The 55,679-nt window shown below is 66.2% G+C and carries 55 protein-coding genes (1 of these 55 running past the window's edge); 34 read left to right on the top strand and 21 right to left on the bottom strand.

Going from position 1 to position 55,679, the window contains the following annotated elements; translation table 11 throughout:
• From DND132_RS18880 to DND132_RS13065, 6 genes are all read right to left on the bottom strand, one after another.
• A protein-coding gene (locus DND132_RS18880; RefSeq protein WP_014323230.1) for a rhodanese-like domain-containing protein crosses the window boundary here: on the bottom strand, positions 1 to 832 show its 5' portion. Its footprint begins 176 nt before the window's first position; 832 of the gene's 1,008 nt are visible here — the first part of the coding sequence; it begins with the start codon at positions 830 to 832; its stop codon lies beyond the left edge, outside the window.
• A 58-nt stretch (positions 833 to 890) separates the two neighbouring features.
• Positions 891 to 1,982 (bottom strand): rhodanese-like domain-containing protein, encoded by a 1,092-nt coding sequence (locus DND132_RS13085; protein ID WP_014323229.1) that lies wholly within the window; start codon positions 1,980 to 1,982, stop codon positions 891 to 893.
• A gap of 65 nt (positions 1,983 to 2,047) precedes the next feature.
• A complete protein-coding gene (locus DND132_RS13080; RefSeq protein WP_014323228.1) occupies positions 2,048 to 2,779 on the bottom strand; it encodes a formate dehydrogenase subunit gamma in 732 nt (243 codons plus the stop codon).
• The gene (locus DND132_RS13075; RefSeq protein ID WP_014323227.1) at positions 2,772 to 3,521 is read right to left on the bottom strand and encodes a 4Fe-4S dicluster domain-containing protein; all 750 of its coding nucleotides are present in this window, start codon (positions 3,519 to 3,521) and stop codon (positions 2,772 to 2,774) included. The genes DND132_RS13080 and DND132_RS13075 overlap by 8 nt, the downstream gene beginning before the upstream one ends.
• Positions 3,521 to 5,695 carry a molybdopterin-containing oxidoreductase family protein gene (locus DND132_RS13070; protein WP_190275286.1) on the bottom strand — a complete coding sequence of 725 codons (2,175 nt, stop codon included), beginning with the start codon at positions 5,693 to 5,695 and terminating at the stop codon, positions 3,521 to 3,523. Before DND132_RS13070 ends, DND132_RS13075 begins: the two co-directional genes overlap by 1 nt.
• A 184-nt stretch (positions 5,696 to 5,879) precedes the next feature.
• Positions 5,880 to 6,200: a c-type cytochrome gene (locus DND132_RS13065; RefSeq protein ID WP_014323225.1), complete on the bottom strand. Its 321-nt coding sequence runs from the start codon at positions 6,198 to 6,200 to the stop codon at positions 5,880 to 5,882.
• A 287-nt stretch (positions 6,201 to 6,487) separates the two neighbouring features.
• Between DND132_RS13065 and DND132_RS13060 the strand changes: the two genes are divergently transcribed.
• A complete protein-coding gene (locus tag DND132_RS13060; RefSeq protein WP_014323224.1) occupies positions 6,488 to 6,991 on the top strand; it encodes a FecR family protein in 504 nt (167 codons plus the stop codon).
• Positions 6,992 to 7,000: 9 nt separating this feature from the next.
• On the top strand, positions 7,001 to 7,579 hold the full coding sequence (locus DND132_RS13055) for an OmpA family protein (RefSeq protein WP_014323223.1): 579 nt from the start codon (positions 7,001 to 7,003) through the stop codon (positions 7,577 to 7,579).
• An 83-nt stretch (positions 7,580 to 7,662) separates the two neighbouring features.
• On the opposite strand, the gene DND132_RS13050 is transcribed toward DND132_RS13055, so the two are convergent.
• Complete coding sequence (locus DND132_RS13050; RefSeq protein WP_014323222.1) at positions 7,663 to 8,388, bottom strand: metallophosphoesterase family protein; 726 nt, start codon at positions 8,386 to 8,388, stop codon at positions 7,663 to 7,665.
• A 113-nt stretch (positions 8,389 to 8,501) separates the two neighbouring features.
• On the opposite strand from DND132_RS13050, the gene DND132_RS13045 reads away from it, so the two are divergent.
• The gene (locus tag DND132_RS13045; protein ID WP_014323221.1) at positions 8,502 to 9,134 is read left to right on the top strand and encodes a lactate utilization protein; all 633 of its coding nucleotides are present in this window, start codon (positions 8,502 to 8,504) and stop codon (positions 9,132 to 9,134) included.
• 417 nt (positions 9,135 to 9,551) lie between these two features.
• On the opposite strand, the gene acs is transcribed toward DND132_RS13045, so the two are convergent.
• Positions 9,552 to 11,468 (bottom strand): acetate--CoA ligase, encoded by a 1,917-nt coding sequence (gene acs, locus DND132_RS13040; RefSeq protein ID WP_014323220.1) that lies wholly within the window; start codon positions 11,466 to 11,468, stop codon positions 9,552 to 9,554.
• Positions 11,469 to 11,628: 160 nt separating this feature from the next.
• Positions 11,629 to 12,501 (bottom strand): LytR/AlgR family response regulator transcription factor, encoded by an 873-nt coding sequence (locus tag DND132_RS13035; RefSeq protein ID WP_014323219.1) that lies wholly within the window; start codon positions 12,499 to 12,501, stop codon positions 11,629 to 11,631.
• A gap of 168 nt (positions 12,502 to 12,669) precedes the next feature.
• Here DND132_RS13035 and DND132_RS13030 point away from each other — a divergent pair, with 168 nt between their 5' ends.
• Positions 12,670 to 14,022: a TAXI family TRAP transporter solute-binding subunit gene (locus DND132_RS13030; protein ID WP_014323218.1), complete on the top strand. Its 1,353-nt coding sequence runs from the start codon at positions 12,670 to 12,672 to the stop codon at positions 14,020 to 14,022.
• A gap of 387 nt (positions 14,023 to 14,409) precedes the next feature.
• Here the strand turns inward: DND132_RS13030 and gltA are convergent, their stop codons facing one another.
• Together gltA and DND132_RS13020 are read right to left on the bottom strand one after the other, a co-directional pair.
• A complete protein-coding gene (gltA, locus tag DND132_RS13025; RefSeq protein ID WP_014323217.1) occupies positions 14,410 to 15,825 on the bottom strand; it encodes an NADPH-dependent glutamate synthase in 1,416 nt (471 codons plus the stop codon).
• Positions 15,818 to 16,663 (bottom strand): sulfide/dihydroorotate dehydrogenase-like FAD/NAD-binding protein, encoded by an 846-nt coding sequence (locus tag DND132_RS13020; RefSeq protein WP_014323216.1) that lies wholly within the window; start codon positions 16,661 to 16,663, stop codon positions 15,818 to 15,820. Before DND132_RS13020 ends, gltA begins: the two co-directional genes overlap by 8 nt.
• Before the next feature lie 290 nt (positions 16,664 to 16,953).
• Between DND132_RS13020 and DND132_RS13015 the strand changes: the two genes are divergently transcribed.
• A complete protein-coding gene (locus DND132_RS13015) occupies positions 16,954 to 17,367 on the top strand; it encodes a hypothetical protein (protein WP_014323215.1) in 414 nt (137 codons plus the stop codon).
• Between the two features lie 116 nt (positions 17,368 to 17,483).
• On the opposite strand, the gene DND132_RS13010 is transcribed toward DND132_RS13015, so the two are convergent.
• Positions 17,484 to 18,881, bottom strand: a complete 1,398-nt coding sequence (locus tag DND132_RS13010; protein WP_014323214.1) for an MFS transporter — start codon at positions 18,879 to 18,881, stop codon at positions 17,484 to 17,486.
• Between the two features lie 187 nt (positions 18,882 to 19,068).
• On the opposite strand from DND132_RS13010, the gene recQ reads away from it, so the two are divergent.
• From recQ to DND132_RS12995, 3 genes are all read left to right on the top strand, one after another.
• Positions 19,069 to 21,273 (top strand): DNA helicase RecQ, encoded by a 2,205-nt coding sequence (gene recQ, locus DND132_RS13005; RefSeq protein WP_041916153.1) that lies wholly within the window; start codon positions 19,069 to 19,071, stop codon positions 21,271 to 21,273.
• 182 nt (positions 21,274 to 21,455) lie between these two features.
• The gene (locus tag DND132_RS13000) at positions 21,456 to 23,954 is read left to right on the top strand and encodes a heavy metal translocating P-type ATPase (RefSeq protein ID WP_041915804.1); all 2,499 of its coding nucleotides are present in this window, start codon (positions 21,456 to 21,458) and stop codon (positions 23,952 to 23,954) included.
• 23 nt (positions 23,955 to 23,977) lie between these two features.
• Positions 23,978 to 24,175: a heavy-metal-associated domain-containing protein gene (locus tag DND132_RS12995; RefSeq protein ID WP_014323211.1), complete on the top strand. Its 198-nt coding sequence runs from the start codon at positions 23,978 to 23,980 to the stop codon at positions 24,173 to 24,175.
• On the opposite strand, the gene DND132_RS12990 is transcribed toward DND132_RS12995, so the two are convergent.
• The 3 genes from DND132_RS12990 to mnmL are packed head-to-tail and all read right to left on the bottom strand — an operon-like array spanning position 24,172 to position 25,950.
• Positions 24,172 to 24,456 (bottom strand): hypothetical protein, encoded by a 285-nt coding sequence (locus DND132_RS12990; RefSeq protein ID WP_014323210.1) that lies wholly within the window; start codon positions 24,454 to 24,456, stop codon positions 24,172 to 24,174. The genes DND132_RS12995 and DND132_RS12990 overlap by 4 nt on opposite strands.
• 16 nt (positions 24,457 to 24,472) lie before the next feature.
• Positions 24,473 to 24,976 (bottom strand): methylated-DNA--[protein]-cysteine S-methyltransferase, encoded by a 504-nt coding sequence (locus tag DND132_RS12985; protein WP_014323209.1) that lies wholly within the window; start codon positions 24,974 to 24,976, stop codon positions 24,473 to 24,475.
• Positions 24,973 to 25,950, bottom strand: coding sequence for a tRNA modification radical SAM protein MnmL/YtqA (mnmL, locus tag DND132_RS12980; protein WP_014323208.1), 978 nt, complete (start codon positions 25,948 to 25,950; stop codon positions 24,973 to 24,975). The genes DND132_RS12985 and mnmL overlap by 4 nt, the downstream gene beginning before the upstream one ends.
• Positions 25,951 to 26,129: 179 nt before the next feature.
• Here mnmL and DND132_RS12975 point away from each other — a divergent pair, with 179 nt between their 5' ends.
• The 14 genes from DND132_RS12975 (at position 26,130) to DND132_RS12910 (ending at position 38,602) form a co-directional block, all read left to right on the top strand.
• On the top strand, positions 26,130 to 27,173 hold the full coding sequence (locus DND132_RS12975; RefSeq protein WP_014323207.1) for a rod shape-determining protein: 1,044 nt from the start codon (positions 26,130 to 26,132) through the stop codon (positions 27,171 to 27,173).
• Between the two features lie 87 nt (positions 27,174 to 27,260).
• Positions 27,261 to 28,187 (top strand): rod shape-determining protein MreC, encoded by a 927-nt coding sequence (gene mreC / locus DND132_RS12970; protein ID WP_014323206.1) that lies wholly within the window; start codon positions 27,261 to 27,263, stop codon positions 28,185 to 28,187.
• Positions 28,171 to 28,656 (top strand): hypothetical protein, encoded by a 486-nt coding sequence (locus tag DND132_RS12965; protein WP_014323205.1) that lies wholly within the window; start codon positions 28,171 to 28,173, stop codon positions 28,654 to 28,656. The genes mreC and DND132_RS12965 overlap by 17 nt, the downstream gene beginning before the upstream one ends.
• Positions 28,640 to 30,511 (top strand): penicillin-binding protein 2, encoded by a 1,872-nt coding sequence (gene mrdA / locus DND132_RS12960; RefSeq protein ID WP_014323204.1) that lies wholly within the window; start codon positions 28,640 to 28,642, stop codon positions 30,509 to 30,511. Before DND132_RS12965 ends, mrdA begins: the two co-directional genes overlap by 17 nt.
• Positions 30,501 to 31,613 carry a rod shape-determining protein RodA gene (gene rodA / locus DND132_RS12955; protein ID WP_014323203.1) on the top strand — a complete coding sequence of 371 codons (1,113 nt, stop codon included), beginning with the start codon at positions 30,501 to 30,503 and terminating at the stop codon, positions 31,611 to 31,613. The genes mrdA and rodA overlap by 11 nt, the downstream gene beginning before the upstream one ends.
• Before the next feature lie 55 nt (positions 31,614 to 31,668).
• The gene (locus tag DND132_RS12950) at positions 31,669 to 32,043 is read left to right on the top strand and encodes a bactofilin family protein (RefSeq protein ID WP_014323202.1); all 375 of its coding nucleotides are present in this window, start codon (positions 31,669 to 31,671) and stop codon (positions 32,041 to 32,043) included.
• A gap of 122 nt (positions 32,044 to 32,165) precedes the next feature.
• Complete coding sequence (locus DND132_RS12945) at positions 32,166 to 32,588, top strand: ATP synthase F0 subunit B (protein ID WP_014323201.1); 423 nt, start codon at positions 32,166 to 32,168, stop codon at positions 32,586 to 32,588.
• A 19-nt stretch (positions 32,589 to 32,607) separates the two neighbouring features.
• Entirely contained in the window at positions 32,608 to 33,189 is a 582-nt protein-coding gene (gene atpF / locus DND132_RS12940) for a F0F1 ATP synthase subunit B (RefSeq protein ID WP_014323200.1), read from the top strand.
• Complete coding sequence (atpH, locus tag DND132_RS12935) at positions 33,186 to 33,737, top strand: ATP synthase F1 subunit delta (RefSeq protein WP_014323199.1); 552 nt, start codon at positions 33,186 to 33,188, stop codon at positions 33,735 to 33,737. The genes atpF and atpH overlap by 4 nt, the downstream gene beginning before the upstream one ends.
• 4 nt (positions 33,738 to 33,741) lie before the next feature.
• Positions 33,742 to 35,250: a F0F1 ATP synthase subunit alpha gene (atpA, locus tag DND132_RS12930; RefSeq protein WP_014323198.1), complete on the top strand. Its 1,509-nt coding sequence runs from the start codon at positions 33,742 to 33,744 to the stop codon at positions 35,248 to 35,250.
• 16 nt (positions 35,251 to 35,266) lie between these two features.
• The gene (locus DND132_RS12925; RefSeq protein WP_014323197.1) at positions 35,267 to 36,142 is read left to right on the top strand and encodes a F0F1 ATP synthase subunit gamma; all 876 of its coding nucleotides are present in this window, start codon (positions 35,267 to 35,269) and stop codon (positions 36,140 to 36,142) included.
• Positions 36,143 to 36,158: 16 nt separating this feature from the next.
• Positions 36,159 to 37,556, top strand: a complete 1,398-nt coding sequence (atpD, locus tag DND132_RS12920; protein ID WP_014323196.1) for a F0F1 ATP synthase subunit beta — start codon at positions 36,159 to 36,161, stop codon at positions 37,554 to 37,556.
• 12 nt (positions 37,557 to 37,568) lie between these two features.
• Entirely contained in the window at positions 37,569 to 37,988 is a 420-nt protein-coding gene (locus DND132_RS12915) for a F0F1 ATP synthase subunit epsilon (protein ID WP_014323195.1), read from the top strand.
• 206 nt (positions 37,989 to 38,194) lie between these two features.
• Positions 38,195 to 38,602 carry a hypothetical protein gene (locus DND132_RS12910; protein WP_014323194.1) on the top strand — a complete coding sequence of 136 codons (408 nt, stop codon included), beginning with the start codon at positions 38,195 to 38,197 and terminating at the stop codon, positions 38,600 to 38,602.
• 68 nt (positions 38,603 to 38,670) lie between these two features.
• Here the strand turns inward: DND132_RS12910 and waaF are convergent, their stop codons facing one another.
• The gene (waaF, locus tag DND132_RS12905; RefSeq protein ID WP_014323193.1) at positions 38,671 to 39,711 is read right to left on the bottom strand and encodes a lipopolysaccharide heptosyltransferase II; all 1,041 of its coding nucleotides are present in this window, start codon (positions 39,709 to 39,711) and stop codon (positions 38,671 to 38,673) included.
• A gap of 93 nt (positions 39,712 to 39,804) precedes the next feature.
• On the opposite strand from waaF, the gene DND132_RS12900 reads away from it, so the two are divergent.
• The gene (locus tag DND132_RS12900; protein ID WP_014323192.1) at positions 39,805 to 40,044 is read left to right on the top strand and encodes a hypothetical protein; all 240 of its coding nucleotides are present in this window, start codon (positions 39,805 to 39,807) and stop codon (positions 40,042 to 40,044) included.
• 215 nt (positions 40,045 to 40,259) lie between these two features.
• Here DND132_RS12900 and DND132_RS12895 read toward each other — a convergent pair whose 3' ends face one another.
• Positions 40,260 to 40,979, bottom strand: a complete 720-nt coding sequence (locus DND132_RS12895; protein ID WP_014323191.1) for a M48 family metallopeptidase — start codon at positions 40,977 to 40,979, stop codon at positions 40,260 to 40,262.
• Positions 40,976 to 41,407 carry a 2-thiouracil desulfurase family protein gene (locus DND132_RS12890; protein WP_014323190.1) on the bottom strand — a complete coding sequence of 144 codons (432 nt, stop codon included), beginning with the start codon at positions 41,405 to 41,407 and terminating at the stop codon, positions 40,976 to 40,978. The genes DND132_RS12895 and DND132_RS12890 overlap by 4 nt, the downstream gene beginning before the upstream one ends.
• A gap of 75 nt (positions 41,408 to 41,482) precedes the next feature.
• Between DND132_RS12890 and DND132_RS12885 the strand changes: the two genes are divergently transcribed.
• The 4 genes from DND132_RS12885 to DND132_RS12870 all read left to right on the top strand — a co-directional run bounded on the left by DND132_RS12885 (position 41,483) and on the right by DND132_RS12870 (position 46,184).
• Positions 41,483 to 42,637, top strand: a complete 1,155-nt coding sequence (locus DND132_RS12885; RefSeq protein ID WP_014323189.1) for an MFS transporter — start codon at positions 41,483 to 41,485, stop codon at positions 42,635 to 42,637.
• Positions 42,638 to 42,766: 129 nt separating this feature from the next.
• Positions 42,767 to 44,020 (top strand): response regulator, encoded by a 1,254-nt coding sequence (locus DND132_RS12880; RefSeq protein WP_014323188.1) that lies wholly within the window; start codon positions 42,767 to 42,769, stop codon positions 44,018 to 44,020.
• Between the two features lie 2 nt (positions 44,021 to 44,022).
• The gene (locus tag DND132_RS12875; RefSeq protein WP_014323187.1) at positions 44,023 to 45,171 is read left to right on the top strand and encodes an HD domain-containing phosphohydrolase; all 1,149 of its coding nucleotides are present in this window, start codon (positions 44,023 to 44,025) and stop codon (positions 45,169 to 45,171) included.
• Positions 45,171 to 46,184 carry an HD domain-containing phosphohydrolase gene (locus tag DND132_RS12870; RefSeq protein ID WP_014323186.1) on the top strand — a complete coding sequence of 338 codons (1,014 nt, stop codon included), beginning with the start codon at positions 45,171 to 45,173 and terminating at the stop codon, positions 46,182 to 46,184. Before DND132_RS12875 ends, DND132_RS12870 begins: the two co-directional genes overlap by 1 nt.
• Positions 46,185 to 46,361: 177 nt before the next feature.
• Here DND132_RS12870 and DND132_RS12865 read toward each other — a convergent pair whose 3' ends face one another.
• Entirely contained in the window at positions 46,362 to 48,908 is a 2,547-nt protein-coding gene (locus DND132_RS12865) for a PAS domain-containing sensor histidine kinase (RefSeq protein WP_238528384.1), read from the bottom strand.
• A gap of 240 nt (positions 48,909 to 49,148) precedes the next feature.
• On the opposite strand from DND132_RS12865, the gene DND132_RS12860 reads away from it, so the two are divergent.
• The 5 genes from DND132_RS12860 (at position 49,149) to phoU (ending at position 53,264) form a co-directional block, all read left to right on the top strand.
• A complete protein-coding gene (locus DND132_RS12860; RefSeq protein ID WP_014323184.1) occupies positions 49,149 to 49,697 on the top strand; it encodes a chemotaxis protein CheD in 549 nt (182 codons plus the stop codon).
• Between the two features lie 305 nt (positions 49,698 to 50,002).
• On the top strand, positions 50,003 to 50,962 hold the full coding sequence (locus DND132_RS12855) for a glycosyltransferase (protein ID WP_014323183.1): 960 nt from the start codon (positions 50,003 to 50,005) through the stop codon (positions 50,960 to 50,962).
• 73 nt (positions 50,963 to 51,035) lie between these two features.
• Positions 51,036 to 51,689 carry an AMIN domain-containing protein gene (locus DND132_RS12850; protein WP_014323182.1) on the top strand — a complete coding sequence of 218 codons (654 nt, stop codon included), beginning with the start codon at positions 51,036 to 51,038 and terminating at the stop codon, positions 51,687 to 51,689.
• A gap of 120 nt (positions 51,690 to 51,809) precedes the next feature.
• On the top strand, positions 51,810 to 52,571 hold the full coding sequence (pstB, locus tag DND132_RS12845) for a phosphate ABC transporter ATP-binding protein PstB (RefSeq protein ID WP_014323181.1): 762 nt from the start codon (positions 51,810 to 51,812) through the stop codon (positions 52,569 to 52,571).
• 27 nt (positions 52,572 to 52,598) lie between these two features.
• Positions 52,599 to 53,264: a phosphate signaling complex protein PhoU gene (phoU, locus tag DND132_RS12840; protein ID WP_014323180.1), complete on the top strand. Its 666-nt coding sequence runs from the start codon at positions 52,599 to 52,601 to the stop codon at positions 53,262 to 53,264.
• Between the two features lie 159 nt (positions 53,265 to 53,423).
• On the opposite strand, the gene DND132_RS17775 is transcribed toward phoU, so the two are convergent.
• Positions 53,424 to 53,795: an Hpt domain-containing protein gene (locus DND132_RS17775; protein WP_014323179.1), complete on the bottom strand. Its 372-nt coding sequence runs from the start codon at positions 53,793 to 53,795 to the stop codon at positions 53,424 to 53,426.
• Positions 53,796 to 53,869: 74 nt separating this feature from the next.
• Complete coding sequence (locus DND132_RS12830; RefSeq protein ID WP_014323178.1) at positions 53,870 to 54,250, bottom strand: winged helix-turn-helix transcriptional regulator; 381 nt, start codon at positions 54,248 to 54,250, stop codon at positions 53,870 to 53,872.
• 161 nt (positions 54,251 to 54,411) lie between these two features.
• Between DND132_RS12830 and DND132_RS12825 the strand changes: the two genes are divergently transcribed.
• Positions 54,412 to 54,921, top strand: coding sequence for a nitroreductase family protein (locus tag DND132_RS12825; RefSeq protein ID WP_014323177.1), 510 nt, complete (start codon positions 54,412 to 54,414; stop codon positions 54,919 to 54,921).
• A gap of 8 nt (positions 54,922 to 54,929) precedes the next feature.
• Positions 54,930 to 55,505, top strand: a complete 576-nt coding sequence (locus DND132_RS12820; RefSeq protein ID WP_014323176.1) for a flavodoxin family protein — start codon at positions 54,930 to 54,932, stop codon at positions 55,503 to 55,505.
• Positions 55,506 to 55,679: the final 174 nt, after the last annotated feature.

Genomic DNA, 55,679 nt, shown 5'->3' with positions numbered 1-55,679 from the left:
TGTCCGAGAACAGCGGGTAGGCCACGTCGTAATGCTTGCGGAAGCGGACCACGGCCAGGTTGGAGTCGTACACCCCGATGCCGATGATCTTGAGCGTCCCGGCCAGCTCCGGGTCCGCCTCGACCTTCTTGAAGAAGCGCGTCAGCATCTTGGTCTCGGCCACGCAGTCGTTGCACAGGGTGTTGTACAGCTGGATGAGCACGAAGCTCGCCTTGAGCTCGGACAGTTGCAGGAACCTGGCCCCCTCGGGCAGTTCCAGGTAGTTCCGGTCCTCGTCGCCATTGAGCACCGCCACCCGGCAGGTGGGGAAGTCGTCGCCCACGGCCAGGACATGGACCGCGTCGGGCTTGCCCTCAATCCGGTCGGGGTGCCTCTCCCGCCAGCCGTGGAAGCCCGCCGGGTACCGGTAGATCCGGGTGTAGCCGAGACGCGCTGCCCAGCGCGCCGCAATGGAGCTGCGCAGTCACCTGAAGCTCCGGCAGTAGATGACCAGCAGCCGGTCCTTGTCCGGCCCGACGAGGGAGGCCAGGGTCCGGCGCTTTTCCGGGGAGAGATTCAGGTCGTCGCCCAGGTCGAACTCCAGATTGACCGCGCCGGGGATGTGCCCGGCCTCGAACTCGTAGTCCGCCCGGGCGTCGAGCAGGACCATGTCCGTCTTGTCGTCGAGCAGTTTCCGCAGACCGTCATCGTCGATCAGATGGTAGTCGTCGCGCGCGGCCTCGACCTGGGCCGACGCCCACCAGACCTCGTTCTCGTCGGCCAGGGCGGGCGCGGCGGCCAGGACGCACGAGGCGAGGAGCAGCCATGCCATACAGGTGATGTTTCTCGACATACGCGCTCCCCGCCCAGTGTTTACGCCGGGGCCGACCCCGGCCGTCCATGGCCGATCCCTACTTGTTGGGATGGACCTCGTAGCTGTTGTCGCCGCCAAACGAGTTGGTGGCCTCCAGGTAGTAGACCTTTTCCACGTCCGGACGCAGATCCTTGAACAGGTAGAAGGCCTCGCCCGCACGCGCGCCCGAGGCGCAGGAGAAGACGATGGGCTTGTCCGTGGGGATCTCCTTGGCCTGCTTCTCGACCATGTCCACGGGCATGTTGATGGCGGACGGGAAGTGACCGGCCGCATACTCCTCGGGATCGCGCACGTCGATGAGCAGGATGGCGGACGGGTTCTCCTTGATGGTCTTCAGGAACCACTCGGTGTCCACCGCGCCCTCGGCCTCGCCCGCGACCACGGCGCTGTCCGTGGCCCCGAACATCTCCTTCCAGCCGGGGTAGCCGGCCTCGGCCACGAGCACGTTCTTGTAGCCCAGCGAACGGGCCATGACCGCGGACTTGTGGGACAGGGCGCAGGCGTAGCCGCCGCAGTAGTAGATCAGCGTGGTGTTGACCTTGTCGGCGGGCAGCAGGCCGCGCTTGGCCGCGAAGTCGCGCTCGGGGATGCCGATGGCGGACGGGATGGCCCCTTCCAGGAACTTCTTGTAGGGCCGCGCGTCCACGAGCAGGTAGTTGCCGCCCTCATTGATCCGCGCGGCGAGGTTTTCCAGGCCGATGGAGGAATACGGGGCGTGCTTCTTCCAGTCCGGGAACCCGGCGGCGTAGACCTTGACGTTGGTGTAGCCCAGGGCCTCGGCCGCGAAGGCGGACTTGTGGGACAGGGGACAGTCCAGGCCGCCGCAGTAGAAGACGAGCAGCTCGCCCTTGTCCTTGGGCAGCTTGTCGGTCATCTTGTCGAACTGGCTGGCCGGGATGGACACGGCCGTGGGGATGTAGCCGTCCACGTACTTGGGCTTGTAGGGCCGCGAGTCGATGATCATGACGCCCTTGGGCTGCGGCATCTTCGCATACTGGGCCACGAACTTGTAGTCCACGATGGAGTGGAACTGCTTGAACTTCGGCTTCTCCTGGGCCATGGCCGGGACGGCCAGGGCCGTCACGACGAACGCCAGCAGCATGGCCGCGGCAATCAACTTCCTGTGCATGATAAACTCCCTTCCTGATGATTGGTTTCTTCCGCTCCCCAGCCGGGGCGGATGCCTCTATGTCGCTATTCCGAACCCTGCTCGGGCTCGGTTCTGACCTTTTCCCACCAAAGCCGGTGGTGATGCCGGGCGTAGTCGCCGGGGACCACGCCGGTGAACATGGACTTGAAGCCGGGGCGCTCCTCGGGCGACACCGCCGCCATGTAGACGTGCACCAGCAGCCCCGCGAAGACCAGCCCCACACTGATGAAGTGCAGGGCCACGGCCCAGCCGATCATGCCCGTGGACTCGGCCCCGAAGGTGCGGTCGGACAGGTACATGATCACGCCGGTCGCGGCAATGACGACGCCGCCGACCACCGAGGCCTGGGCAAAGGCCTTCTGGCCCATGTTGTAGTACCCCTGGTCCGGCAGGTCCGGGCTGACGCCCACGGCCTTCAGAGCCTTGGGCCCCAGGGTCATGAGGACCATCTTCTTGAGCATCCAGCCCATGTCACGGGCCGGGCTGACCGCGAAGACCTCGGCCAGGAAGAAGCGGGCCCCCCTGAAGTTGACCAGCAGGTAGAGGACGAAGCCCGCGATCCAGGCCAGGCCGATGAACTCGTGGATGGCCAGCAGGTTGCCCCCGCCGCCCACCACCGAGCGCAGCCAGGCCGGATAGCCCGAGCCGAACGGGTCCACGTCCGGGTTCTGGATCAGCCCCACGCCGGTCAGCAGGAGCAGCAGCCAGCAGGCCGCGTTGAACCAGTGGATGAAGATGTCGGAGCGGTCGTGCCGCTTGTAGGTCCGGCTAGGCATCGCTGTCCTCCTTGTGGCTGTCGTGCGGGTCGCCGGAACCGGCGAAGAGCTGGCGGCCGAGCATGGCCAGGACGCCCAGGCCGGACAGGGCCACGATGCCCTTGATGAACGGCGCGGACTCCTTCATGGCCACCATGGACGCGGGGACCACGGCCTCGCGCCCCCAGGCCTCGGGGCCGGGGTCGCCGATATAGTACATGTTCGGCTTGGTGTCGGTCCGGGCCGCCACGCGGGTCAGCCGCTCCTGGTTCTTGCGGTACAGGATGCCCGCCGCGCTGGTCGGATCGTTGATGTCGCCGAAGACCCGCGCCTTGGTCGGACAGGTGTCCACGCAGGCGGGGGGCAGCCCGGCGGCGCGCCGCTCGGGGCAGTAGTTGCACTTGTCCGCCTTGCGCGTGACCGGGTTGCGGAACCGGGCGTCGTAGGGACAGGCCGGAATGCAGTTGCCGCAGCCGATGCACAGGGTCTCGTCGATGACGACCACCCCGGTCTCCGGGTCCTTGTAGGTCGCGCCCGTGGGACAGGCGGTCACGCAGGTGGGGTTCTCGCAGTGCATGCACGCCCCCGGCTGGAACCGGGCCTTGGCCCCGGCGATGCCGGGCATGACCGGAACGTCGGCGTGCTTGATCCAATTGCGGAACTGGCCCTCGGGCACGTTGTTGGCCACCTTGCAGGCGGCCACGCACCCCTTGCAGTCGATGCACTTGGCCGCATCGATGACCATGGCGAGTTGCTGTGCCATTACGCCACCTTCCTTGTTACGGTGACAAAGGTCGTGTGCATGGACGCGTTGCCGGTGACGGCGTCGTAGTCGTCGTCCAGCAGATCGTTGATGGACGCCCCGTTGCCGTGGGACAGATGCTGCATGGTGGACAGGGTGTTGTACCCCGAGAGCATGTACACGGTGTCCGGGCGGATCTTGTCCGTGACCTCGGCCTTGAGCTCCTGGCTGCCCACGGGGCTTGAGACCTCGACCAGGTCGCCGTCGCCGATGCCCAGCTTCCCGGCGGCCTCGGTGTTCAGCCACAGGGTGTTGGTGGGCAGGAACTCGTGCAGCAGCGCGTTGTTGGCCGTGGAGGTCTGGGTGATCATGGCGTTGCGGCCGAGGACCATGCGGAAGCGGTTCTCGGGCGGCCCGGCCGGGGGCGTGTAGTTGGGCAGCGGGTCGATGCCCATCTGCTCGTAGCGCTGGTTGTACAGCTCGACCTTCTTGGACAGGGTCTTGTAGATGCGCCCGTCGTAGATGCCGTAGACCTTGGACGGGTTGTAGTACACGCCGTCGCGGTCCATGACGCCGAGCGCCTCGGGAATCTCGCGGGTCTGCTGCCGGCGGTACTCGTCGATGGTGAAGTCGAAGTACTCGCCCAGCTCCAGGCGGCCCGCGATGCCCTTCATGATGTCGAACAGGGACCGGGACTCGTACATGGGGGCGATGACCGGGTCGCGCTTGATGACGCAGGCGCAGGCCACTGAGCCCTGAAGGCCCGAACACGGGTCCTCGCGCTCCAGGTAGGACTGGGACGGCAGGACCAGGTCGGCCATCCAGGCCGTGTCGGACATGGCGATGTCCACCACGGTGACGAAGTCCATCTTGTTCATCATCTCGATGGTCTTCTTCCGGTTGGGGGCCGTGCCCATGGGGTTGGTCTTGTAGATGAACCAGCCCCGGATGGGATATGGATCGTCGGCCAGGACCGAGTCGCGGGTGACCAGGAAGGACCCCTCGTGCTCGAACATCATGGGCACCTTGCCCGCGTCGATGCGGTCCTCCTTGTTCTCGTCGTACCACGGGGCGTCATAGGACACGCCCTTGAGGCCCACCTGGCGCGCGGCCAGCAGTCCGCCGGGCCTGTCCCAGTTGCCGAGCAGCCCGTTGACGATGGCGAAGCTGCGCCGGATCTGGGTGGAGTCCTCGTAGTCCGAGGTGCGGCGGCCGGGGTAGACCATGGAGGCCGGGGCGGCCGCGGCCAGCTCGCGGGCCATGCGGGTGATGGCCTCGGCCGGGATGCCGCACTGCTCGGCCGCGAAGCCGGGCGTGTACTGCTGCACGTGGGCCGTGAGCTGCTCCATGCCGTAGGTCTTCTCCGCGATCCACGCGGGATCGTAGAGCTTCTCGTTGATGATCACGTGGGCCAGCGCGAGCATGAAGGCCATGTCCGTGCCCGGCCTGACCGGATACCACTCGTGGGACAGGGCCGCGGTCTTGGTGTAGCGCGGATCGAGCGTGACCAGCTTGCAGCCGTTCTCGCGAATGGCGGTCATCAGATCGATGGAGTCCGGGGTGACCAGCGCCTCGAAGCGGTTGGCCCCGACCATCAGGATGTACTTGGAATTGAGCACGTCCGCGAAGGGCACCTCGCCGAAGGTGTCGAGGAAGGCGCGGCTGCCCGAGACCAGGCACAGGGATTCGTGCGAGGTCACGTTGAACGAGCCGTAGACCTCGGCGAACCGGCCCACGAACTGCGAGTGCAGGTCCGTGCCCGCGGTGAACAGGTGGCCGCAGGGGGTATACTTGTCGCGGACCTCGGCCATCCTGGCCGCGGCCATGTCCAGGGCCTCGTCCCAGGGGATGCGCTGCCACTTGCCTTCGCCGCGCGCGCCCTTCCTGAGCAGGGGGTGCTTGAGGCGGTCCGGGTCGTAGACCTGGGCCAGGCCCGCGTTGCCACGCGCGCAGAGCATACCTCGGGACTTGAGGAACTTGGGGTTGGGATCGAGCTTCGTGACCACCCCGTCCTCGACGCGGGCGATGAGCCCGCACTTGTTGAAACACATGTCGCAAGCCGAAAACCTGGAATCCCAGGCGGGCTTGGCCGGCGATGCCGCATGGGCCTTCTTCAGGCCGCCGAGCAGGGCCGGGCCGCCCAAGGCCCCTGCCGCCACCAGGCCGGAGGCCCGGAAGAAATCGCGACGGGACATCGTCTGCTTTGCACTGGGCACTATGTACCTCCAACTGTCCGCACTGTCGTCGGATGGGGTTCCCCCCGCCCCGCTTCCCGGCTCGGGCGGGCGGAACCGTTTGTGTCGAGCTGCGCCCTGGTCTCCTCCCCGAGGGCGCATGGGCCGCGCCGGATACACCCGGCGCGGCCATGGCCGCACTGCCCTAGCTGCACTTGGCCGGGGACGGGGAGTCCTTGGCGTAGTCGTGCAGGTAGGTGAAGATGTCGTTCAGGTCCTTTTCGTTGACGGTCCAGTCCGGGCTGCACTTGATCTTGCCCGTGTCGGAGAACAGGGCCGTCCATTCGGCCTGGGTCTTGTCCGCCGGGCTCATGTCGCTGGCGGTGGTGCCGTGACAGGAACGGCAGTTCTTGCGGTACAGGAACTTGCCCTTGCGGGCGTTGCCACCGCCCATGGCAAAGGCCATGGACACGGCGAAGACGGTGATCAGGGCCGTTGCCACGGCCAGGACGAGCTTGCTTTTCATGCTCCCTCCAAAGTTGACGTGTTGCACATTCGACAAACGGTTTTCACACTCTTACAGACCATATGGTCTGTTTAAATCCTTGGACATTATAACCTGTACCCGGTAGGGGCCTTTGATTGCGATATACCCATACCGGGTATAGGTGTCAAGAGGCCGACATAGAAAATCATGATAAAATCGGTAGGAAATAAACGACGATTACAATAGATGTAGACATTCAAAAGAGATAGGGCTTATAGAAAAATAAGATCGTACTCTTTGCAGCACAATGCCCGGAGGTTTCGCCCATGCACACAGCCCGAACCTCAACGCCCGACGGCCGACCGCATCGCGGCGGACGTCCGTGGGCCGTCATCGCGGCCCTTGTTCTCCTGTTCTGCTGCTGCCCGGTCCGACCGGCCGGGGCCGTGGACCGCGCCCAGGTCGTGGGAACCATCAAGACCGCGACCGGCGAGGCCTTGGTGGAACGCATGACCGAGCAAAAACCCGCCGTGGTCGGCGACCCCCTGCTTGAGGGCGACACCCTGATCACCGGCAAGGACGCCACCCTGGGCGTGATCTTCCGCGACGACACGCTCCTCTCCCTGGGCCCCGGCTCCAGGGTGACCATCGACAGGTTCGTCTTCGACCCGGCCCATGAAAATCTCGACTTCCTGACCAGGGTGAACAAGGGCACGGTCCAGTTCATCTCCGGCCGGATCGCCAAGCTCTCGCCCGGGAGCATGGCCGTCGAGACCCCCCTGTCCACCATCGGAATCCGGGGCACCCGGTTCCTGATCAAGGTCGATTAGGAGCGCGCCATGAAGAAATTCGCCATGATCCTCGCCGCCTGCCTGTGGCTCGCCGGTTGCGGCGGCGGCCAGACCATCGTCCTGCTGCCCGACCTGGACGGCCACGTGGGCGAGGTCACGGTCACCTCCGAAGGCGGCAGGACCGCCACCCTGACCCAGGCCAACCAGGCCGTCACCGGGACCACCAGGGTGACCACCCTGAGCGAGGCCGAGGTCCAGTCCGAGTTCGGCGCGGCCATGGCCGCCCAGCCCCTGCCCACGGCCCGCTTCATCCTGCACTTCCACAGCGACTCCACCCGGCTCACGGACGAGTCCAAGGCCCTCCTCCCGGACATTCTCGAGAGCTGGCGCAGCCGCTCCTCCCGCGACGTGTCGGTCGTCGGCCACACCGACACCCTGGGCGAGAAGCAGTACAACTACGACCTGTCCGTGCGCCGCGCGGAAAAGGTCCGCGACCTGCTGGTCAAGGGCGGCATGCCCGAGGACATCATCGAGATGACCTCCCACGGCGAGGAAAACCCGCTCATCCCCACCCCGGACGGCAGGTCCGAGCCGCGCAACCGGCGGGTGGAGGTCCTGGTCCGCTGACCCCGGCCCCCGCGCCCGGCCCGAAAGCAAAAGCCCCCGCGCAGTCGTGCGCGGGGGCTTTCCATTTCACAAGAGGGGCCGGGCTACCACAGCCGGTCGGCGAAGCCCCGGTGGAAGCCCCTGGCCACGATCAGGTCGGCGGTCTTCTTGATGTCGTAGGGGATGAAACGCATGGTCAGGACCCGGGAGTCCAGGTCGAACAGGCCGTACTTGGCCCGGTTGTCGCCGTCGCGCGGCTGGCCCACGGACCCGATGTTGACCAGGTGGCGGCGGTCCGGGGCAAGCGGGGTGTAGCCCTCGGGCAGGGGAAACCGCCCGATGTCGCCCCGCCGCGAGGTGAAGCGCATCAGGTCGTGGGTGTGGCCCGCGAAACAGACGTCCTCGCCGTAGCGCGAAAAGACCCCGGCCATCTCGTCCCGGTACTTCCACAGGTATTCCGTGACCGAGTCCGGCGGCAGCCCGTGCACGAAACGGCAGCCGTGCTCCACGATGGCCTTGGGCCGGGTGATCAGCCACTGATAGGTGGCCTCGTCGATCATCTCGCGGGTGCGCCGCAACACGTCGGCGGCGGGCTGGTTGAAGCCGCGCAGGTAGATGATGTTGATCAATCCCTGTTCATGGTTGCCCATGGTGCACCGCACCCCGCGCTCGCGCAACAGGTCCGCGCACTCCTGGGGCTGCGGCCCGTACCCGATCATGTCGCCCAGGCAATAAACCGCGTCCACGGGGTGGGCGTCGAGGTCGGCCAGGACCTCCCTCAGGGCCTCGAAATTGCCGTGCACGTCGGACATGATGGCGATGCGGGTCATGGCTAAAAGCCTATCCTTTCCCCCGGTTCCGCGCAAGCCGACCCCGGACAAACGGCTTGCAATCCCCGCGTCCCTGGGCTGTACTGCCCGAACAACCACCCGGGAGGGGAACCATGCACGGCGACATACTCAGGGAGACCATGGAGGCGCTCCGGACCAACGGCTTCAAGGCCTATTCCGCGCCCGACGCGGCCGGGGCCAGGGAACTCATCCTCTGCGAGCTGCTGCCGGACATCGCCCCCAGGGTGGTGTCCTTCGGCGACTCCATGACCCTGGCCGCCACCGGCGTGCTCGACGCGCTGCGCACCGACCCGGCCATCGAGTTCATCGAGACCTTCGGAAAAGGCGTGGACCGGCCCGAGATCATCCGGCGGCGGAAACGGGCCCTGACAGCCGACCTGTTCCTGACCGGCACCAACGCGGTCACGCGCACCGGCAAGCTGGTCAACCTCGACATGGTCGGCAACCGCGTGGGCGGCATCGTCTTCGGCCCGGAACACGTCATCCTGACCGTGGGCGTGAACAAGATCGTGGATCACGAGGAAGCCGCCCGCCGCCGCGTCCGCGAGATCGCCGCCCCCCGGAACGCGGCCCGCCACCACGCCAAAACCCCCTGCGCCAAGACCGGCCGGTGCATGGACTGCAACTCCCCGGAGCGCATCTGCAACGTCTGGACGATCACCGAAAAGAGCTGGCCCAAAGGCCGGATCAAGGTGATCCTGATCAACCAGAATCTGGGCCTGTAGAAGCAAGAATGCCTCCGGCGGCCAGGGGGGAAACTTTTGAAAAAGTTTCCCCCCTGGACCCCCCTTCCAAACTTTTTATCGCCGCTTCGCGGGGCAATTCATAACAAAAGGCCTCCGACCCACCACCGAGTCAAAGGCCCTGTCTTCATCTTCCCTGGAGCGATTCGGGCGGCGCAGCCACCCGACAGCGGCTCTCACCCGACGCACTCTCGCCCTCGGAATAGGCTTTCGAGAGTGGGTCAGCTGTGCATTTTCTTCCTGGGGGCTTTCACCGCAGCGTATTGCGGCATACGTGAGGATGGAAGCCCCCGGGAAAAAATGTGCAGATGGCCCGCTATCGGAAGCCGCTTCACTTCCGAAGGCCACACCCTCGGAAAAAATGTGCAGATGAGCCGCTATCGGAAGCCGCCCTCCGTATCAATCCTCGTCCAATCCTGTCAGGTCGCCTAACTCAAAACCGTTTTCCTCGGCCTTGAGCACGCGGCGCATGAGCTTGCCGGACCGGGTCTTGGGCAGGGAGTCGCGGAACTCGATGGACTTGATGACGGCCACAGGGCCGAGTTCGTTGCGGATGGTCTTTTTCAGTTCCTTGATCAGTTCGTCGCCCGGCTGGAAACCGTCGTTGAGCAGGACGAAGGCCTTGGCGGCCTCGCCCTTGATCTGGTCGGGCACGCCGATGACCGCGCACTCGTTCACGGCCGGGTGCACGCCGAAGGCGGCCTCCAGCTCGGCCGAGCCGATGCGGTGGCCCGCGATGTTGATGACGTCGTCGGCGCGACCCTGAATCCAGATGTAGCCGTCCTCGTCCCTGCGGGCCACGTCGCCCGCGTAATAGACGCCGGGAATCCGGGTCCAGTATTCCTTGTAGCGGTCGTCGTCGTTCCACAGGCCGGTCATCATGGACGGCCAGGGCTGGGTGACCACGAGCAGCCCGCCCTTGCCGGGCGGCACGGGTTTGCCGTCCCTGTCCACCACGTCCACCTCCACGCCGGGCAGGGCCTTGGTCACGGAGCCGGGCTTGAGCACGGAGATGGGCAGGGGCGAGATCATGAACATGCCGGTCTCGGTCTGCCACCAGGTGTCGAGCACCGGGCATTCGGAGCGGCCGATGTTCTTGTACAGCCAGATCCACGCCTCGGGCGAGATGGGTTCGCCCACGGAGCCGAGCAGACGCAGGGACGAGAGGTCGTGCTGCTTGGGATACTGGGTGCCGAAGCGCATGAGCATGCGGATCATGGTCGGCGCGGAGTAGAAGATGGTCACCCCGTACTTGGCCACCACGGACCACAGGCGGTCGGCCTGGGGGTAGTTGGGGTGCCCCTCGTACATGACCGAGGTGGTCCCGGCCATGAGCGGGCCGTAGATGCCCGCCGAGTGGCCCGTGACCCAGCCGGGATCGGCCGTGCACCAGAAAATGTCCGTGGGCTTGATGTCGAAGACCGTGGTCAGGGTGCGGTGCACGCCGACCATGTAGCCCGCGTGGGAGTGGACCACGCCCTTGGGCGTGCCCGTGGTCCCGGAGGTGTAGAGCAGGAAGAGCGGGTCGTCCGCGTCCATGACCTCGGTGGGGGCCTCGTTGCGCTCCTGGCGGACCAGGTCCTCGTACTGGAAGTCGCGGCCGTCGACCATGTCCACGTGGATGTTGCAGCGCCGGACCACGACCATGGCCTCCACGCAGTCGGCGCAGGCCCCGACCAGGGCCTCGTCCGCGGTCTCCTTGAGGCTGATGATCCGGCCGTTGCGGTAGAAGCCGTCCGAGGTGATCAGCAGCTTGGCCTGGGCGTCGTTGATGCGTTTTCTGAGGGCCTTGGCCGAAAACCCGGCGAAGACCACGGAGTGCACCGCGCCGATCTTGGCCGAGGCGAGCATGGCGATGACCGTCTCGGGCAGGGGCGGCATGTAGATGATCACGCGGTCGCCCTTGCGCACGCCCAAGCTCCGCAGGGCGTTGGCGAAGCGGTTGACCTCGCGGTAGAGCTCGAAATAGGTGTACTTGCGCTGGTCGCCCGGCTCCCCTTCCCAGATGAGCGCGAGCTTGTTCTTGTTGGCGGTCTCGATGTGCCGGTCCAGGGCGTTGTAGACGATGTTGCAGCGCGCGCCGGGGAACCAGCGGTAGAAGGGCGCGTCCTTGTCGTCCAGGACCTGGTCCCACTTCTTGAACCAGTCCAGCTCGTCGGCGGCCTCCTCCCAGTACCCGGCCGGGTCCATGGCCGCGAACCTGCGCGCCCCCTCCAGCTCCTGGGGATTGACGTTGGCTTCGATGACCAATTGCGGGAGCGGGCGAAAGACCCGTTCCTCCTGCAGTAAATTGTCTATTGCGCCTGACTGGTCCATATGTCCTCCTCGCAGGATCAACCGGGAAACCCGATTTTGCGAGCCTCATTCATAGCACGTCCGTCCCGCAACTCCCGGCTTATTCGGCCAGCGGTCGCAGGGACGGGTTGAACGGTCGGACCGTCCGCCACGGCCCGGCCCGGATGTCGAACCCCTCTCCTCACAGCCCGATGATCTTCTTCAGCTCGGCGATGCGCCGCCGGCTGATGGGCAGCTCGATGCGCGTGCGTCCGGCCGTGCGCAACATGAAGTTGGAGCCGGGCATGGACGCGATCTCGGTGACCATGTCGAGGTTGACCAGGTACTTGCGGTGCACGCGGAAGAAGCGGTGCGGCCCGAGCCGGTCCTCCAGGTTCTTGAGCCGGTAGGAGGAGAGAAATTTCTGGTTGGCCGTGTGCACGTAGGAATAGTCCTCGAAGGCCTCGACGAAGATGATCTGGTCGTAGGGGATGAGGATGGTCCGGCCGTCCTGGTTCACGGCCAGCTTGTCGATCTCGGGCCTGCGCCCGGTGGTCTGGTCCCAGGCGGCCTGGAGCGCGGCCAGGAAGGAATCCTGCTCCTCCTCGGGCAGGGGCAGCTTCACGGTCTGCTCGCCGTCCTCGTCCGGCTCGTCGTCCGGGTCTTCGGGATAGGGCACCGGGGGCGGGACCTCGCGGAAGCGCGTCTTGAAGGTCTGGATGCGGTCCATGGTCCGGGCCATGCGTCCCGGCGCGGGCGGCCAGAGCAGGTAATCCGTGGCCCCCAGCTCGAAGGCGGCGTAGGCCTGGGTCTCGGACCCGGAGATGAACACCAGGGCGGGCTTGTTCCTGCGCCCGGCGAGCATCTGGGCCATCTCGATGCCGCTCGCCCCGCCCGGCAGCTCCACGCCCACGAAGAACACCCCGTAGGGGATGGCCTCGAGCAGTTCGAGCGCCTCGAAGGCCGAGACCGCCTCGCCCAGGACCTGGACAAAGGGGACCTCCTCGAGCACGTCGCGCAGGGCCGTGCGGACCTCGGGGTCGGGGTGGATGAGCAGCGTCTTGAGCCTGGGCATGGCCTTTCCGGTCCGGGTTGCGTGGCGGAAAACTCCAACACTCCTCCATCCCTACCCATATTTCCCGCACTTCGCAAGGAGGCCGCGCGTACCGGATCGGTGACGATGTGCCGAAAACTGCATTTGCCGTCTTGCCGCTGGAACGGCTTTTCTCTACATTCTATCCTCATGCGAAATCCATATCTGAACAGCCTCGTCAAATTCCTGCGCTCCCACGTGCTCATGTCGTTCCTTATTTACGGCGCGGCCCTGGGCGTGCTCGCCCTGGCACTGTGGGTGACCTTCCAGTTCGTCAAGCCCCTGCCCCCAGACAAGGTGGTCATGGTCACCGGCGGCGAGGGCGGGGCCTACTACGCCTTCGCCAAGCAGTACGCCGAGTTTTTCAAGGAACACGGCTTCGAGCTCGAGGTGCGCACCTCCAAGGGGTCCATGGACAACCTGGCCATCCTCGAAAACCCGGACGCCGGGGTCCAGGCCGCGTTCATGCAGGGCGGCATCACCACCCCCGAGGAACACCCGGACCTGGAGAGCCTCGGCTCCCTGTACTACGAGCCGGTCTGGCTGTTCACCTCCAAGCGCCTCCGGCTCAAGACCCTGGCCGACCTCAAGGGCCGCCGCGTCGCGGTCGGGGCCGAGGGCAGCGGCACCAGCCACCTGGTCCGCCAACTGCTCGACGAGAACGGCGTCACCCCGGAAACCGCCCTGCTCATGGCCGAAGGCACGGACTTGGCCGTGCCCGACCTGCTCGACCGCAAGATCGACGCCCTGTTCGTCATCGCCGGAGTCAACTCCCAGGCCGTGCGCACCCTGAGCGAGGCGCACAAACAGGTGAACCTGTACTCCTTCCACCGGGCCGAGACCTACGCGCGCACCCACCGCTACCTGGAGAAACTGACCCTGCCCCAGGGCGGCATCGACCTCATGCGCGACCTGCCCGCCCATGACGTGACCCTGCTCGCGCCCTCGGCCAACCTGGTCATCCGCGACGACCTGCACCCGGCCCTGCGCTACCTCTTCCTCCTGGCCGCGGCCAAGGTCCACGGCAAGGGCGACATGTTCGCCGCCGCGAACCAGTTCCCCAACGCCCAGGCCGTGCTCTTCCCCCTGAGCGACGAGGCCCGGAACTTCTACAAGTCCGGCCCGCCCTTCCTCATGCGCTACCTGCCCTTCCAGGCGGCCATCACCGTGGAACGGCTCAAGATCCTGCTCATCCCGCTGCTGACCCTGCTCTTCCCGCTGTTCAAGATCACCCCGCCCGCCTACCGCTGGCAGATCCGGCGGCGCATCTTCAAATGGTACAAGCAGCTCAAGAAACTGGACATGCACGCCTACGACCTGACCGACCCGGCCGAGGCCGTGGACATGCTCGCCCAACTCGAAAAAATGGACCGCCTCGTCCTCGAAACCTCCGTGCCCCTGTCCTACACCGACTACATCTACTCCCTGCGCCTGCACATCCGCATGATCCGGCAACGACTGGAAAAGCTGATCGGCGAGGAAAGTCCCTCGCCCCTGGAATAACCGGCATTCCGACAGGCTGAGAGGAATGCCTCCGGCGGCCAGAGGGGGAACCTCTTGAAAGAGGTTCCCCCTCTGGACTCCCCTTCCAGAACTTTTTATCGCCGCTTCGCGGAGGCCGTGCGGTGTGGCCATCTGTGTCTTTTTTCTAGAGCTTGCCTTTTTTCTTGAGGCTGACGCACGTCGCCAGGCTATCGAAAGCCGCGCACCGGGGACACCCCGCGAAGCGGCGCCAAAAAGTTTAGGAAAAGGAGGGGATGGGGGTCCGGGGGAAGGGGAGGAAAAACCCTTTTCAAAGGGTTTTTCCTCCCCTTCCCCCGGCCGCCGGAGGCATCAAAAAAGTCCCCCACGCACCGCGCGGGGGACTTTTTTTACATGCGGCCGGACCTGCTACAGCAGGCGGTCGGCGATGGCCTTGGCGGCGCGTCGGCCCGCGCCCATGGCGGAGATGACGGTGGCCGCGCCGGTGACGATGTCGCCGCCCGCGAAGACGTTGGGGATGGAGGTTTCGCCGGTTTCGGGGTCGGTTTCCACGTAGCCCCACTTGGACAGTTTGAGGTCCGGGGTGGCTTCGAGCAGGATGGGGTTGGGCCGGGTGCCCACGGCAATGATGGCCATGCCGCAGGGGATCTGTTCGGTCTCGCCTTCCAGGCAGACGGGCGCGCAGCGGCCCGAGGCGTCGGGTTCGCCGAGTTCCATCTTCTGCACGGTCATGGCCTTGAGGCGGCCCTGGTTGTCGCCGTGGAAGCTCAGGGGGCCGCACAGGCAGCGGATGCGGATGCCCTCCTCCACGGCGTGGTCGATCTCCTCGCGGCGGGCGGGCATTTCGTCCTCGCTGCGCCGGTAGACGATGGAGACCTCTTCCGCGCCCATGCGCAGGGCGGTGCGGGCGGCGTCCATGGCCACGTTGCCCGCGCCGATGACGGCCACGCGGCGGGCCTTGTAGGCCGGGGTGTCGTGGTTGGGGAAGTCGTAGGCCCGGCCGAGGTTGACGCGGGTCAGGTATTCGTTGGCTGAGAACACGCCGACGAGGTTCTCGCCCGGCACGTTCAGGAAGCGCGGCAAGCCCGCGCCCACGCCGATGAAGACGGCGTTGTACCCCTGGTCGAACAGGTCCTGGATGGTGATGGTCTTGCCGCCCACCCAGTTGGTGTGGAAGGTCACGCCGAGTTTGCGCAGGCCGTCCAGTTCGCGGGCGACCACGGACTTGGGCAGACGGAACTCGGGGATGCCGTAGATGAGCACGCCGCCGGGCTCGTGCAGGGCCTCGTACACGTCCACCTTGATGCCGCGTCCGGCCAGGTAGCCGGCCACGGTCAGGGAGGACGGGCCGGAGCCGATGCAGGCGACCTTGAGGTCGTCGCGCTCCAGGGCGCAGGTGGACAGGTCCGTGACCTCCTCGCAGGCGGACTCGGCGGCGTAGGCGTCGGCCACGTAGCGTTCCAGGCGGCCGATGGCCACGGGCTCGTGCTTTTTGCCCAGGATGCAGCTGCCCTCGCACTGATTCTCCTGGGGGCAGACCCGGCCGCAGACCGCGGGCAGGGAGTTGGTCTTGCGGATGGCGTCGTAGGCGCCCTTGAGGTCGTCGTCCACCAGGCAGGCGATGAACCCCTTGATGTCGATGCTCACCGGGCAACCGTCGGTGCAGGTGGGCTTTTTGCATTGCAGGCAGCGCTCGGCCTCCAGGATGGCCTGGGCGCGGGAGTAGCCCAGGGCGACCTCGCTGAAATTACCGGCCCGGACCTGGGGGTCCTGGTGGGGCATGGGGGTGCGGCCGCGAACTTTCTTCTGTTTCTTCTCAGCCATGGCAGTGGCACTCCTTGCTGAACAATTCCATGGATTCCTCCTCCTGCTTCTTGAACTGCCACAGCCGGGTGCGGAGCTCGGCGAAGTCCACCTGGTGGCCGTCGAACTCGGGCCCGTCCACGCAGGCGAACAGGGTCTTGCCGCCCACGGTGCAGCGGCACGCGCCGCACATGCCGATGCCGTCCACCATGATGGAGTTCAGCGACACGGTGGTCTTGACGTTGAAGGGCAGGGTCACGCGGCAGACGGCCTCCATCATGGGCACCGGGCCGATGGCGACCACCTCGGCCACCTCGTCCTCGGTCTCGAGGATATCCTTGAGAACCTCGGTGACGAACCCCTTGTGGCCCTCGGAGCCGTCGTCGGTGGCGATGCGCACCTCGGGACAGAACGAAGAAAGTTCGGAGCAGAACAGGAGCAGGTTCTTGGACCGCGCCCCGATGATGGCGATGACCCGGTTGCCCGCCTCCACGTGGCCCTTGGCGATGTGGTGCATGGCCGCGATGCCGGTGCCGCCGCCCACGCAGACCACGGTGCCGGACTTCTCGATGTGGGTGGGCCGCCCGAGGGGGCCGCACACGTCCACGAACTCGCCCCCTTCCTTGAGGGTGTTCATCTCGGCGGTGGTCTTGCCGACGACCAGGTAAACGATGGTGATGGTTCCCTTTTCCCGGTCGCAGTCCGCAATGGTCAGGGGGATGCGTTCGCCGTGCTCGCTGGCGCGGAGCATGACGAAGTTGCCGGGCTTGGCCTTCGTGGCGATCTGGGGCGCCTCAATGACCATCATGGTGGTCTGGCCCGGGATCAGTTCCTCTTTTTTCAGAATCGTGTAACCCATGTGCTCTCTCTTGCGGTTAAAAAAATGGCATCCCTCGGAGACCCCGACTAATATTCAGCGGCAGGGTCTATGCTAGTAGCGCCAAACCGCCAGGGTTGTCAAAATGGGACCGAATGCGTATACTATATTTTGCTGAAGATTCGGATTTGCCAACTCCCACGGACGGGAGACGGAAAACCACGGGTCCCTCTGGATAGAGCGTGACATGGGTCACAGGGACGGCCGGGCTGCCTGATGCAACGCCACGGTCTTTTTTTGTCGCAAAAAAAGGCCGGGCACGGGAGACGCGCATGAGGATATCCTCGCAGGCTGCCGAACAGTACCGCAAGACCGACTCCCTGGCCGAGCGCCGGGTGGAGCGCAAGACGGTGCAGCCCCAGGCACGGACGACGACCACGTCGTTCGGCTTCCGCCTGGGCAAGTTCGGCGTGGACTACCGCGAGGAGACCACGGTCCTCGACCCCTCCCTGTCCCGTTCGGTGCGCGAACAGGAGCGGCAGGCGCGGGCCTTCCGGGCCGAGGCCGAAGTGGAGGACCTGCGCGCCGAGGTCGGCGTGGACGGCGCGGCCTACCGCGACCGCGACACCTCCCTGACGGACGACGGGCCTTCCGCCGGCCGGGTCAAGACCGCCCTGGCCGCCTACGCCCGAGCCCAGGCCCAGATACTCCCCCCGCCCGGCAACATGCTGGCGGGCGTGGTCTAAAAGAAAAGAAAAAAGGCCGTCCCGATCGGGGCGGCCCTTGTTTTTTACGCATTGCGCGGCAGGCGGAACGCCGCGCGAACGACACTCCTTCCGATTTCCCTCTTCCCCGAACCCGCCTACCTGTCGGCGGTTCCCTTGCGCACCTCGAGGCGGCCCTTGGCGGACATGAGCACGCCCAGCGCGCTGAACACGGTCAGGGCTATAAAGGCCACGTTCATGGCCTTGAGGAAGACATCGGCATTGGCCGGGGTCAGGGCGGCGGGGCCGATGACCACCGCGAACACGCCGCTGATGAAGACCAGGGACACGGTCATGCCCGTGGTGCGCATGGCCGCGACCACGGCCGAGGCCACGCCGTAGTTCTCGCGGGTGACCGCGCCCATGATGACGGCCATGTTGGCGGTGGCGAACATGGCCGAGCCCGCGCCGCACAGGGCCAGGATCAGGGCCGTGAACCACAGGGCCGGGAACGCGCCCTGGAAGATGGCCGCGCCCAGGCCGAGGGTCGCCAACCCCATGCCCGCCGTGGCCACAAGGTGGGGCGACCAGCGCTCGCACCACTTGCCGCTGACCACCGAGAGGACGACCTGCATGACCGGCTGGATCATGAGGATGAACCCGGCGTCGCCGGCGGTCATGCCCCGGGCCACCTGGAGGTACAGGGAGAGCAGGAAGGTGATCCCGTAGATGGCCGCGTAGCTGATGAACTGGGCGGCCGAGCCCAGGGAGAAGGCGGGGTTGCCGCTGAACAGGGTCAGGCTGAGGAGCGGGGCCTTGGCCCTCCCCTCCCAGAAGACGAAGCAGAGCAGGAAGAACAGGCCGCCCACGACCATGTACGCGCCGAACCTGCCGTCCAGGTGGGAGCCGCCCTGGGAGAGCAGGATCATGCCCAGGGCGATGCACAGGGCCCCGCCCGGATCGAACCGCACGCCGCGCGCAAGGACCGGGCGCACGGGCAGGGTCTTGAGGGTCAGCAGGAAGCCCACGGCGCAGGGGATGGCCCCGCCGTAGAAGATCCAGCGCCAGCCGAAGTGGGTGACGATGAGCCCGCCGAGCCACGGCCCCGCGGACAGGCCGAGGTAGACCCCGGCCCCGGCTATGCCCATGGCCCTGGCCCTCCCCGCCCCGGGGTAGAGATCGGCGATGATGGCCAGGCCGGTGGAGACCATCATGGCCCCGCCGCCGCCCTGGAAGACGCGCAGGACGATGAACTGGTTGATGGTGTGGCAGATGGGCAGGATCATGCTCATGATCGTGAACAGGGCCATGCCGCAGGCAAAGGTGGTCCCGCGCCCGATCTTGTCGGACAGGCGCGTGACCGGGAAGAGGAGCATGGCCACGGCCGAGATGTATCCCGACTCCACCAGCCCGAGCTGGGAGGCGCTGGCCCCGAACTCGCGGCCCAGGGCGGGCACGGCCACGGCCACGGCCGAGAGCATGAAGACCAGGGCGAACTGGGAGACGGTGATGGTGTACAGACCGGCGGTCCGGTCGTCGTGGGCGAAAGCGAGCATATCCGCGAAAAATCCCGGTGTTGCAGGTGAAGCACGAAACCGGCGCGGTGCCCGCGGCCGGAGACAGTTGCGGTATCTGCAAGAATATACACGCCCCCGCAGTAAGGCAAGGGCCGGAATGGGGGCCGGGCCGGGCCGCCTCAAGCCCATTGCCTTCGCCGCCCCTTTCCCCTACCCTCGTCCCCCTATGACCTCCCCGCGCGACATCCTTTCCTCGGTCTTCGGCTTTCCCGAATTCATCGGGTTGCAGGAGGCGATCATCGACCACGTCATGGGCGGCAACGACGCGCTGGTGCTCATGCCCACGGGCGGGGGCAAGTCCCTGTGCTACCAGATCCCGGCCATGCTCCGGCCCGGCGTGGGCGTCTGCGTCTCGCCGCTCATCGCCCTCATGCAGGACCAGGTCCAGGGGCTGACCCAGATGGGCGTGCGCGCCGCCTGCCTCAATTCGGCCATGGACCCGCGCTCGGCCTGGGACATCGAACAGATGGCCCTGAACGGCCAGCTCGACCTGCTCTACGTGGCCCCGGAGCGGCTGTGCAAGCCCGGCTTCCTGGACTTCATCGCCCGCTGCGGCCCCTCCCTGTTCGCCATCGACGAGGCCCACTGCGTGTCCCAGTGGGGCCACGACTTCCGGCCGGAATACACCCAGCTGTCCATCCTCAAGGAGCGCTTCCCGGACGTGCCGCGCCTGGCCCTGACCGCCACGGCGGACGAACCCACCCAGGCGGACATCGTCCGCAACCTCCAGCTGGAGAACGCCCGCGTCTTCGCCACCGGCTTCGACCGGCCGAACATCACCTACACCGTGGTGCCCAAGAAGAACCCCACGCGCATGCTGAAGAGGTTCCTCGACGAGCACCACCCCGGCGACGCGGGCATCGTCTACCGGCTGAGCCGCAAGAAGGTCGAGCAGACCGCCGACTATCTCTGCAAGAACGGGTTCAAGGCCCTGCCCTACCACGCCGGGCTGTCGGCCCGGGAGCGGTTCGAGAACCAGGAACGGTTCATGCGCGAGGAGGGCGTGGTCATGGTCGCCACCGTGGCCTTCGGCATGGGCGTGGACAAGCCCAACGTGCGCTTCGTCTGCCACCTGGAGCCGCCCAAGTCCCTGGAGGCCTACCACCAGGAGACGGGCCGCGCCGGGCGCGACGGCCTGCCCGCCTCGGCCTGGATGTGCTACGGCATGCAGGACATCGCCATCCTGCGGGCCATGATCGACTCGGGCGAAGCCAATGAGACCCGCAAGCGCATCGAGCACGCCAAGCTCGGCTCGCTCTTCGCCTTCCTCGAAACCGCCTCCTGCCGCCGCCAGGCGCTGCTGGCCTATTTCGGCGAGCACATCGGGCCGTGCGGCAACTGCGACAACTGCCTGAGCCCGGTGGAGACCTTCGACGGCACGGTCATCGCCCAGAAGGCGTTGTCCAACATCTTCCGCACCGAGCAGCGCTTCGGGGTCAACCACCTGGCCCAGGTCCTGACCGGGGCCACCACGGACCAGATCGTCCGCTTCAACCACGACCGCGTGTCCACCTACGGCATCGGCAAGGACATGACCCCGGAGGAGTGGAAGTCGGTCTACCGCCAGCTCCTGGCCGCCGGGCTGTGCTCGGTGGATTTGGAGCGCTTCAACGCCCTGACCCTGAACGAGCGCTCCTGGCCCGTGCTCAAGGGCGAGCGCCCCGTGCGCCTGCGCAAGGACCCGGCCCTGCCCAAACGGGACAAGAAGAAGCAGCGCCGCGCCCCGGTCCTGGCCCAGGACGTCCTGACCGACCGGGAGGCCGAGGCCCTGTTCGAGCGGCTGCGCGACCTGCGCCTGTCCCTGGCCGAGACCCAGGCCGTGCCGCCCTACGCCATCTTCGCGGACAAGACCCTGCTCGAATTCGTGCGCTACCGGCCGCGCGACATGGAGGAGTTCGCCTGCATGAGCGGGGTGGGCGCGAGCAAGCTGGAGCGCTTCGGCGAGACCTTCCTCGAAAGCATCAGGGGGCACGAGGAGGAGCACGGCCGCCCGGACAACATCCCGGAGATCCCCGAAGCGGTGCGCGAGGCCAAGAAACGGGAGGCCGAGGCCAAGCCGGACTTCACGGCCACGGCCCAGGCCACCCTGGACCTCTACCTGGAGCTCGGCGACGTGGACGCCGTGGCCGAGGCGCGCGGGCTCAAGCCCTCGTCCATCTGGCGGCACCTCGTCCTGGCCGTAAACATGGGCAGGATAGACTACCGCCGCGTGGCCAACCTGCCGGACGGGGAGCGCGAGAGGATCGAGGCGGCCCTGCGCGCGTCCCGCTCCAAGGGCGTCACCGCCATGACCCCGGTCTTCGAGGCCCTGGGCGGGGCGCACCCCTACGACCTGATCCGCCTGGTGGCCGCCGGGCTGGACCGGGGCTGACGGGCCGGACAGACCGGCTCCAATTCCCGCTCGGTGACCACTGGGCCCCCACCGTAGCCCTCGGCCCCCCAATGCCGTGCGGGTCGTCAAAAACGCGCCGCCGGCCCGGATATACCCCCCACCCCCTTGCCAAAGCGGCCGTCAGTGCGCATATTTGACCTACATTGAAAAAGGTTATCAACATGAAGAAAGCAACGGCACAGGTAAAGGGCATGCACTGCGCGGCCTGCTCGGCGCGCATTGAAAAGGTGGTCGGCAACATGGACGGCGTGGACGACGTCGCCGTGAACCTGGCAGCCGAGAGCATGGCCCTGTCCTATGACCCGGACGTCGTCGGCCTCGAAACCGTGGGCAAGCGCATCAAGGACCTCGGCTTCGAGGCCGAGTTCAGCGACGCGCCAGAACTCGAGGCCCCCGGCCTGGCCTCCCTGGACCTGGACATCGGCGGCATGCACTGCGCCTCCTGCTCCTCGCGCATCGAGCGCGTGGTCGGCCGCATGGACGGGGTGGACGCGGCCTCGGTCAACCTGGCCGCCGAGACCGGCAAGTTCGTCTTCGACCCCTCCCTGGTCTCGCGCCGCGAGATCCGCGAGGCCATCGCGGGCGCGGGCTTCACCTCCGAGGTGCGCTCCGAGGAGGGCGACCTCTTCGCCAAACGCCGCCGGGAGGCCGAGGAACGGCTGAACGCCCAGAAAAGGGCCCTCATCCCGGCCTTCCTCTTCGCCCTGCCCCTGCTCGTCCTGTCCATGGGCCACATGTGGGGCATGCCCCTGCCCGCCTTCCTCGACCCCGCGCACTCGCCCGCGACCTTCGCCCTGGTCCAGCTCCTGCTGACCCTGCCCGTGGTCTGGTCCGGCCGCAACTTCTACCTCCACGGCGTCCCGGCCCTGCTGCGCGGCGGCCCGGACATGGACTCCCTGGTGGCCATGGGCACGGGCGCGGCCTTCCTCTACTCCCTGTGGAACACCCTGGCCCTGGTCCTGGGCCTGGGCGACCCGCACGTCCTGGCCATGGACCTCTACTACGAGTCCGCCGCCGTGCTCATCGCCATGATCTCGCTGGGCAAGTATTTCGAGGCCCGCAGCAAGCTCAAGACCTCGGACGCCATCCGGGCGCTCATGGAGCTCGCCCCGGACACCGCCACCCTGCTCCGGGACGGCCAGCAGGTGCCCATCGCCGTGGCCGAGGTCGAGCCCGGCGACCTGCTGCTCATCAAGCCCGGCGAACGCATCCCCGTGGACGGCACCGTGACCGACGGCCGCTCCTCGGTGGACGAGTCCATGCTCACCGGCGAACCCATGCCCGTGGGCAAGAAGGTCGGCGACACCGTGGCGGGCGGCACCCTGAACAGTTCCGGGGCCCTGACCATGCGCGCCGACCGCGTGGGCAACGACACCGTGCTCGCCCGGATCATCCGGCTCGTCCAGGAGGCCCAGGGGTCCAAGGCCCCCATCGCCAACCTGGCCGACCGCATCAGCTACTACTTCGTGCCCGCGGTCATGCTCACCGCGCTCATCGCCGGGCTGGCCTGGTACTTCCTCGGCCAGGCGGGCTTCCCCTTCAGCCTGCGCATCTTCGTGGCCGTCATGGTCATCGCCTGCCCCTGCGCCATGGGACTGGCCACGCCCATGTCCATCATGGTCTCGGCCGGACGCGGCGCGCAGCTCGGCGTGCTCGTCAAGTCGGGCCGCGCCCTGGAAGAGGCGGGGTCGCTGGACACCGTCGTCTTCGACAAGACCGGCACCCTGACGCACGGCCGCCCGGAAGTGGCCGCCATCACCATGATCCGGGGGACCATGGCCCAGACCGAGGCCGTCTACCTGGCCGCCTCGGCCGAGAGCCGCAGCGAACACCCCCTGGCCCAGGCCATCGTGCGCCACGCCCAGGCCAAGGACCTCGACATCCCCGCGCCCGACGAATTCGAGGCCGTCCTGGGCAAGGGCATCCGGGCCAAGGTCGGCTACCGCGAAATCCTCATCGGCAACTGGGCCTTCATGCAGGACCACGACATCGGCTTCGGCATGGACAACCTCGCCCCGGACGCCGTGGCCCACTATGAACGGCAGGGCGCGACCGTGGTCTACTTCGCCTCGGAGAACAAGCTCAACGCCCTGTTCGCCATCGCCGACGAGATGCGCGACGAGACCCCCGAGGTCGTCGAGGCCCTCAGGCGCGCCGGGCTGACCCCGGTCATGCTCACCGGCGACAACGCGGTCAACGCCCGGGTCATCGCCGAACGCGCGGGCATCGACGAGGTCATCGCCGGGGTCCTGCCCGACCGCAAGGCCGAGGAGATCACCCGCCTCCAGGAACAGGGCCGCAAGGTCGCCATGGTCGGCGACGGCATCAACGACGCCCCGGCCCTGGCCAAGGCGGACATCGGCATCGCCATGGGCTCGGGCATCGACGTGGCCGTGGAGTCCGGCGACGTGGTCCTCATGCACTCGGACCTGCACGCCATCCTGACCGCGCTGAACCTCTCCCGCGCCACCATGCGCAACATCCGGCAGAACCTCTTCTGGGCCTTCGCCTTCAACGTCGTCGGCATCCCCGTGGCCGCGGGCCTGCTCCACATCTTCGGCGGCCCGACCCTGAACCCCATGATCGCGGGCACGGCCATGGCCATGAGCTCCGTCACCGTGGTCACCAACGCGCTCCGGCTCAGATTTTTCAAGGGATAGAACCACAACGAAAGGAGTCCATCATGGCAACCGTCAAAGTCAAAGGCATGTCCTGCCAGCACTGCGTGAAATCCGTCACCGAGACCATGGAAAAACTGGGCGCACGGGACGTCAAGGTCGATCTCCTGACCGGCGACGTCGACTATGCCGAGCCCACCCCCATCGACAAGGGCGACATCAAGGCCGCCATCGACAAGATCGGCTTCGAATACGTGGGCTAGGGCTCACCCCGCAGCCAAAGGGGCCTGCGCGAGTCCGACCAGTTGACGGCCCAGGCCCCCAATGCCCCCACCGTCAGTGCGACAAGGAACATCCGGCCCGAGGCGAGGTTGCGGCCCAGGTACAGGCCGACGAGGAAAAAGCCGAAGGCCATGCGCTTCACCCGGCGCTTGACCGCGTATACGGCGCCGCAGCCCGTGCAGACGCTGGCCCCGGCAGGGACCTCGGTGGCGCAGAACGGGCACTCGGCATTCTCCGGCAATGGGCAATACAGGTAGCGCATAACGGTCTCCTGGCTGTCATTCCAAACCGGGCAACAGGCCCTGTTCCGCGCCTTCGAGCCGGAGCAGGGCCTTCTTCATAGCCATGCCGCCCGAGGCGGAAAAGCCGGTCATGGCGCCGTCCGCGCCGACCACGCGGTGGCAGGGGTAGAGGATGGGGAACGGGTTCGCGCCCATGGCCCGGCCCACGGCCTGCGCGCCTCGGGGGCGTCCGAGGAGGGCGGCCATTTCGCCGTAGGTCCGGGTGGTCCCGGAGGGGATGCGGCGCAGTTCGGCCAGGGCGGCCAGCTGAAATTCGCTCAGTCCCGAGAAATCCAAGGGCAGATCCGGCCAGTCCGGGTCCCGCCGGGCCTCGTAGCGCAGCAGGGCCGCCTTGAGCGCGGCCGCATGGGCGGACAGGGTGTCGGCCTCGCGCACGTCGTCGGCCCAGGCCACGTCCAGACGGCGCACCAGCCCGTCCCGCCAGTCCAGACGCAGGCCGAATCGGTTCCCGCGCACCCATTCGCCGAACGTCTCGGTCATGACTGTTCCCCGGTTTTGGCGGACCAGTCGGGCGGGCCGTCTTCGGCACCGTTCAGCTTGCCCTGCCAGATGTCTTCGCGCTCGAAATGGTCGCGGATCAGGTTGTGGACCCGGCGCATGTTGCCCGCCCAGGCCGGGGCGAGGAGTTCGCCCGAGGCGGGGTTGCCGTTGAGACGGTGGATGACAACGGACGGGTCCAGGCGCATGATGGCCTCGCCGAGCCAGTGGAGATATTCCTCCTGGGTGGGCGGAACGTAGCGCCCCTGTTCGAACCAGCGGGCCAGGCGGGTGTTCCGGCAGACGTAGACGTTGTGGAACTTGATGCCGCGCACGGGCAGATCGTTGACAAAGGCCACGGTGTCGAGCAGTTCGGGGAGGCCCTCGCGGCCGTGGGGCGCGGGCAGTCCGGCCATGACGTGGGCGACCACGGTCAGGCCCCGGTCGGCGGCTTCCCGGGCGGCCTCGGCAAAGGCGGCCGCGTCGTGGCCCCGGTTGATGTGTTTGAGCGTGGCGTCGCTTGCCGATTGCAGGCCGAGTTCGAGGAAGATTTCCTCCAGGCCGAGCCGGTCGCGGCTCTGGGCGAGCAGATCGAGTTTTTCCCGGTCCAGACAGTCGGGCCGGGTGCCGATGGCCAGGCAGGTCAGGCCGGGCAGACCGCGCAGGTCGTCCAGGGCGCGGGCCAGTTTTTCGGCCGGTCCGTGGGTGTTGGAGTAGGATTGCAGGTAGGCGGTGAAGAGCGACAGGCGGTGTTTCTTCACGTGAATGTCACGCCAGAAATTCCACTGTTCCCGTATGGATAGTCCCCGATCGCCCAGGCCGGAGCCCGACCCTTGGGGGTTGCAGAAGACGCACCCCTCCCGCGACCGGGTGCCGTCCCGGTTGGGGCAGGAGAAGCCGGCGTCCAAGGGGATCTTCTGAACCCGCTCGCCGAACCGGCTTCTGAGATGGTCGGACAACCGATGGAAGCGAACCATGATATTTTTTAGAAAATCTTGAGAAAAAAATGGCAAACCAGTGCTGGCATATTGCTAGACCCGATTTCATTTGGTACGAATCTTCAGTTGATATTGTACGCTAGCGCACTTCCCGCCCATTGGAAAGCGCGTTTCACGCATAGGTTTCTGACAAATTTCGAATTTCGAACGGGGGGTACATGGGTAACCTGCTCAACAGAATCATCGGCTCCTTCTCCAACGACCTGGCCATAGACCTGGGTACGGCCAACACCCTGGTCTATGTCAAGGGCAAGGGCGTCATGCTCTCGGAGCCGTCGGTGGTGGCGGTCAAGAAGGACTCGCGGGGCGGCAAGACCGTCCTGGCCGTGGGCGGCGAGGCCAAGAAGATGCTCGGCCGCACGCCCGGCAACATCGTGGCCATCAGGCCCATGAAGGACGGCGTCATCGCCGACTTCGAGGTCACCGAGGCCATGCTCCGCCACTTCATCTCCAAGGTCCACAACTCCCGCCGCCTGGTCCGGCCGCGGATCATGATCTGCGTGCCCACAGGCATCACCCAGGTGGAGAAGCGCGCGGTCAAGGAATCGGCGCAGTCGGCGGGCGCGCGCGAGGTCTACCTCATCGAGGAGCCCATGGCCGCGGCCATCGGCGCGAACCTGCCCATCACCGAACCGACCTCGAACATGATCGTGGACATCGGGGGCGGCACCACGGAGATCGCGGTCATCTCGCTGTCCGGCATCGTCTACGCCCGAAGCGTGCGCATCGGCGGCGACAAGATGGACGAGGCGATCATGCAGCACGTCAAACGCAAGTACAACATGCTCATCGGCGAATCCACGGCCGAGCAGATCAAGATCCACATCGGGTCCGCCTACCCCCTGGGGGACGAGGAGCCGATCATGGAGGTCAAGGGCCGCGACCTGGTCACCGGCATCCCGCAGAACCGCCCCATCACCGCCGAGGAGGTCCGCGAGGCCATCTCCGAGCAGGTGGAGGGCATCGTCCAGGGCGTGCGCATCGCGCTCGAACAGACCCCGCCCGAGTTGGCGGCGGACATCGTGGACCGGGGCATCGTCCTGACCGGCGGCGGCGCGCTCCTCAAGGGGCTCGACCAGCTGTTGCAGCACGAGACCCAGCTGCCCATCACGGTGGTGGAGGACCCGCTCACCGCGGTTGTCCTCGGTTCCGGCAAGGCGCTGGACAACATCGATCTGTACAAGGACATCACCACCGACTAACGGCATGGCCCGATACCGGTTATCCGAAAGCGCACGATTGCCCGAAGCCGCAATTGTGCGCTTTCATAAGTTTACGGGGAAGGACGCATGAGAGGACTCAAGAAGATCTCGATTCTCATCGTGGCCTGCCTGTTCGTCTACCTGTCCCTGTTCACCTGGAACCTGCGCACCGGCCACCTGGACGCCCTGTCCTCCCACACCGGGCTGGACATCTCCGGGATCATCCTCAAGCCGGGCATATGGGTGGCGGAGCAGGTCACCGGCTTCTGGCACCGCTACATCTATCTGGTGGGATTGAAGCAGGACAACGACCGCCTGCGGGCCGAGGACGCCGAACTGCGGCGGACGAACATGCTCATGAGCGCCCAGGCCCGGTCCGCCGCGCGCCTGGAGGCGTTGCTCGGCTTCCGCCCGCCCGAGAGCTGGGCCTTTTCCGGAGCCAGGGTCATCGGCCAGCGCATGGGCCCGGCGGCCGCCCTCGACACCCTGGTGGTGGACAAGGGCAAGGCCTCCGGCGTGACCGACGACATGCCCGTGGCCTCGCTCAAGGGCATGGTCGGACGCATCCTGCGTTCGGGCGCGGCCACCTCCACGGTCCTGCTCCTGACCGATCCCAACTCCCGCATCGCGGTCATCGGGGCCAACAACCGCTCGCCCGGCATGCTCTCGGGCCAGGGGTACGGCGAGCCGCTCCAGCTGCGCTTCGTCAACCAGAACGCGGCCGTGGACCCCGGCGAACTGCTCCTGTCCTCGGGCCTGGCGGGCATCTACCCCAAGGGGCTGCCCGTGGCCAGGGTGACCAGAATTCAGCGGTCCGACATCTCCCTGTTCCTGACGGTCCAGGCCGAACCCCTGGTGGACGTGGCCGGGCTGGAGGAGGTCCTGCTCCTCAGCCGGGAGCCGGACGCGGCCGGCATCGAGCCCGGGACCGGGGACGCGGCCGAACCCCCTGCCGCGGGCGCATCCGGCGACGCGGCCGGGAAGGAGGACGCGAGCGGTGCTGCCGACCAATAGCGCCCTGGCCGTGCTCTGGTGGGGCACGTACACCGTGCTCGGCGTATGGGCCCAGCGAACCGTGCCGGGCATCGACTTCTTCGCCCCGGCCCTGATCGTGTCCCTCCAGGAGGAGGACCCCCGGCACACGGTCCTGCTGGCCGTGGTCTGGATCCTGCTGGTGGAGGGCACGGGCAACCTGCCCTTCGGCTACGGCCTGGCCTGGTACGGGCTGCTGGCCGCCGCCTTCTTCGCCGGGCGCTGGCTCTTCGAGGCCCGCTCCTACCTGTTCATGGGGCTGCTCGGCCTGTGGCTCGGCCTGCTCCACCCGACCCTGATCTACGGGTTGTCCTCCCTGTCCAACCTGGAGGTCTCCATGCGCCCGATCCTGATCCAGGGCGGCATCCAGGCCGTGGTCTTCCCCGCGATCTGGTTCCTGGTGGACCGTTTCTTCCCCGCGAGGCTGCGGCACGATGTCAGACCTCTATAACGAATCCGAACAGCAGGCCCCGCGCTCGGGCCTGGTCCTGCTCCAGGCGCTCATCCTGGGGCTCTTCTGCCTGTTCGCCATCCGCCTGTGGTACCTCCAGATCCACCGCAGCGACGAATACCAGGCCAAGGCCCTGGAGAACCAGCTGCGCCAGGAGTCCATCCCCTCGCCGCGCGGGCTCATCCGCGACCGCAACGGCGACCTCCTGGCCGTGAACGAGCCCGCCTACGCGCTGGGCATCATCCGCGAGGACTGCCCGGACGTGGACCGTCTGGTGCACCAGATCGCGGTCTGGACCGGCAAGGACTACTTCGAGCTCAAGACCCTGTACAACAAGAACCGCAAGCGGGTGAAACCCTTCGAGCCGCTGATCATCGTCCCGGACCTGACCTTCGCCCAGCTGGCCGTGGTCGAGACCAACAAGCTGCGCTGGCCCGGCCTGGAGATTCAGTTCCGGCCCCGGCGGCTGTACCGCTACGGCACCCTGCTCGCGCACGTGCTCGGCTACGTGGCCGAGGCGGACGAGGAGGACCTGGGCGCCCGGCCCGACCTGGCGCTCGGCGACTACGTGGGCAAGCAGGGCATCGAGCTGATGCTCGAGGACCGCATGCGCGGCATCAAGGGGCTGACCCAGTACCAGGTGGACGTCAACGGCCGCCGCCTCAAGGAGCGGATCCTCAAGCACCCCCAGGCCGGACACGAAATCTCCCTGTCCATCGACCTGGAGCTGCAGAAGCTGTGCATGGACTGGCTGTCCGAGGAGGCGGGCGGCGTGGCCGTCATGGACGCCGACACCGGCCAGCTGTGGGCCCTGGCCACGGCCCCGTCCTACGACTCCAACGACTTTTCCTCGGGCCTGAGCCCCAAGCAGTGGGCCAAGCTCCGGGACGACCCCCTGCACCCCATGCAGAACCGGGTCATCCAGTCGGTCTACCCGCCGGGCTCCATCTTCAAGCACGTGGTCGCCGGGGCCGGGCTGCGCGACGGCGTGGACCCCAAGGAGACCACCTTCTGCGCCGGGTCCATGAAGCTCGGCCGCCGGGTCTTCCGCTGCTGGAAGCGGGGCGGCCACGGCAAGGTGGACATGAACCGCGCCCTGGTCGAGTCCTGCGACGTCTATTTCTACAAGCTCGGCAGGCGGCTGACCGTGGACCGCATGAGCGAGTTCGCCCGGGCCGTGGGCTTCGGCGAGAAGACCGGCATCCGCCTGCCCCACGAGAAGGCGGGCAACATCCCGGACCAGGATTGGAAGCTCAAGCGGTTCGGCGAGCCCTGGCAGGGCGGCGACAACCTGAACATGGCCATCGGCCAGGGGTTCACCCTGGTCACGCCGCTCCAGGTGGTCCGCTTCTTCGCGGGCATCGCCAACGGCGGCAGGCTGCTCAAGCCCCTGCTACTCAAGGACGAGAAGACCGTGGTCCAGGCGGACATCCCCCTGCGGCCCGACCAGATCGAGTTCCTGCACCAGGCCCTGGTGGACACCGTGGAGGACCCCCACGGCACCTGCCGCCGCATCCGCACCAAGGGCGTGGTCGTGGGCGGCAAGACCGGCACGGCCCAGGTGGTCCGGCTGACCGACGAGCTCAAGGAGCTCAAGGACGACCAGATCCCCTACCGCTTCCGGGACCACGCCTGGATGGCGGCCATCGCCGAGAAGGACGGGCGGCGCTTCGCCATCGCCTGCCTGGTGGAGCACGGCCTGCACGGCGGGTCCGGGGCCGGACCCATCATCAAGGCGGTCATCGACTACCTCTTCGAGGGCAAGATCACGCCCAACCCCGAGGACCGGAAGGCCAAGGCCCGGGCCGTGCGCGCCCTGTCCCTCAAGCACAAGGAGAAACGCAATGCCGATTGATCGCCGGCTGCTCTTGTACATCAACTGGCCGCTCTTCGGCCTAGCCGTGATCCTCTTCCTCATCGGCGTGCTCAACCTCTACTCGGCCAGCGGCACCCGGCTCGAGGAGGGCATGAACATGGCCCCCTACTACCACCGCCAGCTGCTCTGGGGGCTCATGGGGCTGTTCGGCATGCTCGTCTTCATGTTCTTCGACTACCGCCACCTCAAGACCCTGGCCTGGCCCCTGTTCTGGACCACGGTCATCCTGCTCGTGGCCGTGTTCTTCATGGGCAAGACCATCTACGGCGCGCGCCGCTGGCTCGACCTCGGGTTCATGAACTTCCAGCCCTCGGAGCTGGCCAAGATCGCCATCCTCATCGTGGGCGCGCGCATCCTGTCCAGGGAGCGCGAGCCGCTGAATTTTCTTCGGCTGGGCTACGTGCTCGGCGTGGGCCTGATCCTGGCCGCGCTGATCATCAAGCAGCCGGACCTGGGCTCGGGGTTGTCCGTGTTGATGATCCTGGGCGGCATGATCCTCTACCGGGGCGTGACCGCGAGGGTCTTCAAGACCTGCCTGGTGGCCATCCCCTGCCTGCTGCCCCTGTCCTGGTTCTTCCTGCACGACTACCAGAAGCAGCGGATCATGACCTTCCTGGACCCGACCACCGACCCGCTCGGCGCGGGCTACCACATCATCCAGTCCGAGATCGCCATCGGTTCCGGCGGGTTCTGGGGCAAGGGTTTCCTGGAGGGCACCCAGTCCCAGCTGCGCTTTTTGCCGGAACGTCACACGGACTTCGCCGTGGCCGTGTTCGGCGAGGAGTGGGGCTTTGTGGGAACCATGATTCTTCTGTCGTTATTCTGCATATTTCTGTACCAGATGGTGGTCATCGCCAGGGATGCGCGCGGACTGTTCGGCTCCTACCTCGCGGCCGGCGTGTTCTTCTATTTCTTCTGGCAAATCCTGATCAATACGGGTATGGTCCTCGGGCTGATGCCAGTGGTCGGCATCCCGCTTCCGTTCATCAGTTACGGGGGCAGCGCCACCCTGGTGAATTTTTGCCTCGTCGGGCTTGTGCTCAATGTGTCGATGCGCCGATTCCTGTTCAAGCAGGCCTGATCGGCACGAAACAAGCCCCTTTTTTCACAACCAGGTTTTTCAGGAGCAGGGTTTCATGGCCAGAGATGAGATCAACGCGTTTTTGGGGGCGGGAACCAACTATCACGGAAAGTTGCACTTTCAGGGTGCGGTGCGCATCGACGGCAACTTCCAGGGAGAGGTGGTTTCCGAAGGAACGCTGGTCATCGGTCAGGACGCCGTGGTGGACGGCCAGGTCAAGGTCGGCCAGCTGGTGCTCTCCGGAAGAATCAAGGGTGAAGTGGAGGCGAAGAACAAGGTCGTCCTGCACAAGACCGCGAATTTGCAGGGCAACATCAGGACTCCGGTCCTGGTGGTCGAGGAAGGCGCTGTCCTCGAGGGCGAACTCGTCATGGGCAGCCTGGACACCGTTGCAAGCGTAAAGCCGCAAAAGGATTCCGATCAGTCCTGACCGGTTTTGATGGTGCGCATTCGCGCGGGGTCAAGGGCAAAAAGCCTTTGACACAACGCGCGAAATTGGGTAATTCGCAGTGACTTTGCGCCAAAATTCACAACCTCATCGGGGGCATAGGTATGGTTTTACCTGACAAAACAATTTTCATCCAAGGTCTGAACTTCGTTGTCATGATCTTCTTGCTGAACATCGTGCTGATCCGTCCGGTCCGCGAAATCATCAAGAAGCGCAAGGGGTTGATGGCGGATCAGCTGGACAAGATCGAAGGGTTCAACGCCAGCGCGGCGGACAAGGTGGCCGACTATGAGGCCCAGCTCACCGCGGCGCGCAAGGAAGCCGGAGAGATCCGCAACGCCGCCAAGGATGAAGGCGTGGCCGAGGAACAGGCCATGCTGGCCGAAGCCGGCAAGGAGGCCTCGGGGCTGATCAAGGCCGCCCGCGCCGAGATCGAGTCCGAGGTCAAGGTCGCCATGGAGCAGCTGTCCAAGGATGTCTACGATTACGCTGAGCAGGCGACAGGCAAGATCCTGGGCCAGGCTTAGACGAGAGGAGGGTTCCAACTTGAAACGGACGTATGTGTTTTTTGCGGTTCTGCTGACCGCCCTGGCTGTCTCCTCCGTCGCTTTCGCCAACGAGGGGGGCGCGCACCACGCGCTCTTCACGGCCGCGAACCTGAAGGACTACGGCCTCCGTCTCCTGAACTTCGCCATCTTCGCCTGGCTGCTGTACAAGTTTGCGGGCGCCAAGGTGAAGGACTTCTTCGTCGGACGCCGCGACGGCATCAAGCATGATCTGGACGACCTGCAGGCCCGTCAGGTTGAGGCCGAGAAGAAGCTCAAGGAAGTCGAGACCAGCATCGCCAACATGGCCCAGGAAAAGAAACAGATTCTTGATGACGCCAAGGCCCAGGGCGAGGCCATCAAGGCCGCCATCATCGAAAAGGCGAAGCACGATGCCGCCGCGCTGACCGAACAGGCCCGGCGCACCGCTTCCAACGAGGCGCAGGCCGCAGTCAAGACCATCCGCGCCGAAATGGCCGACATGGTCATCGCCGCCGCCGAGAAGATCGTCGCCGAGAAGCTGAGCGCCCAGGACCACGACAAGCTCGTGGATGACTATTTAACAAAGGTGGTGCTCAATTGATCGGTAACGTAGTTTCCCGCCGTTACGCCAAGGCGCTCTTTGCCGTCGGCGCCGCCAAGGGCGAGGCCGAGCAGGTCAAATACGGCGAACAGCTTGCGGCCGTCAGCGCTTCCATCGAGGAAGCTCCCGAAGCCATGGCCTTCTTCAAGAACCCGGCCTTCAGCGCCGAGGAGAAGAAAGCCGTCGTCACCAAGCTGGTAGAGAAGATGTCGCTGGATCAGATGGTCAGGAACTTCTGCGACCTGCTGGCCGACCGCGGCCGGGTCGAGATGCTCCCCGCCATCGCCTCCGACTACAAGGCTATGATGGATGCCGTCTCCGGCGTCGTCACCGGTGAACTCGTCACGGTGAGCGAACTCAACCAGGAAAGAAAATCTGCAATCCAGGCCCAGTTGGAGAAACAGGCCGGCAAGAAGCTGGAGCTGTCCTTCTCCACCGACGAGTCCATTCTCGGCGGTATCGTCCTCAAGGTCGGTGACCGGGTCATGGATGCCAGCCTCAAGGCTCAGCTGCAGATTTTGAAAGAAAATATTAAAAGGGGTGAGTAGGGCAATGCAGATCAAAGCAGAAGAAATCAGCAAAATCATTCAGGACCAGATTCAGAATTACGAATCTCGTGTTGAAATGAGCGAGACCGGCACCGTCCTCTACGTCGGCGACGGTATCGCCCGCGTGCACGGCGTCGAAAACGTCATGGCCATGGAGCTGCTGGAGTTCCCCGGCGGCCTGATGGGCATGGTCCTGAACCTGGAAGAGGACAACGTCGGCGTGGCCCTGCTGGGCTCCGACACCGGCGTTAAGGAAGGCGACCCGGTCAAGCGTACCGGCCAGATCTACTCGGTGCCGGTCGGCGACGGCGTCATGGGCCGCGTCGTCAACCCCCTGGGCCAGCCCATCGACGGCCTGGGACCCATCGAGTCCACCGAAGTCCGTCCCGTGGAAATGAAGGCTCCCGGCATCATCGCCCGTAAGTCCGTCCACGAGCCCTGCTACACCGGCCTCAAGGCCATCGACGCCATGACCCCGGTCGGACGCGGTCAGCGCGAACTGGTCATCGGCGACCGTCAGACCGGCAAGACCGCCGTCTGCATCGACGCCATCCTGGCCCAGAAGACCACCGACGTGCACTGCTTCTACGTGGCCATCGGCCAGAAGAAGGCCTCCGTCGCCCTGGTCGCCGACGTGCTCCGCCAGCACGGCGCCATGGAATACACCACCATCGTTTCGGCCACCGCCTCCGAGCCTGCCCCGCTGCAGTACATCGCCGCCTACACCGGCGCGACCATGGCCGAGTTCTACCGCAACAACGGCAAGCACGCCCTGATCTGTTACGACGACCTTTCCAAGCAGGCCACGGCCTACCGCGAAATGTCGCTGCTGCTCCGCCGGCCTCCGGGACGTGAAGCCTTCCCCGGCGACGTCTTCTACCTGCACTCCCGCCTGCTCGAGCGCGCCTGCAAGGTCAACGACTCCCTGGGCGCCGGTTCCCTGACCGCCCTGCCGGTCATCGAAACCCAGGCCGGCGACGTGTCGGCGTTCATCCCGACCAACGTCATCTCCATCACCGACGGCCAGATCTACCTGGAGCCCAACCTGTTCCTGTCCGGCGTCCGCCCGGCCATCAACGTCGGCCTCTCGGTCTCCCGCGTCGGTGGTTCCGCCCAGATCAAGGCCATGAAGCAGGTGGCCGGTACCCTGCGCCTCGACCTCGCCCAGTACCGCGAGCTGGCGGCCTTCGCCTCCTTCGGTTCCGACCTGGACAAGGCCACCCTGGCCAAGCTCAACCGCGGCGCCCGCATGGTCGAGCTGCTCAAGCAGCCCCAGTACCAGCCCCTGACCGTTCAGGAGCAGGTCTCCGTGCTCTACGCCGGCACCCGCGGCTTCCTCGATGACGTTCCGGTCGACGCGGTCGTCCGCTTCGAAGCCGAGTTCCTGGAGTTCATGCGCAACGCCAAATCCGCCGTTCTCGACTCCATCGCCGAGAAGGAAAAGATCGACGACGCCGTCGAAGCCTCTCTCAAGGCTGCCATCGAAGAGTTCAAGAAAGGCTTCAGCGCTTAAACCAAGGGGTAGTTGAATGGCTTCGTTAAGAGACGTCCAGAACCAGATTGCTGGCGTCAAGAAAACCAAGCAGATCACCAAGGCCATGAACATGGTGGCCTCGGCAAAACTGCGCAACGCCCAGGAGCGTATCGAACGCTTCCGTCCGTATGCGAACAAGTTTTACGAGATGCTCGGGGACTTGGCGGCCGGTGCAGACGAATCGGTGCATCCGCTGCTGGAGGTCCGTGAAGAGGTGAAAACCGTGGGTATCATGGTGGCCACTTCCGACCGCGGCCTGTGCGGCGCCTTCAATATCAACATCATCAACACGGCCAAAAGGCTGGCTCGTGAAAAGGCCGCCGAGGGCAAGACCGTCAAGGTCTGGTGCATCGGCAAGAAGGCGCGCGACGCCTTCCGCAAGCTCGATTTCGAGATCGTGCGCGCCGAGGCCGATTCCATGACCACCTTCGACTTCACCCTGGCGGCCAGCGTCGGCAACGAGCTCATCGCCGGGTACATCTCGGGCGACCTGGACGAGGTCCACGTCTGCTTCGGCGAGTTCGTGAGCATGGCCAAACAGCCGCCCGTCGATCTCATGGTCCTGCCCATGGCGGCCCAGGAGAAAAACGAGGCGGAGTCCGCCGCCACCGGCGACTATCTGTACGAACCGTCCGTGGAGGGCCTGTTGGCCGAACTCCTGCCTCGGTTCATCAAAGTCCAGGTCTACCGCGGTCTGCTGGATACTTCGGCATCCGAGCACGCGGCCCGCATGGCGGCCATGGACAACGCCACCAAGGCGTGTGACGAGCTGACTAATACCCTGACCTTGCTTTACAACAAGACGAGGCAGGCCGCCATCACCAACGACCTTATGGACATTGTCGGCGGCGTGGAAGCGCTGAAAGGATAAAAGGGGGCTATGAAAAATGGCTAATACTGGTAAAATCGTACAGGTAATCGGCGCCGTTGTAGACGTCGAATTTGCCGAAGGGAATCTTCCCAACATTCTGTCCGCGTTGGAGATCAAAAATCCCAACAATACCGACGCGCCGGACCTGGTCTGCGAAGTCGCCCAGCACCTGGGCAACAACGTGGTCCGCACCATCGCCATGGACGCCACCGAGGGTCTGGTCCGCGGCATGGCCGCCGTGGACACCGAGTCGCCGATCACCGTTCCGGTCGGCACCGGTTCCCTGGGACGCATCATGAACGTCGTCGGCAAGCCCGTTGACGAACTGGGTGAGGTGCCCTGCGAAAAGCGGCTGCCCATCCACCGTGCGGCCCCCGCCTTCACCGAGCAGTCCACCAAGGTTGAACTGCTCGAGACCGGCATCAAGGTCGTCGACCTGCTCATCCCGTTCCCCAAGGGCGGCAAGATGGGCCTGTTCGGCGGCGCCGGCGTCGGCAAGACCGTTATCCTCATGGAGATGATCAACAACATCGCCAAGCAGCACGGCGGCATCTCCGTGTTCGCCGGTGTTGGTGAGCGCACCCGTGAGGGCAACGACCTCTACCACGAAATGAAGGAAGCCGGCGTTCTGGAGAAAGCCGCGTTGGTCTACGGTCAGATGAACGAGCCTCCGGGAGCCCGTGCCCGCGTCGCCCTGACCGCCCTGACCTGTGCGGAATACTTCCGTGACGAGGAAGGCCAGGACGTGCTGCTCTTCATCGACAACATCTTCCGGTTCACCCAGGCCGGTTCCGAGGTGTCCGCACTGCTCGGCCGCATGCCTTCGGCGGTTGGTTACCAGCCCACCCTGGGCACCGACCTCGGCGGCCTGCAGGAGCGCATCACCTCCACCAACAAGGGTTCGATCACCTCGGTCCAGGCCGTCTACGTGCCCGCCGATGACTTGACCGACCCCGCGCCGGCCACCACCTTCGCGCACCTTGACGGTACGCTGGTTCTGTCCCGTCAGATCGCCGAGCTGGGCATCTACCCCGCCGTTGATCCGCTCGACTCCACCTCGCGCATCCTGTCGCCCGACGTCCTGGGCGCGGAGCACTACAACACCGCCCGCGAAGTCCAGTCCGTGCTCCAGAAGTACAAGGACCTCCAGGACATCATCGCCATTCTCGGTATGGACGAACTGTCCGACGACGACAAGCTGACCGTCGCCCGCGCCCGCCGCGTGCAGCGCTTCCTGTCGCAGCCGTTCCACGTGGCCGAGGTCTTCACCGGCGTGCCCGGCGTGTACGTCAAGACCGAGGAAACCGTGAAGGCGTTCCGCGACATCCTGGACGGCAAGTACGACGACCTGCCCGAACAGGCCTTCTACATGTGCGGCCCCATCGAGGAAGCCATCGAAAAGGCCAAGCAGTAAGCGAGGTAGCTCATGGCCACATTGAAGCTTGATATTGTCACTCCCGACCGGAAAGTTCTTTCCGAGGACGTGGAATACGTGGGCGCGCCCGGCATCATGGGCGAATTCGGCGTACTGCCGAACCACGTGCCCTTCCTGTCCGCTCTCGGGATCGGCAATCTGCACTATAAACAGAACGGCAAGGCATTCTACGTCTTCGTCTCCGGCGGCTTCGCCGAAGTCAGCAACAACCAGGTGACCATCCTGGCCGAGGTTGCCGAAAAAGCCACCGAGATCGATGTGGAACGCGCCATGAAGGCCAAGGAACGCGCCGAACAGCGCAACCAGGCCGCCAAGGAGAAGGTCGAAGCCGCCCGCAACCAGGCCGCACTGAAACGCGCCATCTCGCGCATCAGCTGCAAGTCCAACGGCCAGAACGCAGGCACCTGCTAACCGCGACCATCCCCTCACCCGATAACAAAGGGGCGGCTCCGCAAGGAACCGCCCCTTTTGCTTGGCCTCCCCTTTCCCGGCCCATCGTCCACGTGCCCGCCTCATCGGGCCGGATGCGAGGCCGCCGTGGATTTTTCCCCCGGAAAGACGTATGCCATGACCATCCGTCAACCCCGTCCGACGCTCCGCCGCGTCCAGGAGATCCCATGCAACGCCTTTCGCCGACCGCGCTCCCAGTGGTCCTGATCCTTGCCTGCCTGCTCTTTGCCGCGTCCCCGGCCCCGGCCTTCGAAGTGAACGCCGCGGACGTCAGCGGGGAGCCGCCCTTCCAGGCGCTCACGCCCAAACCGGTCCAGCCCGACCTGGCCGGGTACTTCCAGTGCGCGGACGACGCCCCGGACCTCTTCGCCTACGCCCTGGTGCCCCGCAACGAACTCTACTACATGTACATCAAGGCCGGAAACGACATCCGGGGCTGGGTGCCCGCCGTGGTGGACGGCTACGTCATCCATTTCGGGGACAAGGTGAAGGGGACCGTCACCCTGGCCAAGGACGGCACCCTCACGGGCGGCCTGGACGGCAACCCGCCCACCAAGCTGACCCGGGCGAAATAACCGAAAAGGCGGCCTCGAAGCCGCCTTTTTCACGCCGCGCCCGCACCGCGCCGAAGGTCCCGCCCGGGCTACAGCCCGAGCTTGCCCGCGAGCACCGGCCAGACCCGGTCCGGGGTCAGTTCGCGCATGCACTTGAAGTGGCCTTCGGGACACTTCTTCGGGCCGTGCAGGCCACAGGGACGGCAGGCCAGCCCCTCGGTCTCCAGGACCGTGGAGCGGGCACCGCGCGGGAAAAATCCCAAGGATTCCACGGTGGGCCCGAACAGGGCCACCAGGGGGACGTCCTGGGTCCAGGCCAGGTGCATGGGCCCGGAGTCGTTGGTCAGGCAGGCGTCGAGCCGGCCGAAATAGGCGGCCAGTTCCGGCAGCGACAGCTGCCCGGCCAGGTTGGTCACCCGGTGGGGATCGGCCCCGGCCCCGGCGATGACCCGTGCGGCCGTGTCCTCCTCGCCCGGCCCGGCAAAGACCAGCACGTGCGCGCCCGCGTCCACGGCCCGCCGGACGATCTCGCTGAAATACTCCACGGGCCAGCACTTGGTCGGCCAGGTGGAGCCGGGATGGATGCCGAGCACCGGCCGGTCGAAGCCGAACGTCTCCCAGAACCCATCGGCCGCCAGCCGCGCCTTCTCGGGCAGGACCAGCCGGGCCTTGGGCGCGGGACCGGTGATGCCCAGCGGACGGGCCAGCTCCATGAGCCGCTCGATCTCGGCCAGTTCATCGAACCGCCGGGACACGGCGTCGGTGTAGGCCAGCCGGTTGTACCACGGCCGGTCGTAGCCGATGCGCCGCCCGATGCCCGTGGCCCCGGCCACCAGGGCCGAGCGCAGGCTGGTGTGGGCCGAAATCCACAGGTCGAACCCTTCGCGGCCGAGCGCCCAGCCCAGCCGCACCGCCGCGTTCAGCGACTTCTCCGCGCCGCGCTTGGCGAACGGCCGGACCTGCGCGATCTCGGGCTGGCCCGCGAACACGGACTCAACCCCGGCGCGCACGAAGAAATGGATGTCCGCGTCCGGAAAGCGGTCCTTCAAAGCCCGCAACAAAGGCAGGGTCAGGACCGCGTCGCCCAGGAAGGCGGTCTGCCAGACGCCTATTTTTTTGTATTCGCGCATGGAGTGTACGTGTATCCTGTCGGACAGGTTCAGGCAACATCTTGATCTGCGGACGGCCAGCGGCTATCCTCCATCGCACCAAAGGAGCCCACCATGAAATACATCATGTTCGAAGACTTTTCCGGCGCGGCCGTGCCCGTCATCTTCCCCAGCCGCATCAACTTCGACGAGATGCGCGAACAGATGCCCTACACCACCGCCCTGTCCGCCGGATACATCACCCTGACCGACGAGGGCGTACGCTGCCACGGCCAGTCCAAATCCCTGCAACTCGAAGCCGGACCCGACGACGCCGCCATCATCCGGACCAAATTCGAAGACGCCGAGAGCTAGCCGAACGGCATGCCTCCGGCGGCCGGGGGAAGGGGAGGAAAAACCCTTTGAAAAGGGTCCTTTCCTCCCCTTCCCCCGGACCCCCATCCCTTCATTTTCCCAAACTTTTTGTGCGCTTCGCCGGTGTGGCGGGGGCGTTGTCGCGTGCGCTCGGTGAGAGTGAGGGCGAAGGGCGATCGGGTGGCGGGAGGGGGGGGGGAATATCGGGGCCGGGCTCACAGGAACCAGGCGGGCACGTACCGGTTGCCCCGGGTGACCTCCTGTTCGAGGCGCCTGTAGTCCGGCTGGAATCCGGCCACGCAGGCCCAGTAGGCCGGTGAGTGGTTCATGTGCCGGGTGTGGCAGAGCTCGTGCAGGAGCAGGTGGTCCACCAGGGGGGCGGGCAGGAACAGGAGCTTGGCGTTGAGGGAGATGGTCCCGCGCGACGAGCAGCTGCCCCAGCGGGTGCGTTGCCGCCGCACGCGCAGGGCCTCGTAGGGCAGCCCGGTGGCGCGGCTGGCCCGGTCGAGCCAGGGCAGGAGCACCTCGCGCGCCTTTTTCACGGTGTGCCGGCGCAGGCCGTCGAGGATGGCCTCCCGGTCGGCGGCGGGTCCGGCCACCTGGAGCCGGGCCGCGTTCTCCAGCAGCCGGACCGTGCCCGGCCGGTCCAGGTAGTCCACCCGGACGGTCCGCTCGAAGGCGCGGTACTCGATGGTTTCGGGCAGGTCGGGCAACGCGCCCGAGAGGTCGGTCCCGGCGGCCAGCATGCGGTCGCGGGTCCGTTCGATCCACGGCCGCTTCTCCTCGAGGATGCCCGGCACCAGGGCGGGGTCGAACCGGCAGGGCGTGACCACCTCCAGGCCTCGGCCCGGCACCAGCTTGACCAGCACGCGGCGGGCGCGGGGGTTGGCCCTGACGGTCAGGGGCAGCCCGGCGAACCGGTCCGGTGCGCTCACCCGGCCAGGTCCTCCTCGGTCCGCACGGTGATGCCGTGCGCCTTGAGCAGCCGGGCGAAGCAGCCGTCGCCGGGCACGCGGGTGGCGGTGAAGGTCCCGTCGTAGACCTCGCCCGAGCCGCAGGACGGGGAGCGCGCCTTGAGCACGGCCTCGCGGCAGCCCAGGAGCCGGGCCAGCTTGAGCCCCTCATCGGCCCCGCGCAGGAACTCGGCGGTGCGGTCGGCGCCGTCGGCGTCGATCACGCGCTCGCCCAGGATTTCGCAGGGTCTGCGCGGGGTGGGCAGCCCCCCGAAGATTTCGGGACAGAACGGCACGGCCAGCCCCTGGCGGACCAGGTCCACCACGGGTTCAAAGGGCGCGACCTCGCCGTTGTAGCGGCAGTGCAGGCCCGCCAGGCAGGCGGACACGAGGATGGGCGTATCGGGCATGGCGCGATTCTACACTTGATCTTTGCCGGGTCCAAGCCCTATTGTCTGGCTCCCGCAACCAAGGACTCCATTCCCATGACGGACGCAGACAAGAAACGGCGCATGTACATCTTCCTGCTGGTGCTGGTCATCAGCTCCGGCGCGGCCTTCCAGGGCTGGCGCACCCTGCTCAACAACTTCGCCGTGGAGGTGGCCGGGCTGGACGGCATGGGCATGGGCGTGGTCCAGTCCGTGCGCGAGGTGCCCGGTTTCCTGGCCCTGCTGGCCATCTACATGATCGTGATCATCTCCGAGCACCGGCTGGCCGCCCTGTCCGTGGCCGTGCTCGGCCTGGGCGTGTCCCTGGTCGGGCTCATGCCCTCCCTGGGCGGCCTGGTCTTCACCACCCTGCTCATGAGTTTCGGCTTCCACTACTACGAAACCATGAACCAGTCCCTGACCCTGCAATACTTCGACAGGAACGAGGCCCCGGTGGTCATGGCCCGGCTGCGGTCCATCACCGCCCTGACCAACATCAGCGTGGGCGCGGCCATCTACTTCCTGGCCAAGGGGCTGGGCTACACCGAGATGTTCGCCATGCTCGGCGGGGTGGCCGTGGCCGCCGGACTGTGGGGACTGACCCGCGATCCGTCGCGCAGCGACCTGCCGCCCCAGCTCAAGAAGATGACCTTCCGCAGGCAGTACTGGCTCTACTACGCCCTGACCTTCCTGAGCGGCGCGAGACGGCAGATATTCACGGTCTTCGCCGTGTTCCTGCTGGTCACCAAGTTCGGCTACACCATCCAGCAGGTGACCATCCTGTTCGTCTGCAACAACGTCATCAACTACTTCGTCAACCCGATCATCGGCCGGTCCATCAACAAATTCGGCGAACGCCCGGTCCTGAGCGTGGAATACGCGGCCCTGACGATCATCTTCCTGGGCTACGCCCTGACCGAGAACCCGCTGGTGGCCGCCGCCCTCTACATCCTGGACAACATCGTCTTCAACTTCGCCATCGCCATCAAGACCTTCTACCAGAAGATCGCCGACCCCCAGGACATCGCCTCGGGCATGGCCGTGGGCTTCACCATCAACCACATCGCGGCCGTGGCCGTGCCGGTCACGGGCGGCCTCATCTGGATGGCCGACTACCGGCTGGTCTTCCTGGTGGCCGTGGGCCTCTCCCTGGCCTCCCTGGCCCTGGCCCAGCTGACCACGCGCCAGATCCGCGACCGCGCCCGGGGCTGATTCCGGGCGCCTTCGCCCCCGGCCGGGCCATCCGGCCGGACGGCCATCTTATAATACTCCCAGGGGTGGAGTTCGTTTACGGTGTATTGGAAAGTCGCTTTTCCGCACCGAAACAAGGAACACCGCCCCATGAACAAGATACGCCTGCTCTTCGTGGACGACGAGACCAACGTCCTCGCCGCCCTGCGCCGCATGCTGCGGAACAAGAGGGACCACTGGGACATGACCCTGGTCAACTCGAGCCAGGCCGCCCTCGAAGCCCTGGAAAAGGCCCCCTTCGACGTCATCATCTCGGACATCAAGATGCCGGGCATGGACGGGGCCGAGCTCCTGACCAGGGTCAGGGACGACTATCCCGGCACCATCCGCATCGCCCTGTCCGGCCAGGTGGACCTGAACGAGGTCATCCGCTCCATCCGCTCCGTGCACCAGTACATCTCCAAGCCGTGCACCGCCGAGGACCTGATCGCCCGCATCGAGGGCGCCCTGCGCTCCAAGGAGGTCCTGACCGACCCCAAGATGCTCCGGCTGGTCACCGAGATCGACGCCCTGCCGGTCATCCCCCGCATCTTCCAGGAAATCCGCGACGAGCTGGCCGGGCCCGAGCCGTCCATCGACCGCATCGCCGACTCCATCACCCAGGACGTGGGGCTCATGGCCAAGATCCTCAAGCTGGTCAACTCGCCCTTCTTCGGCCTGCCCACGCACATCGACTCCATGCACAAGGCCATCACCATGCTCGGGCTCGAGACCATCAAGGCCCTGATCCTGTCCACCCACCTGTTCACCTCCTACGACGGCCAGGCCCTGTCCGGGCTCAACCTGAACATGCTCTGGGAGCACTGCTTCCGGGTGGCCAACATCGCCCGGCTCATCGCCGAGTGCGACAGGCGGGACAAGCAGACCATCGTCAACTGCCGCATGGCCGGGCTGCTGCACGACGTGGGCAAGCTCATCCTGATCAACTACTTCCCCGAGATGTACGGCCGGGTCCTGAGCTCGGTCCGCGACCTGGGCGGCCCGGTCTGCCGCGTCGAGCGCCAGGTCTTCGGCACCAGCCACGCCGAGATGGGCGCCTATCTCATGGGGTTGTGGGGCATGTCCGACGAGGTGGTCCACGCCATCGGCTACCACCACGATCACCGCCCCTCGGACGGGTACATCCCCAACGTGATCACCGCGGCCAACGCCATCGACCACCACTGCGTGGTCTTCCACAAGGACTATTCCCGCATCCGCATCCGCAAGGACATGGCCCCGGAGCTGTTCGAGGAAAAGCGGCTGCACGAATGGCTGGACTACGTCGCCGACCACTGGCGGGACATCGAGGCCTTCGACTACGCGGACGAGAGCATCCTCAACGAAATCCTGGAAAGGGGGTAGCCATGAAGCCACGCATCCTGCTCGTGGACGACGAGCCCAACGTTCTCTCCGCCCTGCGCCGCCAGCTGCGGGAACAGTACGAGGTGGACGTCCAGTCCGACCCGGCCCAGGCCCTGAAGAGGATCGACAAGGCCAATCCCTATGCCGCGGCGGTCTCGGACTACCGCATGCCGGGCATGAACGGCATCGAGTTCCTCAACGAACTCAAGACCCTGAGCCCGGACACCACACGGCTCATGCTGACCGGATACGCGGACCTGGACAACGCCATCCGCGCGGTCAACGACGGCAACGTCTTCCGCTTCCTGACCAAGCCGTGCGAGCGCGACGACCTGCTCCGGAACGTGGCCGACGCGGTCCGCCAGTACGAGCTGGTCACGGCCAGGCGGGTCCTGCTCGAAAAGACCCTCAAGGGCAGCGTGGACCTCTTGAGCGAGCTCACCGCCATGGTCAACCCCCACGCGGGCGAGCGCATCAACCGCGTGCGCCGCTACGTGCGCTATTTCGCCGAGCGGAAGGGGGTCAAGGACATGTGGCGCTACGACATCGCGGCCATGCTCTGCCAGCTCGGCACGCTCATCCTGCCGCCCGGCACCCTGGAGACCCTGGAGGGCGGCGGCGAGCTTTCGCCCGAGCAGGTCCAGATGTGGGAGATGCACCCGGTCATCGCCCAGAGCCTGGTCACCCGGCTGCCCCGGTTGGGGGCCATAGCCGACATGATCGCCTACCAGCTCAAGGGGTTCGACGGCTCGGGCACACCCAGGGACAACGTCAGGGAGGACGCCATCCCCCTGGGCGGACGCATCCTCAGGGTCGCCCTGGACTACGACCTGGCCCGGCAGCGCGAGGACAATCCGCAGAAGGCCTTCCTGAGCATGGAGGACAACATCGAGGCCTACGATCCCGAGCTCATGTACTATCTCGAGGGCATGCTCGGGGTGGAGGCGCGCTACGCCATCCGCACCGTGACCCTCCGGGAGCTCCAGCCGGGCATGGTCCTGCACGAGGACGTGGTCTCCCGCCAGGGGGCCCTGCTGGTGCGCAAGAGCCTGGAGCTGACCAAGGACAAGATCGACCGCATGCACATGTTCGCGGACAAGGTCGGCATCCCCGAGACCTTCACCGTGCTCGTGCCGGAGACCGCACGCTGATGGCCGGGGCGCGAACCCACGAGAACGTCCCGGTGCTCCTGGTGGACGACGAGCCCAAGGTGCTTGAGGCCCACCGCCGGACCCTGCGCGGACGGTTCGACGTGCACACCGCCCCCGGCGGCGAGGCGGCCCTCGAGGCCATGGCGGCCCGCGGCCCGTTCACCGTGGTGGTCTCGGACTTCAAGATGCCGGACATGGACGGCATCACCCTGCTCGCCAGGGTGGCCGAGCTGTACCCGGACACCGTGCGCATGATCCTGACCGGCTACGCGGACATGGACACGGCCATCCGGGCCGTGAACACCGGGGCCATCTTCCGCTTCCTGACCAAGCCGTCCGAGCCGGACGACCTGGCCATGGCCATCGACGCGGGCATCGAGCACGCCGACATGGTCCGGGCCGCCAGGGAGCTGGAAATCGTGCGCAGGCTCAAGGACGGCTTCGAGCAGTCCCTGCGCGCCTTCACCCGGCTGGTGGAGTTCCGCGACCCGTACACCTCCGGGCACATGGACCGGACCGCCGACATCGCGGTCATGATCGCCGAGCGCATGGGCATGGCCGACGACGACGTGGCGGGGCTGCGCCTGGCCGCCATGGTCCACGACATCGGCAAGGTGGCCGTGCCCTCGCACCTGCTGAACAAGCTGGGGGAACTGAGCGACGCCGAGTTCACGATCATCAAGGCCCACGCCGAGGTGGGGGCCGAGATATTCAAGGGGCTGGGCGTGGTCTGGCCCATCGCCCGGATGATCCGGGAGCACCACGAACGGCTGGACGGGTCCGGCTATCCCGACGGGCTGACCGGGGACGGGCTGCTGCTCCAGTCCAGGATTCTGGCCGTGGCCGACGTCATCGACGCCATCATCACCCACCGGCCCTACCGCCACGGCCTGGGCCGGGGCGAGGCGGCCAGGTACCTCCTCGGGGGACGGGACACGCTGTTCGACGCGGAAGCGGTGGACATCGCCCTGACTCTCATGGAGGAGGACCACATCCGCGAGCCCGGCGATTAGAGGGTGTCGTCATGAGATTTTCGTTGTGAGTTTTGTGCATTATTTCAACGGGCAAGGCGGAAGGGAAAAATGGATTGCAGGCGTAGTTCAGGCTACGTCAGAATTCATCTTCCCCTGACAACGCAGCCAGTTGGGATACTTCACAAACGCAACGGAAAGGTCTCGTGACGACACCCTCTAGTCCGCCGGAAGCTCCTCGAAGGGCAGCCGGACCGTGAAGGTCGTGCCCTGGCCCTCAACAGTGTCGATCTCGATGCGGCCGCCGTGCATGCCGACGACCACGTTGTGGGCGATGGCCAGCCCCTGGCCCGTGCCCTTGCCCACCTCCTTGGTGGTGAAGAAGGGGTCGAACGCCTTGGCCGCCACCTCCGGGGACATGCCCGTGCCCGTGTCCGTGACCGAGAGCACCGCGTACTCCCCTTCGGCCCGGGTGCGGATGGTGATGATTCCCTGGCCGTCGCTCCCCTTGAGCCGGGACTCGATGGCATGGGCCGCGTTGACGATCAGGTTCAGGACCACCTGGCCCACCTCGCCCTTGAGGCAGAAGACCGGGGCCAGGGAATCGTCCGGCGCGAACTCCATGCCCGCCACGTACTTCCACTCGTTGGTGGACACGGTGATGGCGTTGCGGACGATCTCGTTCAGGTCGTGGAAGGCCTTGGCCAGCTCGCCGGGGTGGGCCAGCTGCTTGATGGAGCGGACGATCTCGGCAATGCGCTTGAGCCCGGCCGCGGACTCCTCCAGGGCGTTGGGCACGTCCTCGGCCAGGTAGGCCATCTCCTCCTCGTCCAGGGCGGACGCGGCCCGCTCGCGGAAGACCTCGTCCGGGAACAGGTCGGGGTGCTCCGCAACGAAGCGGACCAGCTCCCGGCAGCGCTCGACGGCCTTGGAATAGGTCCCGCAGGAGTCGCTCAGGAATTGCAGGTTGGAGGTCACGTACTGGGTCGGGGTGTTGATCTCGTGGGCGATGCCAGCGGCCAGCTCGCCGATGGATTCGAGCTTCTGCGACTGCCGGAGCTGCGACTCCACCACCAACTGGCGGGTGATGTCCCGGCCCACGCCGACGAAGCCGATGAGCTCGCCCGCGTGGTTGCGGATGGGGCCGATGCTCGACTCCAGTGTGTAGCGCTCGCCGTTCTTGCGCCGGTTGACGATGCGCCCCTTCCAGACCTCGCCGCCGGTGATGGTCTTCCACATGTCGGCGAAGAATTCCGGCCGGTGCTCGCCGCCCGCCAGGATACCGGGGGTCCGGCCCACGGCCTCGTGCCGGGAAAAGCCCGAGACCGCCTCGAAGGCCGGGTTGACGTAGGTCATGACCCCCTCCAGGTCGGTCATGACGATCATCTCGGCCGCCTGGTCGATGGCCGCGGTCAACCGGCTCATGGCCATCTGGGCCTCCTTGATCTCGGTGATGTCCGTGAAGGTGTGGATGTTCCCGGCGGCCTCGCCCCGGGCGTTGCCCATCTCGACCACCTGCCACAGGACCCAGACGAACTCCCCGTTGCCGGACATGAGCCGGAGCTCGACCTTGTCCGTGGCCGGGCCGACCCGCTCCAGCCAGTGCTTCCAGACCAGCTTGCGGTCCTCGCGGTGCACGCTGTTCAGCCATCCCTGGCCCGCCAGCTGGACCGCCGTGGCCCTGGTCAGTTCGTGCATCTTCTCGTTGGCGTAGAGCAGGTTCCCGGCGATGTCGGTGATGATGATGGCCACGGGCGAGGCCTTGGCCAGCCCCCGGAAGCGCTCCTCGGACTCCTTCTGGGCCTGGTTGGCCTTGTGGATGCGGGTGGCGTCGTTGCCGATGCACAACAGCTCGGCCGGACGGCCCTGGTCCATGATCAGCTTGACCGTCCAGGAGACGTAGCCCACCCGGCCCTCGGCCATGCGCACGGGAATCTCGTTGCGGCGGCCCTGGCCGCCGATGACCTCGACCACCGCGTCCAGGCCGCCGCCCTCGGCCGGGACGTCGAAATAGGACATGAGCATGTCCCCGAGCAGCTCCCCGTCCCGGCCCGCCAGGAAGTCCCGGGCAAAGGAGTTGGCGAAGGTGATCTCGCCCGCCCCGTTGATGCGCAGGATCAGGTTGTTGGCGCCCTCCACCAGGTCGCGGTAGTTCTTCTCGCTCAGCTGCAGGCCGCTGATGAGCGGTTCGCTGACCTTCAGGAACAGGTAGGTGCAGAGCAGGGTCAGGACCAGGCCCACGCCGAAGATCTGCAGGTTGGCCCGGATAAACGGGGCGCGGATCTGCTCCAGGTCGATCTTGGCCACCAGGCCGAACGCGCCGTCGCCCAGGGCCATGGGCGCAAAGGCGGCCAGGACCTCGATCCCCCGGCCGTCCGGACCCGTCAGGGTCCCGCTCTCCCCGGACAGGGCCCGCCGCATGGCCTCGTCGTCGGCCCGCTCCGAGGGCGTCCCGGCGTCGGCGGCGTCCACGGGCATTCCGTTGATCAGCAGGTAGCGGGGCTTCCCGTCGTCCAGCCGGGCCACCAGAAACTCGCCGGACCGGCTCTTCAGTTCGAACCGGCGCTGGGCCCGGCCGAGATGCCCGAGGAGCGCCTCCTTGGAGACCGTCGCGGCACCGCCCCCCTGGGCCATCCAGCCCATCTCCACGGCCAGGCCGGCCTGGCTCTCGACCAGTTCCCGCAGCCGGACCCGTTCCTCGGCGACGGCCGTGTCGAACAGCAGCCTGGTGGCGTACATGGACACCACGGCCACCAGGCCCACCATGATCAGCAAGAGGAAAAAGACTCTCCGATTCCGTCCCTGCATGGACACCTCCGCAATCTCCTGCATACATGAATACCGGCACCCTTGCCATATGCACCCTTTTATAAATTGGACACCCGGCTGATTTGGTGTACAAGGCGGCCCGGAAAGCCTCTGTTCGGTTGACTTCCCGCAACAAAATGTCGCATTTTATACCATGATGCATTGCCGGGGGCGCCGTTCCCCGAACCGGAGACGAACATGAATGCAGCGGGGCCGGGACTGGCCAAGATATTCCTGCAAACGGGCGACTGCTTCATCGGGGTGCAGCCCACCCTGGTGACCACCGTCCTCGGCTCGTGCCTGGCCGTGACCATCCACGCGCCCAAGATGGGCATCGGGACCATCTGCCACGCCTTCCTTCCGGACAGCTCCATCTCCCGACATGCCCAGGGCGCGGAGCCGCAGATCTGCCGCTTCGTGGACACGGCGCTCCAGAACATGCTCGAGACCATGGACAAGATCGGCGTGCCCCGCCGCGACCTGTGCATCAAGATGTTCGGCGGCGGCCAGGGCGTGGCCGTCAACAACGTGCCCTCGGGCTCCTACAACATAGGCAGGCGCAACATCGAGATGGCCAAGAAGCTGCTCAAGTTCGCCCGGCTGGACATCCAGGCCCAGGACGTGGGCGGCTCCGAGGGCCGCAAGCTCATGTTCAACACCCGGACCGGGGACGTCTGGGTCAAGAAGCTGAACAAGTTCCAGCACGCCCTTGTCGGCAACGGAAACGCTCGGGACACCCGGTTCTAGGTCCCGGATTTCCGGCGCCCCGGGCGGCGTCCACCTGGACGAAATGCGCCCGTTCACGCTAGACTCGTCCGAATCGCGCTCCCCGCACCGGCCCGAACCCGGCGGGACAGGGGCCGGAAACCGACGGACGCGGGGCGGGAGACGACGAAGACGGGACGGCCGAGCCGGAACCCCCGGCGCGCGCCGGGTCCGGGCATGAGCCGATCTAGGGCCGATTTCCCGCGCGGGGGGCGAGGGACTTCGCGCCGGGGCGAGGGGAGTCGTTGGACAACGTGGACAACAGCCATCAAGGAAGGAAGCCGACCATGCGCATCCTCATGCTTGCCGTGAACGATCCCGCCGGGACCGCCATCCAGTTCTGCAAGGCGCTCAACCGCCACACCGGGCACTCGGCGCGTCTGGCCACCCTGGAGACCCGCTACACCCACGGCTGGGAAAAGGACCTGCACGTCCCGGACCTCGGCCCGGACGGCGTGGAGGAACTGGCCATCCTCCTGCGCGAGGCGGACGTCCTCCACTTCCACATGACCTGCGACGAGCACCAGCCCTTCGGCCCGCTCAGGCCCGCCGACTATCTCAAGGGCAAGATCGTGGTCCACCACCACCACGGCCACCACGACTTCCGCGCCCACCCCGAAGCCTTCCGCGAGAAATACCGCCGCCTCAAGCGGACCAACCTGCTCGTGTCCACCCCGGACCTGCTCAGGCTCCTGCCCGAGGCCCGCTGGCAGCCCAACCTGGTGCCCATCGACGACCCCCTGCTCAAGCCCATGTGGGGCCGCTTCGACGATCCGGGCCAACTCAAGGTCTGCCACTCGCCCACCCGCAGGGACCTCAAGAACACCGAGGAGTTCCTGGCCGCGGTCAAGCACGTCAACCGGCGCACCGTGTACCTGTCCGTGGACCTCATCGACGACGTGCCCAACCAGGAGTGCCTGGCCCGCAAGCGGCGCTGCCACGCCCTGTTCGACCACATGCAGGGCTACTACGGGGTGTCCAGCCTGGAGGGGCTGTCCCAGGGGCTGGCCGTCATCGCCGGGCTGGACGACTGGAACCGGGCGCGCATCGCCGAGTTCGCCGGGACCGGCGAACTGCCCTGGCTCACGGCCCGCAACCAGGACGAACTGGCCGACCTCCTGTTCCGCCTGGCCAAGGACCGCGAGGCCTGCGAACAGGCCGGGGAGGCGGGTCGCCGGTTCATGGAGACGTGCTGGTCCGACCGGCGAGTGGCCCGCGAACTGGGCGCCTACTACGAGAGCCTCTGACCGCTTCGGGCTTTGCCTTTGGCCGACAAATCCAGTATATCCCCCTAGAGTTTTCCTTCAGCGAGGGGTTCGCATGTTCAAGACATTCCGGCACTGGTTCCTGTTCCTGGCCGTCTGCGCCGCTGTCGTGCCCGCCGTGGCGGCCCTGTCCTCCCGCCCGGCCGCGGCCCAGGACGAGGCGCGTCACGAGGTGCGCATGGGCGTGGACTTCACGGTCCTTCCCGTCGTCCTGCCCGACGGCACCGAGGCCCCGGCCACGCCCGCCGAGCCCCCCCTGGACCAGCCGGAAACCGTGCCCGCTCCCGAGGCCGCCGGGCCCGCTCCCGACGCCCCGCAGCCCGACCAGCAGGCAAAAGACGCGGCCGCCGGACAGGCGGAGATCCCGGCCCTGGCACCGGTCGGGGGCGAGGGCGTGATCCGCGCCGTGACCCTGGACGAGACCGCCCTCGGCTTCAGCATCACCGTGGTCGCGGACCGGCCCGTGGGCGAGGCCTCGATCATGCACCTGGACAACCCCATACGGCTGGTGGTGGATCTGCCCGGCGCGTGGCGCTACCGGGGCGGCAACGTCCTGCGCTCCGAGGGCGCGGTCAAGCACCTGGTCCTGGGCGAACACCCGGACCGCTTCCGCATGGTCGTGCACTTCCGCACCCCGCCGAAAAAGCGGCTGGAGCCGGACCTCCAGACCGCCGGGAACGAACTCCATGTCCTGGTGGCCGTGCCCTAGCTTCGAGGCTGTGACGCAATTGTCACAAACGAGTCATTGTCTCGTAACTCCACCGGGTTACTCGTGGTGCGTTGCGCCGCTGGCGGAACACACTTTTTCAATTGCCACGGAGCACGAACAATGACGACGACCATAAAGGTGTCCTCCACCAACCTTGATTTCCACTACGGAGACTTCAAGGCCCTGGAGGACATCAGCATCGACTTCGAGTCAAACCGGGTCACCGCACTCATCGGGCCGTCCGGCTGCGGCAAGTCCACCTATCTGCGCTGTATCAACCGCATGAACGACCTCATCCCCGGCACCCGGGTGAACGGGAAGATGACCCTGGACGGCCAGGACATCTACGCCCCGGGGCTGGATGTGGTCTCCCTGCGTCGGCGCATCGGCATGGTCTTCCAGAAGCCCAACCCCTTTCCCAAGACGATCTTCGAAAACGTGGCCTACGGGCTGCGGGTCAACGGGGTGAAGGACAAGCAGTTCATGGAGCAGAAGGTCGAGGAGAGCCTGCTGGGCGCGGCCCTGTGGGACGAGGTCAAGGACCGGCTGCACACCTCGGCGCTGGGCCTGTCCGGCGGCCAGCAGCAGCGGCTGTGCATCGCCCGCGCCCTGGCCGTGGAGCCCGAGGTCCTGCTCATGGACGAACCCGCCTCGGCGCTGGACCCCATCGCCACCCAGAAGATCGAGGACCTGATCCACGAGCTCAAGAAGGAGTTCACGATCATCATCGTCACCCATTCCATGCAGCAGGCGGCCCGCGTGTCCGACCGCACCGCCTTCTTCTACATGGGCAAGCTGATCGAGGTGGACGACACCAAGACCATGTTCACCAACCCAGCCAACAAGCAGACGGAAGATTACATCACGGGCCGTTTCGGTTAAGCTGAACAGCAAAGGACGCAACGCATCATGGAACAACGCGCACATTTTTCCAAAAAGCTCGAGGACCTCAAGGTCATGGTCCTGCGCATGGCGGCCCTGTCCGAGTCGGCCGTGCACAAGGCGGTCCGGGCCTACCTTGAGAACGACGCCGACCTGGCCGAAGCGGTCATCGTGGGCGACGAATCCATCAACGAGATGGAAGACGAGATCGACAACTTCAGCCTGGAGCTGCTCGCCCTGGACCAGCCCATGGCCGTGGACCTGCGAACCATCGTGGGCGCCCAGCGCATCACGGTGAACCTGGAGCGGCTCGGCGACGAGGCGGTCAACCTGGCCCACCGGGCCATCTTCCTGTCCACCCGGCCGCCCATGCCGCACAACCCCAAGATGGAAGACCTGGCCAACACGGTCAAGAAGATGCTCTCCGAGGCGCTCAAGGCCTACGTGGACGACGACGTCAACCTGGCCGGGCAGATCTGCCGCATGGACGACAAGGCCGACGACCTGACCATCTCCATCCTGCGCCAGATGGTCTCGGACATGGTGGCCGAGTCGCGCATCGTGGAGCGGGGCGTGCACGCCATCATCGGCTCGCGCCACCTGGAGCGCATCGGCGACCTGTCCACCAACGTGGCCGAGACCGTGGTCTTCATCGTGGAAGGCACCAGCATGAAACACAACTGCCGGGGCTGATCCACCACAGCACGAAACAAAAAGCCCGCCCCGTCCTGTCGGACGGGGCGGGCTTTCCCATGGCCTCCGCGCCGAAGGCGCATAAATGGGAAAGGGTTCGAGCCCCGGAGCTCCTGTCCATCGCCGCGAAGCGCCCTCAGGTCCTGATGTAAAAAACGCCTACGCCTTATCCAACGCGCCCAGCAATGCGGCGGCGTGTTCTTCCAGTTCGGCGAGGAGCCGGGGGCAACTCGCCCGGTCGCCGGATCGGGCGCAGAGTTCGAGGTCGAGGGCGGCCTGCCGGGTGGCCTCGGCCCCGAGGGTGGCGGCGATGCTCTTGGCGGTATGGCTGTTCAGGGTCACGGCGCGCAGGTCGTCGTCGGCCACGCCCTGCCGGACCGCGTCCAGGCGTAGGCGGATCTCCGTGGCCGCCTTGGGCAGCAGCGGCGCGAACTCCTCAAGGGTCAAGCCCATGTCCGCGCTGGCCGCCACCGGATCGAAAACGGCCCGCACCGGGCCGGACGCACTGTTCTTGCTGGATTTGCCCGTCATTCCCGTTTCCCCCTTTTTCCATCATAGCAAAGGGGCTGCCGGGTGGAAAGGAAAAGTGGGGAAAGTACCGGCCGCTAGACCGCCTCGGCCTGGTCCGGCAGCCGCCGGGCGTGCCACTGGGCATAGCTCTCGCCCCAGCGGCACAGGCTGCCGATGACCGGCATGATGCTCTCCCCGAGTTCGGTCAGGGAATATTCCACCTTGGGCGGCACCTGGGCATAGACCTCGCGCCGGACCATGCCGTCCGCCTCCAGCTCGCGCAGCTGCTGGGTGAGCATCTTCTGGGTGATGTTCGGAATGGACCGCCTGACCTCGCTGAAGCGCAGGACGCCCTCGGTGCCCAGCCGGTGGATGATGATCGGCTTCCACTTGCCGCCGATGACCTGGAGGGTCAGCTCCATGCTGCAATAGTATTTCTTGTCGCCGCAGACCTTCAGGGGACACGCCTCGTCCATGATCCTCGCTCCTCGCCCGCGCCGCTCCCGGCGTCGCGGGCCCGCTGGTATATTTTTGGTTACTATAGAACTTTGAAGTGCGTACTTGATATTTTCTCTCCATTAGCAGAGAACATGAAGAAGGTAAACAAACGCCACGCACCCCCAACCAGGAGGACGAAATGGATACCCTGGAAGCCCTGCGCACCCGGCGCAGCGTCCGAAAATTCGAAGACAGGCCCGTGCCCGAGGAGATGGTCCGCCAGATCCTGGAAGCGGCCATGATGGCCCCCAGCGCGGGCAACGGCCAGCCCTGGCAGTTCATCGTGGTCAACGAGCGGGCCCGGCTCGACGCCATGGTCAACCTGCACCCCTACGTCCAGATGGTCCTGCAGGCCCAGGTGGGCATCATCGTCTGCGGCGACCTGAGCAAGGAGAAATATCCGGGCTACTGGGTCCAGGATTGCGCCGCGGCCATGGAAAACCTGCTCCTGGCCGTGCACGCCCTGGGCCTGGGCGCGGTCTGGACCGGCATCTATCCCAAGGAAGACCGCATAACCGGGTACCGGGCCATGTTCAACATTCCGGACCACGTCATGCCGCTCGGCTTCGCCCCCATCGGGTGGCCCGCCCAGCGACCCAAATCCGAAAGCCGCTTCAACGCGGACCGCATCCACTACAACACCTACTAGGAGAAACCATGAAAGTCGTCGCATTCAACGGCTCCGCGCGCAAGGGCGGCAACACCGCCGACATGATCAAACGCGCCCTCGCCAAACTCGAGGCCCAAGGCATCGAGACCGAAATGATCGAACTGGCGGGCAAGAAGATGCACGGCTGCATCGCCTGCTACAAGTGCGCGGAAAACAAGGACCGCCGCTGCGCCGTCAAGAACGACTTCCTGAACGAGTGCATCGAGGCCATGGACGCGGCCGACGGCATCCTGCTCGCCTCGCCCACCTACTTCGCGACCATCACCACCGAAATGAGCGCGCTCATCGACCGCGCCGGCATGGTCGGCCTGGTCAACGGCTCCATGTTCGCCCGCAAGGTCGGCGCGGCCATCGTCGCCGCCCGCCGGGGCGGGGCCATGCAGACCTTCAACACCATCAACTCCTTCTTCTTCATCCAGCAGATGGTCGTGCCCGGCTCCCGCTACTGGAACATGGGCTTCGGCCGCGAAAAGGGCGATGTCCTCAAGGACGAGGAAGGCATGCTGACCATGGACATCCTCGGCGAGAACATGGCCTGGCTCATGCACAAGCTGAACGACTAACCCCCCCTGCCCAGTCACACGGCAAAGGCCCGCTCCGGTTCTCCGGGGCGGGCCTTCATGTTGGGAATGCCTCCGGCGGCCAGGGCGCCGCCCTGGGCCCGCTCAAGGCCGAGGGCCTTGAGAATCCCATCGCCTCGCTATGCTCGGGGTGCGGCGGCGGACGGCCGGTGCGGG

The sequence above is a fragment of the Pseudodesulfovibrio mercurii genome (genome assembly GCF_000189295.2).
Classification (GTDB): domain Bacteria; phylum Desulfobacterota; class Desulfovibrionia; order Desulfovibrionales; family Desulfovibrionaceae; genus Pseudodesulfovibrio; species Pseudodesulfovibrio mercurii.
This window is presented reverse-complemented; position numbering and strand designations above follow the sequence as displayed.

Coding starts and splice junctions, on each gene's coding strand:
- DND132_RS12865 (WP_238528384.1), bottom strand. CDS start 48,908: ATGGTGGGCCTGGTGGCCGTGGTGTCCATGTACGCCACCAGGCTGCTG.
- recQ (WP_041916153.1), top strand. CDS start 19,069: ATGACCTCCCCGCGCGACATCCTTTCCTCGGTCTTCGGCTTTCCCGAA.
- rodA (WP_014323203.1), top strand. CDS start 30,501: ATGCCGATTGATCGCCGGCTGCTCTTGTACATCAACTGGCCGCTCTTC.
- DND132_RS13035 (WP_014323219.1), bottom strand. CDS start 12,501: ATGCCCAGGCTCAAGACGCTGCTCATCCACCCCGACCCCGAGGTCCGC.
- mnmL (WP_014323208.1), bottom strand. CDS start 25,950: ATGGTTCGCTTCCATCGGTTGTCCGACCATCTCAGAAGCCGGTTCGGC.
- DND132_RS13010 (WP_014323214.1), bottom strand. CDS start 18,881: ATGCTCGCTTTCGCCCACGACGACCGGACCGCCGGTCTGTACACCATC.
- mreC (WP_014323206.1), top strand. CDS start 27,261: ATGAGAGGACTCAAGAAGATCTCGATTCTCATCGTGGCCTGCCTGTTC.
- DND132_RS13085 (WP_014323229.1), bottom strand. CDS start 1,982: ATGCACAGGAAGTTGATTGCCGCGGCCATGCTGCTGGCGTTCGTCGTG.
- DND132_RS12830 (WP_014323178.1), bottom strand. CDS start 54,250: ATGGACGAGGCGTGTCCCCTGAAGGTCTGCGGCGACAAGAAATACTAT.
- DND132_RS12885 (WP_014323189.1), top strand. CDS start 41,483: ATGACGGACGCAGACAAGAAACGGCGCATGTACATCTTCCTGCTGGTG.
- DND132_RS12945 (WP_014323201.1), top strand. CDS start 32,166: ATGGTTTTACCTGACAAAACAATTTTCATCCAAGGTCTGAACTTCGTT.
- DND132_RS13055 (WP_014323223.1), top strand. CDS start 7,001: ATGAAGAAATTCGCCATGATCCTCGCCGCCTGCCTGTGGCTCGCCGGT.
- DND132_RS13050 (WP_014323222.1), bottom strand. CDS start 8,388: ATGACCCGCATCGCCATCATGTCCGACGTGCACGGCAATTTCGAGGCC.
- mrdA (WP_014323204.1), top strand. CDS start 28,640: ATGTCAGACCTCTATAACGAATCCGAACAGCAGGCCCCGCGCTCGGGC.
- DND132_RS12995 (WP_014323211.1), top strand. CDS start 23,978: ATGGCAACCGTCAAAGTCAAAGGCATGTCCTGCCAGCACTGCGTGAAA.
- DND132_RS13070 (WP_190275286.1), bottom strand. CDS start 5,695: ATGTCCCGTCGCGATTTCTTCCGGGCCTCCGGCCTGGTGGCGGCAGGG.
- DND132_RS12950 (WP_014323202.1), top strand. CDS start 31,669: ATGGCCAGAGATGAGATCAACGCGTTTTTGGGGGCGGGAACCAACTAT.
- DND132_RS12875 (WP_014323187.1), top strand. CDS start 44,023: ATGAAGCCACGCATCCTGCTCGTGGACGACGAGCCCAACGTTCTCTCC.
- DND132_RS12910 (WP_014323194.1), top strand. CDS start 38,195: ATGCAACGCCTTTCGCCGACCGCGCTCCCAGTGGTCCTGATCCTTGCC.
- DND132_RS12855 (WP_014323183.1), top strand. CDS start 50,003: ATGCGCATCCTCATGCTTGCCGTGAACGATCCCGCCGGGACCGCCATC.
- DND132_RS12985 (WP_014323209.1), bottom strand. CDS start 24,976: ATGACCGAGACGTTCGGCGAATGGGTGCGCGGGAACCGATTCGGCCTG.
- atpA (WP_014323198.1), top strand. CDS start 33,742: ATGCAGATCAAAGCAGAAGAAATCAGCAAAATCATTCAGGACCAGATT.
- phoU (WP_014323180.1), top strand. CDS start 52,599: ATGGAACAACGCGCACATTTTTCCAAAAAGCTCGAGGACCTCAAGGTC.
- atpD (WP_014323196.1), top strand. CDS start 36,159: ATGGCTAATACTGGTAAAATCGTACAGGTAATCGGCGCCGTTGTAGAC.
- pstB (WP_014323181.1), top strand. CDS start 51,810: ATGACGACGACCATAAAGGTGTCCTCCACCAACCTTGATTTCCACTAC.
- DND132_RS13075 (WP_014323227.1), bottom strand. CDS start 3,521: ATGGCACAGCAACTCGCCATGGTCATCGATGCGGCCAAGTGCATCGAC.
- DND132_RS13060 (WP_014323224.1), top strand. CDS start 6,488: ATGCACACAGCCCGAACCTCAACGCCCGACGGCCGACCGCATCGCGGC.
- DND132_RS13000 (WP_041915804.1), top strand. CDS start 21,456: ATGAAGAAAGCAACGGCACAGGTAAAGGGCATGCACTGCGCGGCCTGC.
- DND132_RS17775 (WP_014323179.1), bottom strand. CDS start 53,795: ATGACGGGCAAATCCAGCAAGAACAGTGCGTCCGGCCCGGTGCGGGCC.
- DND132_RS12860 (WP_014323184.1), top strand. CDS start 49,149: ATGAATGCAGCGGGGCCGGGACTGGCCAAGATATTCCTGCAAACGGGC.
- DND132_RS13030 (WP_014323218.1), top strand. CDS start 12,670: ATGCGAAATCCATATCTGAACAGCCTCGTCAAATTCCTGCGCTCCCAC.
- DND132_RS12900 (WP_014323192.1), top strand. CDS start 39,805: ATGAAATACATCATGTTCGAAGACTTTTCCGGCGCGGCCGTGCCCGTC.
- gltA (WP_014323217.1), bottom strand. CDS start 15,825: ATGGCTGAGAAGAAACAGAAGAAAGTTCGCGGCCGCACCCCCATGCCC.
- DND132_RS12870 (WP_014323186.1), top strand. CDS start 45,171: ATGGCCGGGGCGCGAACCCACGAGAACGTCCCGGTGCTCCTGGTGGAC.
- DND132_RS13080 (WP_014323228.1), bottom strand. CDS start 2,779: ATGCCTAGCCGGACCTACAAGCGGCACGACCGCTCCGACATCTTCATC.
- DND132_RS12915 (WP_014323195.1), top strand. CDS start 37,569: ATGGCCACATTGAAGCTTGATATTGTCACTCCCGACCGGAAAGTTCTT.
- DND132_RS12890 (WP_014323190.1), bottom strand. CDS start 41,407: ATGCCCGATACGCCCATCCTCGTGTCCGCCTGCCTGGCGGGCCTGCAC.
- DND132_RS13065 (WP_014323225.1), bottom strand. CDS start 6,200: ATGAAAAGCAAGCTCGTCCTGGCCGTGGCAACGGCCCTGATCACCGTC.
- DND132_RS13020 (WP_014323216.1), bottom strand. CDS start 16,663: ATGGGTTACACGATTCTGAAAAAAGAGGAACTGATCCCGGGCCAGACC.
- DND132_RS13045 (WP_014323221.1), top strand. CDS start 8,502: ATGCACGGCGACATACTCAGGGAGACCATGGAGGCGCTCCGGACCAAC.
- DND132_RS12975 (WP_014323207.1), top strand. CDS start 26,130: ATGGGTAACCTGCTCAACAGAATCATCGGCTCCTTCTCCAACGACCTG.
- DND132_RS12925 (WP_014323197.1), top strand. CDS start 35,267: ATGGCTTCGTTAAGAGACGTCCAGAACCAGATTGCTGGCGTCAAGAAA.
- acs (WP_014323220.1), bottom strand. CDS start 11,468: ATGGACCAGTCAGGCGCAATAGACAATTTACTGCAGGAGGAACGGGTC.
- DND132_RS12825 (WP_014323177.1), top strand. CDS start 54,412: ATGGATACCCTGGAAGCCCTGCGCACCCGGCGCAGCGTCCGAAAATTC.
- DND132_RS12990 (WP_014323210.1), bottom strand. CDS start 24,456: ATGCGCTACCTGTATTGCCCATTGCCGGAGAATGCCGAGTGCCCGTTC.
- DND132_RS13015 (WP_014323215.1), top strand. CDS start 16,954: ATGAGGATATCCTCGCAGGCTGCCGAACAGTACCGCAAGACCGACTCC.
- waaF (WP_014323193.1), bottom strand. CDS start 39,711: ATGCGCGAATACAAAAAAATAGGCGTCTGGCAGACCGCCTTCCTGGGC.
- DND132_RS12880 (WP_014323188.1), top strand. CDS start 42,767: ATGAACAAGATACGCCTGCTCTTCGTGGACGACGAGACCAACGTCCTC.
- DND132_RS12820 (WP_014323176.1), top strand. CDS start 54,930: ATGAAAGTCGTCGCATTCAACGGCTCCGCGCGCAAGGGCGGCAACACC.
- DND132_RS12850 (WP_014323182.1), top strand. CDS start 51,036: ATGTTCAAGACATTCCGGCACTGGTTCCTGTTCCTGGCCGTCTGCGCC.